Source organism: Leifsonia virtsii, from assembly GCF_030433675.1.
Lineage (GTDB): Bacteria > Actinomycetota > Actinomycetes > Actinomycetales > Microbacteriaceae > Leifsonia > Leifsonia virtsii.
Window position 1 is genome coordinate 56564 of record NZ_JAROCB010000001.1, and the last position, 57035, is coordinate 113598.

The window sequence follows — 57035 nt, forward strand, 5'->3', positions numbered from 1 at the left end:
GACTGGGCGAGGTCGGTGCCGAAGACCCGGGCGACCGTCTGCACGGGACCGGAGACGCGGATGCGGCGCGCGCCCGCGTCCACCTCGTCGACGGTCAGGCCGAGGCCTTCGAGCGTGCTCCGCACCAGCTGCACGTCGTCCGGCGCGGCGCCGTAGCGGTCGGCCAGCTCCTGGCGCGAGAGGGGATGCGCGAACGCGCTCTCCGGCAGCTCGGCGCGCCTGCGCAGCACCAGCGTCGCGTCGACCCGCACGTCGGGAGCCAGCCCGCCGTGGGCGCGGAAGCCCGGGCGGGCGGGGCGCTCGCTTCCGGGAAGGGGGACGAGGTCGAGGGGCTCTTCTGCGTCGGTCATACCCCTCGGTCTACCACCGGCCCCCGACAGCCGGGAGAGGGGCGGCTCAGACCCAGCTGGGCAGCCACATGTGGATCTGCCAGAACCAGAACGGCACCTGCTGACCCGTCCAGATGGGCCAGAAGAACGCGCTCACCACGGCGCACGCGGCGAGGAAGACGCCGGTCCAGAGGATGCCGCGCCGCCTGCGGTGCTCCGGATCGGTGCGTCTGCCGAGCGCGATCCCGATGACCGCCGTGAGCGCGAGGATCAGGTACGGCTCGAACGCGATCGAGTAGAACGTGAAGATCGTGCGCTGCATGTACAGCCACCAGGGCAGGTAGCCCGCCGCGAGGCCGGTCAGGATGAGGCCGTAGCGCCAGTCGCGGTAGCGGATGAGCACGTAGACGAGGAAGAGGATGGCGGCCGTCCCGGCCCACCAGATCAGCGGGTTGCCGAGCGAGGTGATCGCGGCCGAGCAGGCGTTGGCCGTGCAGCCGTCCTGCCCGTGCGTCGTGCCGACGTAGTACATGCTCGTCGGCCGCAGCATCAGCGTCCAGCCGAGCGGGTTCGACTGGTACGGGTGCGGCGTGTGCAGGTTGATGCTGTAGTTGTACATCTCCGTCTGGTAGTGCCAGAGGTTCTGCACCCACAGCGGCACCCAGCCCAGCGCCCCCGTCCACTGCATGTGGACGCTCTGCGCCCAGTCGCGGTAGTAGCCGCCGGAGGTGAAGATCCAGCCGGCCCAGGTGGACACGTACACCACGAAGGCGAGCGGGACCATGAGCACGAAGGTAGCCGGGGCCTGTTTGAGCAGTGCGCCGCTGACGTAGAAGGGCAGCCCCTCGCGGCGCCGGGCCACGGCGTCGACGACCACCGTGTAGACGGCGAAGAACGCGAGGAAGTAGAAGCCCGTCCACTTGACTCCCGCACACAGACCGCACAGGATGCCGGCGGCGATCAGCCAGGGGCGCCACCACAGCACAGGACCCCACGCGGGGTCGCGTCCGGAGGCGCGGGCTGCGGCGACCTTGGCCGCCAGCCGCCCGGCCGCCCAGCGGCGGTCGAGCAGGATGCAGAAGAACGCCAGCAGGCCGAAGAACATGACGAAGCCGTCGAGCAGCGCGACCCGGCTCATCACGATGGCGTGGCCGTCGATCGCGAACAGGAACCCCGCGATCGTGGCGAGCATCGTCGAGCGGAACAGCATGCGTGCGATGAGGAACACCAGCAGCACTGCGATCGTCCCGGCGATGGCGGTGGAGACCCGCCAGCCGAACGAGTTCGCCGGTCCGGTCGCCGCCATGCCGAGCGCGATCAGCCACTTCCCGAGCGGGGGATGGGCGACGAACGACGGATCATGCGAGAAGATGCCCGTCTCGCCGGCGGCGAAGCGCGGGTCGGCCTTGTCGGGCCAGCTGCCCTCGTAGCCGAGGTTCCAGATCGTCCACGAATCCTTGACGTAGAAGGTCTCGTCGAAGACGAGCGTGTGCGGGGCGCCCAGGTTCCAGAGCCGCAGCACGGCCGCCAGGAGCGTCACGGCGACGGGTGCGCCCCAGTACCAGAGGCGCAGGCGCGTCGGTGTGCGCAGCATCCGTGCCCACCAGTCATCCAGCCGGGTGCCGGCGCGTTCGGGGGCGACGTGCGCGGCCGGGGCGTCGGTCAGCGGGGCGGAGGTCACCAGGCAATGGTAGGGGCGCGCGGCTGTGGTTCGCCTTTCGGCTGCCAGACTAGAGGCCATGATCATCCTGGCCGCCACCCCGATCGGCAATCTCGGGGACGCCTCCCGCCGGCTGGTCGAGGTGCTGGAGGAGGCCACGGTGGTCGCGGCGGAGGACACCCGCGTCGCCCAGCGGCTGCTGGCCGGACTCGGCGTCTCCAACCGGCCACGGCTGATCGCCGTGCACGACCACAACGAGCGCGACCGCGCAGCAGACCTCGTCGAGCTCGCCCGTGACCAGGACGTCGTGCTGCTCTCCGACGCCGGCATGCCTACGGTCTCCGACCCGGGTTTCCACCTGGTGGAGGCCGCGGCCGCCGCAGGCGTCGGGGTCACCGCGCTGCCGGGCCCGTCGGCCGTGCTGACGGCGCTCGCCGTCTCCGGCCTGCCGACCGACCGCTTCACCTTCGAGGGCTTCCTGCCGCGCAAGCAGGGCGAGCGTCACACCGCCCTGCGCGCCCTCGCCGCCGAGGCGCGCACGATGGTGTTCTTCGAGTCGCCCAACCGGCTCGCCGCCTCTCTGGCCGACATCGCCACGGTGCTCGGCGACGACCGCCGGGTCGTCGTCTGCCGTGAGCTGACGAAGCTGTACGAGGAGGTGCGTCGCGGCACGGCGGCGGAGCTGGCCGCCTGGGCGGCCGAGGGCGTCCGCGGCGAGATCGTCGTCGTGGTGGCCGGCGCGCCGGCCCGCGCGGCGGACCCGGAGGCGGCCGTCGAGCAGGTGCTCGCCCTCGTGGCCGCGGGGACGCGGCTGAAGGACGCCGCCGCCGAGGTGGCCGAGGCGACCGGGCTGGGAAAGCGCGACCTGTACCAGGCCGCGCTCGCCCGCCGGAGCTGAGGGGACGATCACGGCACGACGGTGATCGCGATGTCGGGCGTGTGGGTGAACGACTCCGTCAGGACTCCGCCGCTGTAGGTGCCGGGCTCGAGCCCCTCGATCGTCACGTCGACGTACTGCGGACCGCCGGTCGAGGTCGCGACACCGGACGTGAGCAGCGCGGGCAGCTTCCAGGAGCCGTCGGCGGTCGCCGGCGCGATGCGGAACCCGTACTGCTGCCCGGCGGGGATCGACCCGGCCGTGAGGCGAAGCGTCTGACCGTTGCGGACCGTAATGCCCTGCGGGCCGGAGGTGCCGATCGAACTGCTCTGCGTCCGCGGCTCGGACGGCGCGGCCGTCTGCGCAGCGGAGGACGGGGTCGCCGTGACCGGCGGCAGCAGCGCTGCGGAGCTGTCGGCGTTCACCACCGTCGTCTCGGCCGTCATCCACTCCGCGATGTCGATGTCGTCCGTGTAGTTGCGCTCCGGCTCCGGGGCCAGTTGGCCGGCGGCCGACTTCGGCCGCTCCGCCGCGGCGAGCAGGTCGGCCACCGTACGGCTGATCGTCTGCCCCTCCTGGGCCGTTTCCGTCGCCTGAAGGACGTAGTTGTAGTGCTCATCGTCCTGGTGCAGCACGAGCGCGAGCACGCCGACGAGGAGCCAGTTGTAGTCGCAGATCGGGTCGCCCGTGTGGCAGACGGCCGACTTCGACGGCCCGGAGACCGAGTAGTAGCCGTTGTCGGTGCGCTTCTCGTCGTCGGTGGAGACGTAGCGCAGGAAGCCGTTGCCGCCCGCGCCGTTCCCGTGGTTGCCGGTCTGGCTCTGGAACTGCAGCGGGTCGCCGAAGATCTCCGACAGGGCGATGTTCTTCGGCCGCAGCTGGGTCAGCCAGCGCGCCGCGATCGCGCCCTGCGAGTAGCCGAGCACGACGAACTTCGGGCTCCGGCACCCGGCGGCGGTCTGCGCGGCCACGGTCTTGTCGATGTACTCCGCCGTGCTCACCGCCCCGGCCCGCGCCGAGTCGCCCAAGGTCTTCTTGACGGCCCCGACATCGGCCGTCTTCGGCACGGCGACGGCCGGGTAGCCCTTGCCCGTGCCGAACTGGTTCGGGCCGACCGCGACGATCGGCACCTCGTCGATCCGCGGGTTCGGAGCTGTCTTGCCGCGGCTCTGCGTCGCGTACGACTGCAGGGCGCGGGAGAGCGTCTTGCCCTCCCAGCCGCTGGTCTTCACCGTCGTGCCCGTGTAGCCGGTCGACAGCGCGGTCTCGCCGCTGCCGCGGAAGGCCAGGATCTGCACCGGCGTGCAGGTCGTGGCCGCCGCCGCGGGAGTCGCGGCGAGCAGGAGCGAGGCGGCGAGGGCGGAGAGGGCGGAGAGTGCGGCGATCGGCCGTCGGTATCTGTGCGTCATGCACCCAGAATATGGATTTAAATATCGCGTGGGAGTTATCCCCAGGATTTCCTCCGGAAGCGCTCTCCACAGGCTCGGTAACACACCTCCTCGGGTCGCCGCGCGCCCGTAGGATAGTCACCATGTCCGACGGCTCCTCGTTCTACATCACCACGCCGATCTTCTACGTGAACGACGTCCCGCACATCGGGCACGCCTACACAGAGGTGGCGGCCGACGTGCTCGCCCGCTGGCACCGCCAGGCGGGCGACGACACCTGGCTGCTGACCGGCACCGACGAGCACGGCCAGAAGATCCTGCGCACCGCCACCGCAAACGGGACGACGCCGAAGGCCTGGGCCGACAAGCTCGTCGGCGAGGAGTGGCTGCCGCTGCTGAAGACGATCGACATCTCCAACGACGACTTCATCCGCACCACCGACGAGCGCCACGAGGTCAACGTCCAGAAGTTCCTGCAGAAGCTGTACGACGACGGCTACATCTACGCCGGCGAGTACGAGGCGCTCTACTGCGTCGGCTGCGAGGAGTTCAAGCCGCAGAGCGAGATCGTCGACGGCACGGGTGAGTACGAGGGCCAGAAGGTCTGCGCCATCCACTCGAAGCCGCTGGAGCTGCTGCAGGAGAAGAACTACTTCTTCCGCATGAGCCAGTTCGCCGACCGGCTGCTCTCGCTCTACGAGGAGCGGCCCGACTTCGTGCAGCCGGAATCGGCGCGCAACGAGGTCGTCAGCTTCGTGCGGCAGGGCCTGAGCGACCTCTCCATCTCGCGTTCCAGCTTCGACTGGGGCATCAAGGTGCCGTGGGACGAGTCGCACGTGGTCTACGTGTGGTTCGACGCGCTGCTCAACTACATCACCGCCGTCGGCTATGGGCAGGACGACGAGGAGTTCGCACGGCGCTGGCCGGCGAATCACCTGGTCGGCAAAGACATCCTCCGCTTCCACGCCGTCATCTGGCCGGCGATGCTCATGGCCGCGGGGCTCGAGGTGCCCAAGCGCGTGTTCGGCCACGGCTGGCTGCTCGTGGGCGGCGAGAAGATGTCGAAGTCGAAGCTCACGGGCATCGCGCCGACGCAGATCACCGACACCTTCGGGTCGGATGCGTTCCGCTACTACTTCATGCGCGCCATCAACTTCGGGCAGGACGGCTCGTTCAGCTGGGAGGACCTCGCCGCGCGCTACCAGGCGGAGCTGGCCAACGGCTTCGGCAACCTGGCGTCGCGCGTCATCGCGATGGTGACCCGCTACTTCGAGGGGATCGTGCCGCCCGCGGGCGAGTACCAGGAGGTCGATCTCCACGTGCAGGAGGTCGTGCGCACCGCGGCGGCCGACGCCGACGCGGCCATCGGGCGCCTCGCCATCCACGACGCCCTCGCGGCCATCTGGCGCATCGTCGACGAGCTCAACGGCTACATCACCGAGCAGGAGCCGTGGACGCTGGCGAAGGACGAGGCGCAGCGCGAGCGCCTGGGCACCGTGCTCTACACGGCCGCCGAGGGCCTGCGCGCGCTCGCCGTGCTGCTGTCGCCGGTGATCCCGGGCGCCACCGCCAAGCTCTGGGAGGCGCTGGGTGTCGAGGGCGAGCTGGGCGCGCTCACCGCGCAGCCGCTGCGCACGGCGGGCGACTGGGGCCGGCTGCCGGCCGGCACCGAGGTCAACGGACTGGCGGCGCTGTTCCCGCGGATCGACGCGGAGGCGGTCGCCGCCGTATGACGGACCCGTCGTTCGTCCGCCAGCGGCACGTCACCGACGGCCGCGACCTGGCGTACCCTCCGCTGCCCGAGGCGCTCACCGTGCCGGTGTACGACAACCACACGCACCTCGAGATGGCCGACGGCGTGGAGCCGCTCGACTACCGCGAGCAGCTCGACCGCGCCTCCAGCGTCGGCGTGCGCGGCGTGGTCCAGGTCGGCAACGACGTGGAGACCTCGCGCTGGTCGGCCGAGACGGCGGCGATCGAGCCGCGGATGCTCGCCGCGGTCGCCCTGCACCCCAACGACGCCCCCGACTACGCCGAGCGCGGCGAGTTGGATGACGCCCTCGCGGTGATCGACGAGCTGGCCGGCCGGCCGCGGGTGCGGGCCGTGGGGGAGACCGGGCTCGACTTCTTCCGCACCGAGGAGGGGCCGCGCCGCGACGCGCAGTTCCGCTCCTTCGAGGCGCATATCGAGATCGCTAAGCGGCACGGCATCGCGCTGCAGATCCACGACCGCGACGCGCATGCCGCGGTCGTCGCGACCTTGAAGCGCGTCGGCGCGCCGGAGCGTACGGTCTTCCACTGCTTCTCCGGCGACGTGGAGCTCGCCCGCATCTGTGCCGAGAACGGCTGGTACATGTCGTTCGCCGGCACCGTGACCTTCAAGAATGCGCCGAACCTGCGGGAGGCGCTCAAGGTCGCTCCCCGGCACCTGATCATGGTCGAGACGGATGCGCCCTTCCTCACGCCGACCCCGTTCCGAGGCCGCCCGAACGCGCCCTACCTCATCCCGTACACGCTGCGCGCGATGGCGGAGGTGATCGGCACGGACGCGTCGACGCTCGCCGCGCAGATCAACTCCAACACCGAGCTGGTCTACGGCCGCTGGGACAGCGAGCCGGTCGGGCCGCCGCCGACGCAGCCCATCGGGATCATCGCGTGACCGAGCTGCGGCTGCTGGGCCCGGCGGAGATCCGCGACCTCGCCGAGCTGCTCGACGTCACCCCGACGAAGAAGCTCGGCCAGAACTTCGTCATCGACGCGAACACGGTCCGCCGCATCGTCCGGGTCGCCGAGGTGCAGCCGGGCGACAGCGTCGTCGAGATCGGCCCCGGCCTCGGCTCGCTCACCCTCGGCCTGCTCGAGGCCGGCGCACAGGTGACGGCGGTGGAGATCGACGGCCGCCTGGCCGCTCAGCTCCCGCTGACCGTGGGGCAGCTGGCTCCGGAGGCGGCCGAGCGGCTGACCGTCGTGCACCGCGACGCGCTCGCGGTCGACGAGCTGCCGGCCGATCCCGTCCGGCTGGTGGCGAACCTCCCGTACAACATCTCCGTGCCCGTCCTGCTGCACTTCCTGGAGCACTTCCCGAGCCTGCGCTCCGGCGTCGTCATGGTGCAGGCCGAGGTGGGTCACCGGATCGCGGCGCAGCCCGGGTCGAAGGTGTACGGCGCGCCGAGCGTGAAGGCGGCCTGGTACGGCGTCTGGCGCACGGCCGGGCAGGTGAGCCGGCAGATCTTCTGGCCGGTGCCCAACGTCGACTCGGTGCTGGTCGGCTTCGAGCGCCACGAGACCCCGCCCGGGGACGAGCAGCTGCGCAAGCGCACGTTCGCCCTGGTGGATGCGGCGTTCCAGCAGCGCAGGAAGACCCTCCGCCAGGCCCTGGCCCCGGTGTTCGGCGACCCGACCGCGGCCGCCGACGCGCTCGAGCGGGCGGGCCTGTCGCCGACCCTGCGCGGCGAGCAGCTGGCCCTCGCCGACTTCGCCCGGCTGGCCGCCGTCTCCCCGGGCTGACCGCAACCGCCCGGACGTTCTGCGCCCGGCCGGGCACCGCACAGCGCTGAGCGCTTCGGGTGTGTAGGTTGGAAGCATGGTGGACGGCTGGGACGTTGACAGCGTGCACGTTCGCGCGCCGGGCAAGATCAACGTGTTCATGCGCGTCGGTGCGGTCATGGAGGACGGCTACCACGACGTCGCGACCGCCTACCAGGCCGTGTCCCTCTACGAGGACGTGCGCGCCTACCCCGACGACGAGTTCTCGGTGGGCTTCAGCGGCAGCATCGACACCGCCTCCGTGCCCCTCGACGAGTCCAACCTGGCGATCAAGGCCGCCCGGCTGCTGGCGAAGCGCACCGGCTACACCGGCGGCGTCCGCCTGGAGATCGAGAAGCACGTGCCCGTCGCGGGAGGCATGGGCGGGGGGTCGGCCGACGCGGCCGCGACACTCGTCGCCTGCGATGCGCTGTGGGGGACCGACGTCGGCCGCGACGAGCTGCAGACACTGGCAGCCCGGCTGGGCGCCGATGTGCCGTTCGCGCTGCTCGGCGGGACCGCGATCGGCACGGGACGCGGCGACCGGCTGAGCCCTGCGCTGGCGACCGGCCAGTTCCACTGGGTGCTCGCCCTCCCCGGGGGCGAGCTGAGCACGCCCCAGGTGTACCGGGAGCTCGACCGGCACCGCGAGCGGCACGCCGGCGACATCGCGCCGGCGCAGCTGACTCCGACGGTGGACTCCGGCGTGCTGCAGGCCCTGCGCGCCGGCGACCCGGCCATGCTGGCGGAGGCGCTGACGAACGACCTGCAGGCCCCGGCCATCCACCTCGTCCCGGAGCTGGCGGACGTCATCGAGCTGGGCGAGACGAACGGCGCGCTCGCGGGCATCGTCTCCGGCTCCGGACCGACCGTGGCGTTCCTGACCTCCGACCTGGATTCGGCGATCGACCTCCAGATCGCGCTGAGCGCCGCGCGCGTGCATGCCGTGCGCGCGACCGGCCCCGTCCACGGCGCCCGCGTCGTCGGAGACTGACGAAGACGAAGAGACCGGCCGGAGCCGTCGGGTCTGCCCGAGGATGCCCGGCCGCAGGCCGCGTCGGGTTGAGACGATTCGTCGAGAAGGTGAGAAGCGTTTCCACGTCCGGGACCGGGCATCCCAGGTGTCTTCACACTATCCACCGCTCGCCCGCCGATCCCAGCCGAGACGGCGAAACCGTCAAGACTTGACGGGCCGCCTCCGCGAGAGGGCGCGAAGCTCGCGGCGGGAGCGCAGACCGAGCTTGGCGAGGATGTTGCGCACGTGGAAGTTCACCGTCGTGACCGACACGTACAGGTGCTCGGCGATCTCCTTGTTCGTCATCCCGGTCGCGAGCGCGTGGGCGACCTGGCGCTCCCGCGTCGTCAGGGTCGCCAGCGGGTCGGTGGAGGTGGTGACCGCGGTGGTCTCGTCGAGCAGCCGGACCGTCCGGGCGAGGTAGCCGGAGGCGCCGAGTCGTCGGAATGTGGCTGCGGCGGACTCCAGCAGTGCACGGGCGCGAGCCGCCTGCGTGCCGCGGGCGGCGGCGGCGAGGCGGCCGGCGTCGAAGGCCGCGATCGCCTGGGGTAGCGGGAACAGGGCTCCGGCCGGGTCGGCGGCGGCCTCCTCGTAGGCCGTGCGCGCGTCGGCGGTGCGGCCCTCCGCCTCCAGCACCCGGCCCTCGAGCCAGCGTAGCGAACCGTAGTAGGGACGCCAGAGCCCGGGCGCAGCGGCCGCCTGGTACGCCGTGCGGGCGTCGGCCGCGCGGCCCAGCGCCGCCAGCGCGTCCACCCGGTAGGTCAGCCAGCCGAGCGTCGACCCGCGGTTGCCCGCGGCCTCGGCCTGCTCAGTCGCGGCCAGCTGGTCCTCGGGTCGGCCGAGGGCGCGCGCGAGCTCCGCGCGGGCCAGGTACGGCAGGTCGCCGTCGTACGAGCCCGTGATGCGCGGGTCGGCCTGCGCCGCCGCGCGCAGCCGCTCCTCGACCGCCTCGGCCTCGCCGCGGCCGGCGCGCACGAGCGCGGACGTCCACAGGGCGATCGGCCAGCAGGAGAGGTCGGTCTCGTCGAGCGCCAGGGCGACGGCGGTGTCGGCCAGCGTCACCGACTCCTCCCACTCGCCGGTGAGGTACAGGATGTGCGCGTAGATCGTGCGGGCGAAACCGGCCGTCCAGCTGCCCGGGTAGCGGCGCACGAGGTCGTTGGCCTGCGCCAGGTCGGCCCGTGCCCGCGCCAGGTCGCCGCTCATGATGAACACGCGGCAGCGAGCCACCAGGGCGTCGATGGCGGCGGGCGACTCGTGGCCCACGATCAGCGCGTCGAGCTCGGCGACGAGCGGGACGAACAGCTCCGGCCGGCGCGCGTGCGCCGCCGAGATGACCGCCCAACCGAGCAGCCGCGTCAGGTCGTCCTGCGGAGCGGCCAGCCAGCGCAGAGCGGGATCGGAGACCTCCGCCGGGTCCGGGCTCTCGGCGATGTGCCGCCGGGCCGCCTCCAGGTGGTCGAGCACCGCGGGGAAGTCGCCCATCGCCATCAGCACCTTCGGCAGAGCCTCGGCGACATGCGAGCGGAGGGCACGCTCGTCGGGCGTGGTGGCGGGGCGCTCCTCGAAGGCGAGCGCGAGCGTGAGCGCACCCGGGAGGTCGCGCGAGAGGGTGCGGATCTCCAGCAGCACGGCGTCGCGGGTCGGGGACGGCGTCGCGGCCTCGTACGCCGGCCGAAGCTCCAGGATGCGCTCGTGCATCCGGAACCGCATCGCGATCAGGCCCAGTTCGAGCAACGCCCGCTCCGCCTCGCCGTCCGACGCCAGGTCGACGGCGGAGCGCGCGTAGCTGAGCGCCTGCTCCGCCTGCCCGAGGTCGGAGGCGGACAGCGCCGCGGCGAGCAGCTCGTCGATCAGGGTGGGGTCGGCGCGGTCCGCCGCCTCCACCCGGTGACGCAGGGCTCGGTGCCCGGAGAGCACGTCGGCCGCCACCCGGTGGATGGCGACCCGGCGCTCCAGGGTCAGCTCGGCCGCGAGGGCGTCGGCGAGGATGGCGTGCGCCGGCTCGACCCGCACCACGCCGTCCCGCGTCTCGGCGAGCACCAGTCCGCGCGCCACGGCGCCCGGCACGTCGACCTCGACGCCGAGGCGTGCGGCGATCGTCCCGACCACGGGCAGCGGCAGCGGGTCGCGCAGCACGGCGACCAGCTCGGCGGCGGTGCGGACGGACGGGTCGGCGCCCTCGAGGGACGCGGCGATCGCGGTCGACAGCGGGGTGATCGCCGTCGCCGGGAGGTCCCAGCCCGCCGGGTGCAGCGCCTGCGAGAACGTGTCGCGCAGATGCCCGAGCAGCACGCTGAGCAGCAGGGGCGAGCCCTGCGTCGCCTCGGTGAGCCGGGTGGCGGTGCGCCGCGACACCGGGTGGCCCAGCAGGTGCTGAGCGAGCTCCTGGGTGTCGCCGACCGTCAGCGGCGTGAGGTCGACGCGCGCGTGGTTGGCGGTCACGTCGGCGACGTCGTCGAACAGGGTCACCAGGCTGCTCTGCTGCGGCCGGGAGGCGGCGGTGAACAGGAAGCCCTGGTGCGAGAGGCGCCGGACGACGAAGCGGAGGGCGCGCGCCGACGGCTCGTCCACCCACTGGGCGTCGTCGACGACGAGGCAGACGGGGCCGTCGATCGCGTCGATGGCGTCCAGGAGGAGACGGCCGACCGTCAGCGGGTCGTCTCCGGGAGCCGGGGGCCGGATGGCGGCGCCGCGGCCGCCGGTGGCGCTCGCACCTCCCGTGCGCAGGGCGTTCAGCCCGCGGACCAGCGTCTCGACGGTCGCGTAGGCCAGGTCGGACTCGAAGGAGTCGGCGTGCACCCGCAGCACGGTCCAGCCGTCGAGCCGCTCCGCCACATCCGCGAGCAGCGCCGTCTTGCCGAGGCCCGCCTCGCCGGTGACGAGCACCGCGCCGCCCTCGTCGCGGGCCCGATGGGCCACCAGGAGGATGGTCTCGCGCGCGCGGTCCCGTCCGAAGAGGGGCCGCGGGCCGGCCCGGTTCTCGTCGGTCACGCGTGGCTCCTGTCCCTGTCGGCCGCGTCGGGTCGGGTGCGGTCGAGTCCCTGGATCATCGCACAGCGGGAGGAAAGCTTCGTTCCCCAGTCCGGGGGTGCGGCGTGTCGCTAGCCCTCCAGCTGCTCGGACAGCTCCAGCCAGCGCGTCTCCAGGTCGGCGATCTCGCCCTCCAGGGCGCGCAGCTCGTCGGTGAGCCGGCCCAGGCCGACGTAGTCGCTCTGGTCGTGGCGCGCGAGCTCCTCGTGCTTGGCCGCGACCTGGTCGGTGACCTTGGCGAGCCGCCGGTCGAGCGCCGACAGCTCCTTCTCGGCGGCGCGCAGCGCGGAGCCGGTGAGCGCCGGGGTCGCCGTCGTCGCCGCCGCCTCGGCGACCGGCGCAGCGCCCGACTCCGCCGCGCTCTGCGCCCGCCGCAGCCGCAGGTACTCGTCGACGCCTCCGGGGAGGTGGCGCAGCCTCCCGTCGAGGATGGCGTACTGCTGGTCGGTCACGCGCTCCAGCAGGTACCGGTCGTGGGAGACGACGAGCAGCGTCCCGGGCCAGGAGTCGAGCAGATCCTCCATCGCGGCCAGCATGTCGGTGTCGAGGTCGTTCGTCGGCTCGTCGAGGATCAGCACGTTCGGCTCGTCGAGCAGGATGAGCAGCAGCTGGAGGCGGCGCTTCTGGCCGCCCGAGAGGTCCTTCACCGGGGTGGAGAGCTGCGCGTTCGAGAAGCCCAGCCGCTCCAGCAGCTGCCCCGGCGTGACCTCCTTGCCGCCCGCGAGGTACGTGGTGCGCTTGGTGGCGACGACCGCGCTGACCCGCTCCTCCTGGACGTCGTCGAGCTCGGCGAGTTGCTGGGTCAGCGTGGCGATCTTCACCGTCTTCCCACGCTTCACCGTCCCCGAGTCGGCCCGCACGGTGCCGGCGACGAGCCCGAGCAGCGTCGACTTGCCCGCGCCGTTGACGCCGAGGATGCCGGTGCGCTCGCCCGGCGCGATCCGCCACTCGACGTCGCGCAGCACCGTCTTCGGCGGGTACGACACGGACACGTCGATGAGGTCGACGACGTCCTTGCCAAGCCGGGCCGTCGCCATCGTGGTCAGCTCGACCGTGTCGCGCGGCGGCGGCTCGTCGGCGATGAGCGTGGCGGCCGCGTCCATCCGGAACTTCGGCTTGGACGTGCGCGCGGGGGCTCCTCGGCGCAGCCAGGCGAGCTCCTTGCGCATGAGGTTCTGGCGCTTCGTCTCGGCGACGGCCGCCATCCGGTCGCGCTCCACCCGCTGCAGCACGTACGCGGCGTAGCCGCCCTCGAAGGGCTCCACGATCCCGTCGTGCACCTCCCACGTGGTCGTCGACACCTCGTCGAGGAACCAGCGGTCGTGCGTGACGACGACGACCGCGCCGGAGCCCGCGGCCCAGCGGGTCTTGAGGTGCTGGGCGAGCCAGGCGACGCCCTCCACGTCCAGGTGGTTGGTCGGCTCGTCGAGGAAGAGGATGTCGTGGTCGTGCACCAGCAGCGCCGCCAGCGCCACCCGGCGCCGCTGCCCGCCGGAGAGCTCGCCGATGGTCGCATCCCAGCGGATGTCGGAGACGAGCCCGGCTAGGACGTCGCGCACCCGCGGGTCGCCCGCCCACACGTGCTCCTCGCGGTCGCCGACGATCGCGTGCCCGACGGTCAGCTGGGGCGGGAGCTCGTCGCGCTGGTCGAGCATCCCGACGGTCACGCCGCGCCGCCTGGTCACCCGGCCGGAGTCCGGCTCCAGGCGGCCCGCGAGCAGCTGCAGCAGGGTCGACTTGCCGTCGCCGTTGCGGCCGACGACGCCGATCCGATCGCCTTCCGAGATGCCGAGTGTGACGGAGTCGAAGACGGTGCGCGTCGGGAACTCCAGGTGCAGCGCTTCCGCGCCGAGAAGGTGTGCCATGAGGCTGTCAAGCCTACCCGGGGGTGTCAGGGCGCCTCGAACAGCTCCAGGGCGGCGTTGTAATAGGCGCCGGTCGTACCGAGGCGCCGCATCCCGATCCGCTCCGCCAACCGCTGCGACGGGAGGTTGCCGGGATAGGTCACGGCCACCACGCGCGGGAGGCCGGAGGCGAGGGCCGCGGCGAGCAGCGCGGACGCCGCCTCGGCCGCTCAGCCGAGGCCCCAGTGGTCGGGGTGGAAGTGCCAGCCGATCTCGGCGTCGGCCGACGGAAGTAGCGGCTCCGGGCCGGAGGCGGGGATCGGCTTCGCCATGACGGTGCCGACGGCGACGCCCGTGCCGAGCACCTCGACGACGCGGTAGGCGGACCGCGCGTCCTCGCGTGCCTGCAGCCGCTCGACGAGGTCGCGTCCCTCCTCCGGACGCTCCATCGCGCGCGGTGCCCGCCCGAGGAAGCGCGCCACCTCCCAGCGCGAGTACAGATCGAACGCGAACGCGGCGTCCTCCGCCCGCCAGGGGCGCAGCAGCAGGCGAGCGGTGCGGATGTCCGGCTCGAGCATCCGGCCAGCCTAGTGCGGCGGTTAGACTCCCGCCATGGTCACCCACACCGTCGTGAACCAGGCACCGCCACGCGTCGACATCGACGAGTTCGCGGCCAATGCGCCGCTGCGGGAGGGCGTCGAACGGCTCGACGCCGGGTGGGCGGCGAGCGCGCTCGACGAGGTCGGCCGGCTGGTCGGCTCCGCCGGGTTCCAGCGGGATGCCGAGCTCGCCACCGTGCACGAGCCGCAGCTGCGCGCGTTCGACCGCTGGGGCGAGCGCATCGACGAGGTCGAATACGACGACGGCTACCACCGCGTCATCGCGGCGGCCGTGGCCGCAGGCGCCCACACCTCCGCGTGGGCCGAGCCCCGGCCGGGTGCGAACGTGGCCCGCGCGGCCGCCTTCATGCTGTTCGCCCAGGTCGAGCCGGGGCACGCCTGCCCGGTCTCGATGACGCACGCGGCGGTGCCCGCGCTGGCCGCATCCGGCGCGCTCGCCGCCGAGTGGATGCCGCGCCTCCTCAGCCGCGAGTACGACGGGCGGCTCCGCGCGGGCAAGAGCTCCGCCCTGTTCGGGATGGCCATGACCGAGAAGCAGGGCGGCTCGGACGTGCGGGCCAACACCACGCGCGCGCTCGCCGACGGCGACGGCCGCTGGCTGCTCACCGGGCACAAGTGGTTCTGCTCGGCGCCGATGTCCGACGCGTTCCTGGTGCTCGCGCAGACGGCCTCCGGGCTGTCCTGCTTCCTCGTCCCGCGGGTGCTGGAGGACGGCGACCGCAACGTCTTCCTGCTGCAGCGGCTGAAGGACAAGCTCGGCAACCGCTCCAACGCGTCGAGCGAGGTCGAGTTCGACGGGACGGTCGGGTACCTGCTGGGGGAGGAGGGACGCGGCGTGCGCACCATCCTGGAGATGGTGAACCGCACGCGGCTCGACTGCGTGTACGGCACGGCGGCAGGGATGCGGCAGGCGGTCGCGGAGGCCGCCTGGCACGTGCGGCACCGCTCCGCCTTCGGCGCGAAGCTGGTCGACCAACCGGCGATGGCCGCCGTGCTCGCGGACCTGGCGCTGGAGTCGGAGGCGGCCACGACGGTCGCGCTGCGGCTGGCGCGCGCCCACGATGCGGACGCGCCGGACAGCGACGCCGCCTTCCGCCGGCTGGCGACGGCGGTGACCAAGTACTGGGTCTGCAAGCGCGGACCCGGGCACGCGTACGAGGCGCTGGAGTGCCTCGGCGGCAACGGCTACACCGAGGCGTTCCCGCTGGCCCGGCGGTACCGGGAACAGCCGGTGATGGCGATCTGGGAGGGCTCGGGCAACGTCATCGCGCTCGACGTGCTCCGGGCGCTGCGGCGGGAGCCGGCGGCCTGGGAGGCGTTCGACGCGGAACTGGCGGGCGCCCGCGGGGTGTACCGCACGTTCCACGCGCACCACGATCGGCTGCGCGCCCGGGTGGCGTCGTGCGTCGCGGGCGCCGATGCCGACCCGGCGGGTGCCGAGGCCGCCGTCCGTCCCCTGGTCGCCGCTCTCGCGCTCGCCCTCCAGGCCTCGCTGCTCATCCGCGACGCCCCGGATCCGGTCGCCGACGCGTTCGTCGCGGCCCGCCTCGGCCCCGAGCGCGGCTCCCTCTACGGCGAGCTCCCCTCCGGCCTCTCCCTCGCCCCTCTCATCGCCCGCGCCTGACCCCAGCCGTCAGCTCCTGAGTTGTTCGAGCGACACGCCGCGGCGAAGTCGAACAACTCAGGAGCTGACGGCTGGGGTCAGGAGTCGGCGGGGGTGGGAGCGGGGGCGGGGACGGCGCCGATCGCGCGGTAGAACTCGGAGACGGCCTTGCGGTTGTAGGCGGCGTAGTCGAAGCGGCTGTCCGGGACCGCACCGGCGAGGAACGCGCGCATGCCGTCGGCGACGCCCTCGACCGTCTGCGGGACCACCATGCCACTTCCGACCGGGAGCGCGTTCTTCGCGGAGGCGAACTCCACGGTGACGATCGGCAGCTGCAGCACCAGCGCCTCCAGGAGCACCATCGGCTGGCCCTCGTAGTCGCTGGACAGCACGAAGCAGTCCGCCTTCGCCATGATGGCGTGCGGGTTGCGCTGCATCCCGGTGAGGAACACGGAGCCCTCGAGCCCGAGAGCGGCGGCCTGGGCCTCCAGGTCGCCCGCGAGCGGGCCGGAGCCGACGATCACGAGGCGCGTCTTCGGGTTCTCGGCGTGCACTGCGGCGAACGCGTCGATGAGCCGCGCCTGGTTCTTCTCGGGCGACAGGCGCCCGACGTTGACGAAGGTGGTGACGTCGTCGTCCGCCAGCAGCAGCTCCGCCCAGTCCGGGATGCTCCCGGTCTCCTCGTCGAAGGTCAGCTCGTGCAGGTCGGCGCCGGCGTTCTCCAGGATGTGCTCGGCGTCGACCGTGTTGAGCGCCGAGACGAACTTCTCCGGCGCCGCGTAATCGGCGAGCGACGCGCGGTTGATCTCCGCCAGGGTGGGGGAGACGGACACCAGGTGGTCGTACTGGCCGTAGAGCGTGAAGATCTGGGTGAGGCTGTGCAGCATCCGCTTCTCGCCGTTCACCTCGCGGTGCGCGTCCGACGCCAGGTCGTTGTGCAGCCAGATCGCGCGCTGCGCCTCGGGGGAGTGCAGCAGCAGGGTCGCCCAGAACGGCCCGTACCCGGAGAAGTCGACCACGTAGTCGAACCGGCTGTCGCCGAAGCAGCGGTACCACTCGTCGTCCCACAGCCGGTTCTGCGCGGGGATGTCGGCGTGCTGCGCGATGCGCCCGCGCCGGAAGTCGAGGTGCCGCGCGAGGTGCACGAGCTTCGCGCCGTTCATCCCGCCGACCCGGGGGAACTGGCGGACGTCGGGATGGATCTGCCGCTGCTTCGCGATCACCACACCGGACCGGCTCTGCGCGAAGAACGCGGAGACGTCGTACCGCTCGTGGTCGATGTTGTTGAGCAGGTTGAGCGCGGAGGTGGTGATGCCGTTGGGGCGCATCCCGCCCAGGTACAGCAGCACCTTCTCGCGGCCGTCGTCGGCCAGGTCGGTGCGCAGCCGGTAGCCGTCGCGGACGCCGCGGAACACGATGTCGACGACGCGGCGGGAGGCGCCGCCGTCCTCGTAGGGGGTGAACCGGCGCTGCATGGAGAGGTAGCGCTCGCGCGACTCCTCGGGCAGCCGGCCCCCGGCGTCGGCGATGGCGTGCAGCGCGTCGCCGACCTCCCGCGCGGACATGAGCACGGGACCGGGCCACTCCTCCGGCTCGAAGTAGAGCCCGCGGGTGCCCGCGTAGTCGGCGAGGTCGGGCGTGAAGAACACGATCGGCCGGCCGGTCTGCAGGAAGTCGAAGAAGATGCTCGAGTAGTCGGAGATGAGCATGTCGGTCGCGCCGAGGACGAGGTTCGTCGGGATCTCGTTGGGGACCAGCATCCGCGCCAGCTCCGGGCGGTGTGCCGCCATCGAGTGAACGGTCTGGTGCGTCTTCAGCAGCACCGCGTAGCGGCTGGTGTCGAGGCGCTCCTCGATCTGCGCGATGTGCGCGAGGAGGAGGTCGAGGTCGTCCTCCGGCCGCCCGAAGGTCTGGCCCTTCCAGGTCGGCGCGTACAGGATGATCTGGCGGTCGCCGAGCGGGATGCCGGCGTCCACGAGCCGCTGCCGCACGCGCTCCCTGCCGGCGTCGTCGAGGAACTGGCGGTCGATGCGCGGGTAGCCCTCCTCGACCAGCGTCCCCCGGTAGACGCCGGTGAGCTTGTACCCGGTCTCGTACATCTGCTCCGACATGAACGGGTTCGCCGACAGCAGGTAGTCGGCCTGCACGAAGTTGCGGATGATGTTGGCGGTGCCGAGCGCGCCGTCCTCGATGTCGTAACCCATGCGCTTCAGCGGCGTGCCGTGCCACGTGTTGAGGTACACCTGGCCGGGACGCTTGGAGAAGTCCGGCGGGAAGGTCGCGTTGTTGACGAGGTACTGGCTGGTGGCGAGTGCGCGGTAGTACGCGGCGGAGCCGTAGCGGACGAAGCTGACCCGGGGGTCGCCGGCGAACTCCTCGACGGCCGCGCGGTACAGCCGCAGGTCGGAGAGCGCCCAGATGTGGGTGAGGTGCTTCAGATCGGGGGCGGCCAGCAGCTCGCGGAAGACCGCCTCCGGGTTGTCCAGCATCCCGTTGCCGGAGAACGACTCGTAGAACACCGACCCCTGGACGATCGGCTGACGGCGCCAGTGCGCGTGGATCTCGTAGCGCGCGGCGCGCTTGGCCCGGGAGGGGAGTCGCTTCAGTCGGGAGAGTCTCATCAGCGCCGATTTTATGAGAGCGGCATAACGGTCACCTGGGAGCGGTATGTGCCGCTGCTCTGAGGCCGCGACTGCGGCGCCTCGGAACGACTGCGGCGGGTCGCGCGGGCGCGAACGTTCCGCAGGTGCGCAGTCGCCGCGTCACGCCCCGGCGTCGAACCCCAGGCTCAGCTTCCGCAGCAGCGCGGCGAGCCGCTCGGCGTCGGCGGCGGAGAGGCCGCCGAGCAGCTCGGCCTCCGCGTCCACCAGCCGGGTGATGGCCGCATCCACGCGGGTGAGACCCTGCGCCGTCATCTGCACCAGGATGCCGCGGCCGTCGTTCGGGTCGGTGCGGCGCTCGACGAGGCCGCGGGCGACGAGTCGGTCGATGCGGTTGGTCATGGTGCCGGAGGAGACGAGCGTCTGCTGCAGCAGCGACTTCGGGCTCAGCTGGTACGGCGCGCCGGCGCGGCGGAGGGCCGCGAGCACGTCGAACTCCCACGAGTCGAGGTCGGAGCGCTCGAAGGCGCCGCGGCGCGCGCGGTCGAGGTGCCGGGAGAGGCGGTCCACCCGGGAGAGCACCTGCAGCGGGGCGAAGTCGAGGTCCGGGCGTTCGCGCAGCCAGGCGTCCACGATGCGGTCCACCTCGTCACGTGCGTCGGCCATGACCCCATGCTATTGGGGGTCGGCCCTGGGCGCGTCTGGCAGACTGTCACGTGCGCGAAGCGCGCGTTCCGCCTTGGTGTAATGGCAGCACGACAGCCTTTGGAGCTGTGAGGTCCAGGTTCGAGTCCTGGAGGCGGAGCGTCCCGAGACGCCCCGACCCCTGGAGGGACATGACCGACCAGAACCTCGCCATCGTCGTGCTCGCGGCGGGCCAGGGCACGCGGATGAAGTCCGCGACCCCCAAGCTGCTGCATCCGCTCGGCGGCCTGCCGATCGTGTCGCACGTGCTCGCCACCGCGCGAGAGCTGGACGCCGCGCACGTGGTCGCCGTTGTGCGGCACGAGCGCGACCGGCTCGCCGAGGTGATCGAGGCGGACCTCCCGGAGGCCGTGATCGTCGACCAGGACGAGGTGCCCGGCACCGGCCGCGCCGTCGAGCAGGCCGTCGCGGCGCTGCCGGCCGACTTCGCCGGCGACGTGCTGGTGGTCAATGGCGACGTGCCGCTGCTCGACGCTGCCACGCTGCGCGAGCTGATCGAGAAGCACCGGTCGGGCGAGGCCGCCGCGACCATCCTGTCCTCGTTCCCGGCAGACGCCACCGGCTACGGCCGCATCGTGCGCACGCCGGAGGGCCACCTCGACCGGATCGTGGAGCACAAGGACGCCACGGACGACGAGCGCGCGATCGGCGAGATCAACGCGGGCATCTACCTCTTCGGTCTGGCCGCGCTGCGCGACAAGCTGGCGCTCGTCTCCACCGACAACGCTCAGGGCGAGAAGTACCTGACCGACGTCATCGGCCTGCTGCGGGAGGCCGGCTTCGACGTGGACGCGCTGCCGGTCGCCGAGTCGTGGCTGGTCGAGGGCATCAACGACCGCGCGCAGCTGAGCGACGCGGCGGCGAAGCTGAACGCGCTCATCGTGCGCACCTGGCAGCTCGCCGGGGTCACCGTCCAGGACCCGGCGACGACCTGGATCGACGTGAAGACGAAGCTGGCGCCCGACGTCACCATCCGCCCCGGCACGCAGCTGCGCGGCGCGACGGTCGTCGAGACCGGCGCCACGATCGGCCCGGACACCACCCTGCTCGACACCGAGGTCGGCGAGGGCGCGACCGTCACCCGCACCGACGCGACCCTCGCCGTGATCGGGGCGGGCGCGACGGTCGGGCCGTTCGCCTACCTGCGACCGGGCACCGTGCTCGGCGCGAAGGGCAAGATCGGCACCTTCACCGAGACCAAGAACGCGGTCATCGGCGAGGGCACGAAGCTCGCCCACTTCAACTACGTCGGAGACGCCGAGGTGGGCGAGAAGGGCAACCTCGGCGCGGGCGTCATCACGGCCAACTACGACGGGGTGAACAAGCACCGCACCGTGATCGGCTCGCACGTGCGCATCGCCACGAACACCGTGCTCGTCGCGCCGGTTAGGATAGGGGACGGAGCGTACACCGGTGCCGGAACGGTCGTCCGCAAGGACGTCCCGGCGGGCTCACTCGCCATCACCGTCGCCCCGCAACGCAACATCGAAGGCTGGGTCGCGCAGAAGCGGCCGGGCACGGACGCCGACAGGGCTGCCAGAGAGAGCAGTGCTGCGGAAGAGAGCGGAGAGTAAGTGTCAGGGATCACCGCGACCGGCCAGAAACGTCTCGTCCTGATCTCCGGTCGCGCGCATCCCCAGCTCGCCCAGGAGATCGCCGAGTCCCTCGGCAGCGAGCTCGTCCCGACGGACGCCCGCACCTTCGCCAACGGCGAGATCTACGCGCGGTTCGACGAGAGCGTGCGCGGGTCGGATGCGTTCGTCATCCAGTCGCACACGTCGCCGATCAACGAGTGGCTCATGGAGCAGCTCATCATGGTGGATGCGCTCAAGCGCGCCTCGGCGAAGCGGATCACCGTGGTGGCCCCGTTCTACCCGTACGCCCGTCAGGACAAGAAGGGCCGCGGCCGCGAGCCGATCTCGGCCCGCCTTGTCGCCGACCTGTTCAAGGCCGCCGGAGCCGACCGGATCATGTCGGTCGACCTGCACGCCGCGCAGATCCAGGGCTTCTTCGACGGACCCGTCGACCACCTGTTCGCTATGCCGGTGCTGCTGGAGCACATGCGCCGTGAGCTCGACCCCGCGACTCTCACCGTCGTCTCGCCCGACATGGGCCGCGTCCGCGTCGCCGACATCTGGAGCGACAAGCTGGGCGCGCCGCTCGCGATCATCCACAAGCGACGCGACCCGCTCGTCCCGAACCAGGTCTCGGTGCACGAGATCGTCGGCGAGGTCTCCGGCCGCGTCTGCCTGCTGGTCGACGACCTGATCGACACCGGCCGCACCATCGTGAAGGCGGCGGAGGCACTGAAGGCCGCGGGCGCGACCGGCGTCGTCGTCGCGGCGACCCACGCGGTCTTCAGCGATCCGGCGGTGGAGCTCCTGCAGAGCGAGTTCATCGACTCGGTCGTCGTGACCGACACGCTGCCGCTGCCGGAGCACAAGCGCTGGGACAAGCTCACCGTGCTGCCGATCGCGCCGCTGCTGGCGAACGCGATCCGCGAGGTCTTCACCGACGGCTCGGTGACGTCGATGTTCGACGGGGCCGCGTAGCCGCCTCCGCACCGACCGTTTCCCGCACGGCACGCTCGACCCCGTCGAGGCCGGACGAGGAGCGGATGGCTCGGCCGATCCGTGCGCTGCGCTCCGCGTAGGCGGGGTCGTCGAGCACGGTCCGCACGGCCGCGCCGACGGCGGCCGCGTCCGGGCGGTTGGTCGCGAGCTTCACGCCGACGCCCGACCACGCGACGCGGGCGGACACCTCGGTCTTGTCCTCGGTCGTGCCGGCGACGACGACCGGCACCCCGTGCTCCATGGCGTAGTGGATGCCGCCGTAGCCGCCGTTCGTGACGTACACCGTCGTGAGGGGGAGCAGCCGGTCGTACGGCAGGTAGGGGGCGACGCGTGCGTTGGCCGGGAGGTCGCTGCCGAGCTCGGCGACCGGGCGCCCGCCGGTGCTCGCGACCACCCAGACCTCGGCATCGGCCAGGGCTCGGATGGTCGGCAGCACGAGGTCTCCGAAGTCGCGGTTCGCGACGGTCCCCTGCGTGACGTGCACGACAGGCCGGCCGTCGTCGAGGTCGGACCACCAGGCGGGCAGCGCGGTGTCCGACGCCTGCGTGCGCGAGACCGGGCCGACGAAGTGCACCGGCACGCGCAGGTCCGTGCGCGGGTACTCGAACTCCGGGACGGTGAACTGGATGACGCCGTCGGCGTGCGACGGCCAGTCGAGCACGAAGCCGGGCAGGCCGGTGCCGGCCTCCGATCCGGCGCGGACGGCGGCGCGCTGCACGGGCGCGAAGACGACCTTCTCCGCGACCGCGGTGAGGGCGGCGTTGCGGAGCCGGCCGAGCCGGCCGGGCCGGGGCGGCACGCCGAGGCCGAACGGCGCGGCGTCGCGGCTCTTCAGCCCGAGCGGCACGATCCCGAGGTTGAGGAGCGCCGGGCGTTCGGAGCGTGGACGTCCGGCGAGCAGTGCGGCGCCGAGGAACAGGCTCTCCGCGAGCACGGCGTCGATGCCGAGCTGCTGCACCACCGCGTCCACCGCGACGAGCTGGGCGCGCGCCGGCCGCAGGAAGATCTCGGTCATGTCGTAGCGGATGCCCGCGGGACCCGTGAGGCCGACGCGGCCGGGGAAGGCCGCATCCATGTCGGTGTCGTCGTAGTCGGCCTCGGCGGGCAGTCGCAGCGTGTGGGCGCCGGTGGCGGCCGCGCGGTCGAGGTAGCGCTCGCCGGTGAGGAAGTGGACGCGGTGGCCGCGGTCCACGAGCGCCCGGCTGACGGCGAGCAGGGGGGTCACGTGCCCGTGCACCGGGGTGCTGCACAGGAGGATGTCGAGGGAGCGGGCGGTCATGCGGTGGACCTCTTTCGGGTAGAGTCGAATAAACGTCAACAGTATTCACTACACCCGGAAGGTAGTCAATAGTGGCCGGCACCCGTCCCTACCGTTCGACGCTGCGACAGGAGCACGCGCAGCAGACGCGCCGCCGCATCCTGGAGGCCGCGGCGTCGGTGTTCTCCGCCCGCGGCTACGCGAGCGCCTCGCTGGCCGACATCGCCGCGTCCGCCGGGGTGTCGGTCGAGAGCGTCAAGGTGCACGGCCCGAAACGAGCGCTGCTGCTCGCCGCCTTCGAGCTGACCTTCGGCGGGGAGGCGGGCGAGTCGTCGCTCACCGAGCGTCCCGAGATCGCGGCGATCGCATCCCTCGACGACCCCGACCGCATGCTCGCCGAGCTGGTGCCGTTCATCGCGGCCGCCAACGCCCGCACGTCCGGGCTCTGGGCGACCTTCACGGCGGCCGCGCGCGACGACACGGAGGTCGGTGCGGTGCTCGCCGCCCTGCTCGGCCGCCGCCACGCCGACTACGCGGCGATGGTCGCGCTGCTGGGGGAGCGCGGCCTCCCGTCGATCGCCCGGCTCGACGAGGGCGGCCGGCGCGAACTCGCCGACGCGCTCTCGTTCGTCATGTCGCCGGAGGGTCACCAACAGCTCGTGGGCGAGAGCGGCTGGAGCGACGAGCGCTACACGAGCTGGCTCCTGGAGGCCGTGCGCACGCTCATCGCGGCGGCGTGAGTCTCCTCACGGCAGCCGGTGCGGCGCCGACGGGATGAGGCCGAGCGGGGCGACCCACGTCGCGTCGCCCTCGGTGTTGAGCGCGTAGCACTGCCATCCGGGGCCGAGCGGGCCGAACAGCTCGAAGCGCGCGGAGGCTCCCGTCGACTCCGGCTCGTAGTGGCGGCTGTAGACGCCGCAGGTGTAGTCCGCCGTCTGCGTCTGGATGCTGACGGTGAGCAGGACGCCGGGCAACACGAGCGCGGTGAGGGCGACGAACACGAAGACGCGGCTGGCGACCGTCATCGTGCGCCCGCGCAGGGGCCGCTCATCCTGCGGCTCGTACCCTGCCAGCTCCGGGTGGTCCTCGTAGCTCACCCCACCATCCTCTCTCTCCCCGGCCGTCGAGTACACAAGAAGTGCACGCCGATCGGGTGATCGGCGTGCACTCTTCGTGTACTCGGCGGTGGGCGGAGGGTCAGTGCGAGGAGCCCTCGGTCTCGATCTCGGTGCGGTCGCCCGACCACAGGGTGTGGAAGACGCCGTCCTTGTCGACGCGCTTGTAGGTGTGCGCGCCGAAGAAGTCGCGCTGGCCCTGCACGAGCGCGGCGGGGAGGCGCTTCACGGCGAGCGAGTCGTAGTACGACAGCGCGGCGCCGAAGCCGGGGACCGGGACGCCGGAGAGCGCCGCGGTCGCCACGATGCGGCGCCAGGCGGCCTCGCCCTCGCGCACGGCGTCAGCGAAGTACGGCGCCTCGAGCAGCGTCGCGATGTCGGGGTTCTCGTCGTACGCGTCGGCGATGCGGTTGAGGAACTGCGCGCGGATGATGCAGCCGCCGCGCCAGATCTTGGCGATGCGGTCCTTGTGGATGTCCCAGCCGTACTTCTCCGCGCCCGCGATGATCGCGTCGAAGCCCTGCGCGTACGCGACGACCTTCGAGGCGTACAGCGCCTTCGACACGTCGTCGGCGAACGCCTGCACGTCCGCCGCCTTCTGCACCTCCGGGCGCGACTGGACGGTCGCCTGCACGGCCGCGCGCTGGTTCGGCTTCGACGACACGGCGCGGGCGAAGACCGCCTCCGCGATACCGCCGACCGGCACGCCGAGGTCGAGCGCGTTCTGCACGGTCCAGACGCCGGTGCCCTTCGAGCCCGCCTGGTCGAGCACGATGTCGATGAACGGCTTGCCGGTCTCCGCATCCACCTGGCGGAGCACCTCGGCGGTGATCTCGATCAGGTACGACTCCAGGTAGCCGTTGTTCCACTCGGCGAACACATCGGCGATCTGCGCGGGCTCGAGGCCGCCGACCGTGCGCAGCAGGTCGTACGCCTCGGCGATGAGCTGCATGTCGGCGTACTCGATGCCGTTGTGGATCATCTTCACGAAGTGGCCGGCGCCGTCGGTGCCGACGTGGGTCACGCACGGCTCGCCCTCGGCGACTGCGGCGATCGACTCCAGGATCGGGCCCAGCGTCTCGTACGACTCGGCCGAGCCGCCCGGCATGATCGACGGGCCGTTCAGCGCGCCCTCCTCGCCGCCGGAGATGCCGGCGCCGACGAAGTGGATGCCGGTCGGCGCGATGCGCTTCTCCCGCGCGATCGTGTCGTGGAAGTTCGCGTTCCCGCCGTCGACGATGATGTCTCCCGGCTCGAACCGCTCGACCAGCTGGTCGATCACGGCGTCCGTGCCCGCACCGGCCTGGACCATGATGATCGCCGTGCGCGGCTTCGACAGCGACGCGACGAAGTCGTCGATCTCCTCGGAGCCGACGAAGCCGGCCTCCGGGTGGGCCTTCATCAGGTCTTCCGTGCGCGCGAAGGTGCGGTTGTACACCGCCACCGTGTTGCCCTCGCGCGAGGCGAGGTTGCGGGCGAGGTTCGACCCCATCACCGCGAGTCCGACGACTCCGATGTTGGCGGTTGCTTCCTGTGACACGTGATGCTCCTTCGTGGTGCCGCGGCAGCCGGGAGGCCGTCCGCCGCGACGGGTGTGGTCCGGGGTCAGCTCTCTTAGCTGGTGGCAAGAATCGAGCAGTGCCTCCCAGCGTAGCGCGGCCGGGCGGGCGTCGAGTCGCGCGGCCGCGATCGGGGGATACTGTCCTGACGGCCCGAGTGGAGGAGACGGTGTGCGGCGACCGCAGGTGGTGGTGATGGGCGTGTCCGGCTCCGGCAAGAGCACGGTCGGCGAGCAGGTCGCTGAGCTCCTCGGTGTTCCGTTCGTCGACGGGGATGCGCTGCATCCGGCCGCGAATGTGGCCAAGATGGCGTCCGGCGTCCCGCTGACGGACGACGACCGCATCCCGTGGCTGCGTGCCGTCGGCCGTGCGCTCGCCGAGACCTCGCCGGAGGGCGCGGTGGTCGCGTGCTCGGCGCTGAAGCGCTCCTACCGCGACCTGATCCGCTCCGAGGCGCCGGATGCGCTGTTCGCCGAGCTCGACGGCGACCGGGCGCTGCTCGCTGCCCGGATGGCTGCGCGGCCGGGGCACTTCATGCCGGTGTCGCTGCTCGACTCGCAGCTGGCGACGCTGGAGCCGCTGCAGCCCGAGGAGCACGGCCTGCGCCTCGACGTCTCGCGGTCGCCTGCCGAGCTTGCGGACGCGATCGCGGGGGCGGTCCGGGCGGCCGCCTAGTCCGCGTCGCGCCCGGCGGCGAGCGTCGCCAGCTGTGCGGCGAAGGCGGCGGCGTCCACCCCGTCGAAGAACGCCGCGTCGGCCGCCTCGACGTCCGCGGTGGCGCGCCGGGCGGCGGCCGCGCCGTCCGGGGTGGCGCGCAGCACCCTGGCCCGCCCGTCGGTGGGATGCGGCAGTCGCTCGACCAGCCCGGCCCGTTCCAGCGTCCGCAGCACCTGCGAGGTCATCATCGGATCGGTCGCGGCGAAGGCGGCGAGGTCGACCTGCGTGACGAGGCGCTCCGGCTCCCGGTCGCCCAGCCAGGTGAGGGAGGCGAGCAGCACGTACTGCACGTGCGTGAGCTCGTGCGGCGCGAGAGCGGCGCGCATCGCCGCCTGCCAGCGGTTGGTCACCCGCCAGAGCAGCAGGCCGGGGCTCTGCGATGCGGCCGGGAACCGGCTGCCGAGGCCGGCCTCAGGCATGCGCCGCCGCCCGCTCCTCTGCTGACCGCAGCAGCTCGGCCATGGCGACGGGGAAGTCGCCGGCGATCTGCGGGCCGAGTTCCGGGCCGACCGCATCGGCACCCTCTCCGTCGATCTCGAGCGTGTGCGTGACGCTCGTGCCACCGTCGGGCGTCGCCGTGAGGGTGTGGCGGAACGTCAGGGCCAGCTCGCCGAAGACCGTGCGGTCGGCGTACACGCGATCTGGCTCCAGCTCGACGATGGTGGACGTCATGGCCTCCTGACCCTGCGGCGTCACGGTGACCTCGGTGCCGACCGCGAACGGACCGTGCAGCTCGAACGCGTCGCTCGCGGGACCGAGTGGGATGCCGCTGTGCAGATCGCGGAGCGCCGACCAGACGGCGGCGGGGGGAGCGGTGGTGGTGGCGGTGTGGTCGGTGGTCCACATGGGGTGATCCTCTCGATAGATTTACTAAGCGCGCTTAGCTTATTCCGATCGGGTAGACTCGTCAAGAACTTCGGCGAGGGATGCTCCCACAGCATCCGTGATCGACGCGGTGGAGCAGGCTACGCAGTCTTTCCTCGCGCACTTCGATGCGTTCGAGTCGAACAACACCAACACTGCGGGCCTCGCGGCTCGCCCGACAGCCGGCCCCGCGCCGGCGAGGAGACACCATGGCTACGGAAGAGTCCAACAAGGTCAGCGCTGAGAAGCGCGACAGCTTCGGCAAGGGTGCGGCGCGCAAGATCCGCGCCGTCGGCAAGATCCCGGCGGTCATCTACGGCCACGGCACCGACCCCGTCCACGTGACCCTGCCGGGCCACCAGGTCTCGCTGCTGCTGCGCAAGGCGAACGCGGTGCTCGACCTCGACATCGAGGGCGCCTCGCAGCTCACGCTGGTCAAGGACGTGCAGAAGGACCCGGTGTCGCAGATCATCGAGCACCTCGACCTCGTCGTCATCAAGCGCGGCGAGAAGGTCACCGTCGAGGTCCCGGTCCACGTCGAGGGCGAGCCGTTCTCCGGCACCATCGCCGTGCTCGACATCCCGACGCTGAAGCTCGACGTCGAGGCCACCCACATCCCGGAGCGCATCGTCATCGACGTGACGGACGCCGAGGAGGGCACCCAGTACCACGCGAAGGACTTCGCCCTTCCGGCCGGCGCCACCCTCGCCGAGGACGAGGACCTCCTCATCCTCAACATCGTCGTCCCGGCCGCCGCGCGCGCCGAGGACGAGGAGACCGAGGCTGCGGAGGAGGCCGCTGAGGCCGAGGCCGCCGAGAGCGCCGCGGAGTAACTCTCCCGATGGAGACGCCCTGGCTCGTGGTCGGGCTCGGAAACCCCGGGCCCGGCTACGCGGCCACCCGTCACAACGTGGGTCAGATGGTGCTCGATGAGCTCGCCTCGCGCGGCGGTCTCACCTTCAAGACCCACAAGACGAACGCGACGGTCGCCGAGGGTCGGCTGACCCCCGGCGGCCCGCGGCTCGTCCTGGCCAAGCCCAACACGTACATGAACGTGTCCGGCGGGCCCGTGTCGCAGCTGCTGCGCTTCTACTCGCTCGATCCCTCGCGCCTGATCGTGGTGCACGACGAGCTCGACATCCCCTTCGACACCATCCGCCTGAAGCACGGCGGAGGGCACGGAGGGCACAACGGCGTCCGCGACGTGATCGCGGCGACCGGCAGCGGAGACTTCACCCGCGTCCGGGTCGGCGTCGGCCGCCCGCCCGGGTCGTCGGCCGCGGCCGACCACGTGCTCAAGGCGTTCTCCGCCGCCGAGCGCAAGAACCTCCCGATCCTCGTCTCCGACGCCGCCGACGCCGTCGAGGAGATCACCTCGGCCGGCCTCACCGCCGCCCAGAACCGCTTCCACGCCCGCTGACCCGCCGCGATTCGTGCCGAATCGCTGCCGTTCGTCACGAGCGACCGCTATTCGTGACGAGCGAGCGCGATTCGTGACGGACGAGCGGGTCAGGCGGGCGGCAGCGTGGCGACCACGCACCCCACGTAGACGGCGAACGAGACGATCGGCGCCGCGACGGAGACGATGATCCCGACGATGCCGAGCGGCCGGCCGCGCTTGGTGGCGACCGCGACGATCCCGAGCACGAGCGCGAGGATGCCGAGCGCGGTGCCGATGAGGATCTGCGCTCCCATCAGGATGCCGATCGGCGCGATCGCCGCCGCCTGGTCCGCGGGCAGGTCGCTGGAGTTGTAGGAGAACCCGGACGCGCTGCGCGTCGCGAACGGACCGATCGAGACGCCGACGACGGCTGACGCGATCACCGAGAGCACGAACAGCGGGATGGCGATGAGCATCGACGTGAGCCCGAGCGCGCGCGAGCGCGGAGCCGGCTCGGGCGCGCCCCATCCGGTCGGCGCGGGCCCGTACTGCGGTGCCCCGTACTGGGGCGCTCCGTACTGCGGCGCCCCGTACTGCGGCGGGGCGTACTCCCCGTACTGGGGCGGCGCCGCCGGGGTGCCGGGTGCGTACGTCGGCGCCGGCTGGTAGCCCGGCGCAGGGGGCGGGAACGCCCCGTTCGGTGTCGTGCTGTTCGGGTCGGTCACGATTCCCCCTTCTCGGATCGGGCCGTCCGGCGCGCTTCTCACGCCGGTCGCACACCGGATGCTCAGCCAGAGCGTAGCGGAACCCCTGCTTCCGGTCAGCCGGGGCGCGTACCGTGAGCGGCAAATGAAGCTGTACACGCGTGAGTGGGGCACCGGCGACCGATACGCCGTGCTGGTCCACGGAGTGATGTCCGACTCGCGCAACTGGCGCCGGGTCGGTCCGGTGCTGGCCGCCCGCGGCTACCACGTGATCGCCGTCGATCTGCGGGGCCACGGGCACAGCCCGCGGGCCGACGAGTACACGGCCGAGCTGATGGCGCAGGACATCGTCGAGTCCGTGCCCGCGAATCCCGAACTGGTCATGGGCCACTCGCTGGGCGGTCTGACGGTCAGCCTGGCGATCGAGCGGCTGGGTGCGCAGCGGGTCGTCTACGTGGACCCCGCCTTCTCGTGCCCCGCGGCCAATTGGTTCCAGCGCATGCTCGCGCCGGCGTTCCTCCGCACCCTCGCCCGGCAGTCGGCCACGGCGATCGCGCGCCGCAATCCACGCTGGGATCCGGCGGACGTGGCCATCGAGGTCGAGACCTTCCGTGTCTTCGACCGCGCCGTGCTGCCCGTCGTGCTCGCCCCGGCGGCGATGCGGGCCCCCGACACGATGACCGTCCCGTCGCTCGTCGTGCTCGCCGACAACTCCCAGCTCGTCAAGCCGCAGCTGGCGGAGCGCCTCCGTGAGGACGGCTACGAGGTGCGAGTCGTGCCCGGCTCCGGCCACGTCATCAACCGGGACGACCACGACGGCTTCATGCAGGCGCTCGAGGGCTGGATCTGAGCCGGCGGGATCCGGACGCGTCACCCCCTCGACCTGTCGGTGGTGCCACGTAGAATCGACCGAGTGATACTGCAGGGTCTGGTCGGCGCGCTCGCGCGCGATTCCTCGTTCGGCGATGCGCTCGCCTCGGCTGCGCGCGACGCCGACTTCTCGCTGACCGACGGGCTGCGGGCGCCGCTCCTGGCGGCCCTCCTCCGGCGGCGCGCCGAGCAGGGCGCCTCGCAGGCGGTACTGCTGATCACCGCGACCGGGCGCGAGTCCGAGTCGATCCGCGGGGCCCTGCCGTGCCTGATCCCGGATGCCGAGATCGTCGAGTTCCCGGCGTGGGAGACGCTGCCGCACGAGCGGCTCAGCCCGAGCCCCGAGATCGTCGGCAAGCGACTGAGCGCACTGCGCCGCCTGGCCGACTGGTCGGCGGGGGAGCGGCGCACGCCGTTCATCCTCGTCGCCTCCGTCCGTGCGGCCCTGCAGCCGCTCGCGGACAACCTCACCGACTACGCCACGGCCGAGCTCGCGATCGGCGGCCGCGGCTTCGACCTGGGCGGCCTGGCCGCCCAGCTGGTCGACCTGGCCTACGCGCGCGTCGACATGGTGACGCGGCGCGGCGAGTTCGCCGTGCGCGGCGGCATCCTCGACGTCTTCCCGCCGACGGCCGACCACCCGTACCGGGTCGACTTCTTCGGTGACGAGGTGGATCAGATCCGCGCGTTCTCGGTGGCCGACCAGCGCTCCCTGCCCGAGCCGATCCCGTCGATCAGCCTGCCGCCGAGCCGCGAGCTGCTGCTGAGCGAGTCGGTCCGGCAGCGGGCGCGCGAGATGGAGCACGAGTTCCCGAGCCTGTCGTCGATGCTCGCCAAGATCGGCGAGGGCATCCCGGTCGAGGGGATGGAGTCGCTGGCTCCCGCGCTCGTCGACCGCCTCGTGCCGCTCACCCACTACCTTCCCGACGGCGCCGCCGTGGCGGTCATGTCGCCGGAGCGCGTCGCCTCCCGCGCCGTCAGCCTCGCCGAGACGAACCGCGAGTTCCTTTCGGCCGCCTGGAGCGCCGCGACCGTCGGCGCGCAGGCGCCGATCGACCTGGCCGCCGGCGACTTCCTGACCCTGCAGCAGCTGAAGGACTCGGTGAAGTTCAGCCGCCCCGGCGCGCCGGCGCCCGACCACCCGTGGTGGACGATGAGCGGCTTTCAGGCCGATGACGTCCTGCCAGAGGAGCGCGAGCTCGAGGAGCACCTGCAGGTCCGCATCCAGGCCGAGGCCGTGCCGAGTTTCCAGGGCAACGTCTCAGGCGCCGTCGACCACGTGCGCTCGCGGCTGCGCGACGGCTGGCAGGTCGCCATCGTCGCCGCCGGCACCGGCCTGGTGGAGCGGGCCGCCGACGTCCTGGGCGAGGCGGAGCTCCCTGCGCGGCCGGTCGAGGAGTTCCCGGCCGAGCCGGAGCCCGGCATCGCGTACCTGATCAAGGCGACGGCCGAGCACGGCTTCGAGCTGCCCGGCATCAAGCTGGCGCTGATCAGCGAGGCCGAGTTCTACGGCCGCACCATCGGCTACGACTCCCGCCAGGTCAAGAAGCTCGCCGCCCGACGCAAGAACGTCGTCGACCCGATGCAGCTCAAGTCCGGCGACTACGTCGTCCACGAGACGCACGGCATCGGCAGGTTCGTGGAGCTCACCCAGCGCGAGGTCTCCAGCGGCGGCCGCAATGCGGTCAAGTCGAAGCGCGAGTACCTCGTGCTGGAGTACGCGCCGTCGAAGCGCGGCTACCCCGGCGACAAGCTGTACGTCCCGACCGACCAGCTCGACCTCCTCACCCGGTACGTGGGCGGGGAGGCTCCGCAGCTGTCCAAGATGGGCGGAAGCGACTGGGCCGCGGCCAAGGGCCGTGCACGCCGTGCCGTGCGCGACATCGCGGTGGAGCTGGTCAAGCTGTACTCCGCACGCATGGCGAGCAAGGGCCACGCCTTCGCGCCGGACACCCCGTGGCAGCGCGAGCTGGAGGAGGCCTTCCCGTTCGCGGAGACCCCCGACCAGCTGCAGACCATCGACGAGGTGAAGGCCGACATGGAGCGGCCCATCCCGATGGACCGCCTGATCTCGGGCGACGTCGGCTTCGGCAAGACCGAGATCGCGGTGCGCGCCGCGTTCAAGGCGGTGCAGGACGGCAAGCAGGTGGCCGTGCTCGTGCCGACGACCCTGCTGGTGAAGCAGCACGCCGAGACGTTCCAGGAGCGTTTCGCCGGGTTCCCCATCCACCTGCGCCAGCTGAGCCGCTTCCAGAGCGACAAGGAGGCGCGCGAGACGCTGCGCGGCATGGCCGACGGCACCGTGGATGTCGTGATCGGCACGCACCGCATCCTCGCGGAGGGGGTGACCTTCAAAGACCTCGGTCTCGTCATCATCGACGAGGAGCAGCGCTTCGGCGTCGAACACAAGGACTCGCTGAAGAAGCTCAAGACCAACGTCGACATCCTCGCGATGAGCGCGACGCCCATCCCGCGCACGCTGGAGATGGCGGTCACCGGCATCCGCGAGATGTCGACGCTCGCCACGCCGCCGGAGGACCGGCACCCGATCCTCACCTTCGTCGGCCCCTACTCGGACAAGCAGGTCGCCGCCGCGATCCGCCGCGAGCTGCTGCGCGAGGGCCAGGTGTTCTTCGTGCACAACCGCGTCGGCTCGATCACGAGCATGGCCGCGAAGCTCGCCGAGCTGGTGCCGGAGGCGCGCATCGGCGTCGCGCACGGCAAGATGAACGAGCACGCGCTCGAGCAGGTCGTCGTCGACTTCTGGGAGCGGCGGTTCGACGTGCTCGTGTCGACCACGATCATCGAGACCGGCCTCGACATCGCGAACGCGAACACGATCATCATCGACCGCGCCGACAAGTACGGCCTGAGCCAGCTCCACCAGCTGCGCGGCCGCGTCGGCCGTGGCCGCGAGCGGGCGTACGCGTACTTCCTGTGGGACGAGAACAAGCCGCTCAGCGAGACCGCGCACGACCGCCTCTCCACGATCGCCGCCAACAACGACCTGGGCAGTGGGATGCAGGTGGCGCTGAAAGACCTGGAGATCCGCGGCGCGGGCAACCTGCTCGGCGGCGAGCAGTCCGGCCACATCGCCGGGGTCGGCTTCGACCTGTACCTGCGTATGATCGGCGAGGCCGTGTCGACCTTCCGCGGCGAAGTCGCGGAGGGCCAGACCGAGCTGCGGCTGGAACTGCCGGTCGATGCGCACATCCCGGAGGAGTACGTCGACAGCGAGCGGCTGCGGCTGGAGGCCTACCAGAAGCTGTCGACGGCCAGCTCGCCGACCGCGAAGGACGGCCAGATCGACCTGGTGCTGGAGGAGCTGACCGACCGGTACGGCACACCGCCCGAGGCGGTCACGAATCTGGTGGCCGTGTCTCGCCTGCGTCGCTCCGCGCAGAAAGCGGGCCTCGGCGAGGTCGTCGCCATGGGCTCCAATCTGCGGCTCGCGCCCGCGATCCTGCCCGACTCGCTGCAGGTGCGCCTGCAGCGCATGTACCCCGGGGCGAAGTATCACGCCGCGCCGAAGGTCGCGACCGTGCCGCTGCCGCGCATCAACGGCGAGGCGCTCGACGACGCTGCGCTGATCGGCTGGGTGGCCGACCTGCTGGGCGCGCTGTTCCCCGAGAAGGAGCCGGCCGCCGCCGAACGCGCCAGCTGACATCCATGGGTCGCAACACGCCGTCATGCCGCGCGCATAACGGCGTGTCGCGACCCACGGATGCGGTGCGCGCCGCCGCGGTCAGGCGGCCGGAGCCCCGTCGCGCGCCGCGGCGACCGGGTGCAGCCGGCGGTTGCGGCGGGCCAGCAGGGACACCAGGATGCCGGACACGACGATCGCGACCGCCGACCCGAGCAGCACCGCCAGCGTCCCCTCGGCCCGCACCTCCTCCGAGCCGGCGAACGCCAGCTCGTTCATCAGCAGCGACACGGTGAACCCGATCCCGCCGAGCGCGGCGATCGTGATGAGACCGGGCACCGAGATGCGTCCGCGTTCCGGCCCGCGTTTGGTGAACGACCCCAGCCAGCCGCCCAGGGTGATGCCGATGAGCTTGCCGACCGGGAGCGCGACGAGGATCGCCCAGAACGCGGGCGACAGCTCCGACGGAGCGACCTGGGGGATGGGCACGAGCGCGGCGGAGAACGCGAACAGCGGCAGGATGAGCCCGTTCGACCACGGCTCCAGCACGTGCGTGACGCGGCCGGCGGGCCTCCTGGCCATGACGAGCCCGAGCGCGACGCCCGCGATGGTGGCGTGCACGCCGGAGTCGTAGACCAGCCACCAGGTCAGCACCGCGAGCAGCACCATCACCACGCCGAGCGGCCAGCGCAGGCGGCCCCGCAGCATCCGGCTCAGCACGCCGAACAGGGTGACCGTGACCGCGGCGAGCAGCAGCTCCAGGAGGTTCGGGTCCTGCGTGAAGAACACCGCGATGATCACGATGGCGATCAGGTCGTCGAGCACCGCCAGCGCGAGGAGGAACACGCGGAGCCGGTTCGGCAGCCCGCGGCCGAACACGGCGAGCACGCCGAGCGCGAAGGCGATGTCGGTGGCGGTCGGGATGGGCCAGCCCTGCTGCAGCCCGCTCCCCGCGCTGATCGCGAGGTAGAGCCCGGCGGGCACGATCACCCCGGCGACGGCCGCGATGGCCGGGTGGATGGCCTTCTGGACGCTGTTCAGCTCGCCCGCGACGAGCTCGTGCTTCAGCTCCACCGCGACGATGAAGAAGAAGATCGCGAGCAGGCCGTCGCTGATCCAGTGCCCGACGCTCAGGTCGATGACCCCTCCGCCGAGGTGCGCGTGCTGGAGGTCGAGCAGCGCGGGCCCGAGGGCCGTGTTGGCGAGGAGGAGGCCGAGCGCGGCGGCGCCCAGCAGAAGGCCGGCGGCGGTGCGCTCGGAACGGATGATGCTCATGCGGTCACCTAACGTGCGGGGTCGGGAGAACGACGCCGACCAGACTTCCCGGCACACCGCGTCCAACTCTACCGGGTGGCAGGATGGGTGCATCGTAGAGCGAGGAGGTCGGCATGGGAGAGACGGTCGGTCAGGCGGTGGTCCCGGAGGCCGCGACGAAGCTCGACGAGCTGGTCGCCGTGATGGCGCTGCTGCGGGCGCCGGGAGGGTGCCCGTGGGACGCCGATCAGACGCACGAGTCGCTCGTGCAGTACCTGATCGAGGAGACCTACGAGCTGATCGATGCGATCGAGACCGGCGACCGCGACGAGCTGCTGGAGGAGCTCGGCGACGTGCTCTACCAGGTGCTGTTCCACGCCGACATCGCCGCGCACACGCCGGGCGAGGGCTTCGACATCCAGGATGTCGCGGCCCACATGACCGCGAAGATGGTGGGCCGGCATCCGCACGTCTTCGGCGACCGCGCCGCCGCCGACGCCCGCCGCGCCGAGACGGCGGACGACGTGGTCGGCTTCTGGGACGAGCTGAAGAAGCAGGAGAAGCCGGGCCGCACGAGCGTGCTGGACGGCATCCCGCAGGGCATGCCCTCGCTCGCCCTCGCGGACAAGCTGCTCGGGCGGGCCGAGAAGGTGGGACTGCTCGATCTGCAGGAGCAGGGCGGCGTTCAAGTGGGCAGCGAGGACGAGCTCGGGCCGCTGCTGCTCGCCATCGTCGCCTCGGCGAAGGCCCAGGGTCTGGATGCGGAGCGGGCGCTGCGGTCGACGCTTCGCGACCTGCAGGACGAGATCCGGGACCAGGAGGCGGGGGAGCGCGACCGGGCGGAGTGACTCCGCTGGTCCAGCGGGGGAGATTAGGTTAGGCTTGCCTAAGACAGAGCGCGCGGCTCGATCCGCGCTCCGGAAACCCTGATCCCCCTTCCCGAGGAGAACCATGCTCCCTGCCCGACGCCCCGCCCGACGCCGGTCGCGCATCGCCCTGATCGCCTCCGCGGTCGTCGCCACCGCCGCCCTCGCCCTCACCGGCTGCTCCGCCGGTGCTGAAGGTTCCGCCGGCACCGCGAGCGACGGCAGCGGCGCGTTCCCCGTGACGGTGAAGAGCGCGCTCGGCTCGACGACGATCGACGAGAAGCCGAAGCGCATCGCGACGTGGGGCTGGGGTGCGCAGGACATCGTGCTGGCGCTCGGCATCGTCCCGGTCGCCATGCCGAAGTTCACCTACGGCGGCGACTCGAAGGGGCTGCTGCCCTGGGACAAGGACCGCATCCAGGAGCTCAAGGGCACCACGCCGGAGCTGCTGGACGCCAGCGGCGACGTGCCGTTCGAGCAGTTCGTGGCGGCCAAGCCCGACGTCATCCTGGCGCCCTACTCGGGTCTGACGAAGGACGAGTTCGCGAAGCTCAGCAAGATCGCCCCGGTCGTCGCGTACCCCGAGAAGCCGTGGTCGACGAGCTGGCGCGACCAGACCGCCATCGTCGGCAAGGCGCTCGGGATGACGAAGGAGGCCGACGCGCTCGTCACCAAGACCGAGGACGAGATCACCTCGCTCGCCGGGAAGTACCCGGTGCTGAAGGACAAGACGTTCTTCTACGCCGCGGCCAACGAGCCCGGCAAGCTCAACGTCTACCGCGCCGACGACCCGCGCGTGCAGTTGCTGAACGACCTGGGGCTGAAGAACTCCCCGAGCATCGACGGCCTCGACGGGTCGAAGGGCGACGGCAGCTTCTTCTACCAGCTCAGCTACGAGAACCTGTCGAAGATCGACACCGACCTGCTGGTCATGTACTTCGAGAACCAGGCGGCGGTGGACGCGTTCACCTCCGACCCGCTCGTCGCCGCGATGCCGACGATCAAAGAGGGCCGGTTCGCCCCGCTCGTCGGCCAGTCGTTCGTCGCGGCGACCAGCGCGCCGAGCGTGCTGAGCATCCCCTGGATGCTCGACCGCTACGTGCCGCAGCTGGCCAAGGCCGCAGACAAGGTGCAGTAGCGCGAGGATGCCCGCGAGCACCGTCACGCCGCACGCCGGACGGGCGGGGAGCGTCACAGCGCCCCCGCTCGCCCGGCGCCGTCGGCGTCTGTTCCTCGGGTTCCTGGCGGCGGTCGTCGTCCTCGTCGCCGTCTCCGTACTGAGCCTGATGGTCGGGGCGCGTACGATCGCCCCGGCCGAGGTGCTGCACTCCCTGCTGCACTACTCGCGGTCGGATGCGGACGCCCTCGTCGTCGTCGACAGCCGGCTCCCGCGCACCCTCCTCGGCATCGTCGTCGGCCTCGGGCTCGGGCTGGCGGGAACGGTCATGCAGGGGCTGTCGCGCAACCCGCTGGCCGACCCCGGCATCCTCGGCGTCAACTTCGGTGCGTCGCTCGCGGTCGTCGTCGCGATCGCGTTCCTCGGCGTGACGGCCCCGTCCGGCTATCTCTGGTTCGCGTTCGCGGGCGCCGCGCTCGCCTCGGCGCTGGTCTACGCGGTCTCGTCGCTCGGCCGGGAGGGCGCCACCCCGGTCAAGCTGGCGATCGCCGGAGCCGCGGTGTCGGCCGCGCTCGGCTCGCTGATCACCGCCGTGCAGCTCACCAGCCAGGTGTCGCTCGACGCGATGCGGTTCTGGCAGGTCGGCTCCCTCGCCGGGCGCGGGTTCGGCATCCTCGTGCAGGTGCTGCCGACGCTGGCCCTCGGCGCCGTGCTCGCCCTCGCGCTCGGCCGCCTCCTCAACGGACTCGCCCTCGGCGACGACGTCGCGCGCGGCCTCGGCCAGCGCGTCGGGCTGACGCGGGTGCTCTGCGGCGTCGCCATCGTGCTGCTCTGCGGTTCGGCGACCGCCGCGGTCGGGCCGATCGCGTTCCTCGGCCTGATCGTGCCGCACATCGCCCGCCGGGTCGTCGGCGCCGACTACCGCTGGATCCTGGCGTACTCGGCCATCGTCGCGCCCGCGCTTCTGCTGGCGTGCGACATCGTCGGCCGCGTCGTCGCGCCGCCGGGGGAGCTGCAGGTCGGCGTCGTGCTGGCGTTCGTCGGCGCGCCCGTGTTCATCGCCCTCGTGCGACGGCGGAGGCTGGTGAGCCTGTGACCGCGACCTCCCCGCAGCAGGCGGCGGTCGCCGCCGTGCTGCGCGACCGTCGTCGCGGCCGTCGCCGCGCACTCCGCGTGTCGCTCGTGCTCGCCGCGCTCCTGGTCGTGGTCGGCGCCGTGTCCCTGACGCTCGGTGCGGCCGGGGTCGCCCCGGCCGAGGTGCTCGCCGCGCTCGTCGGGCGGGCCGACCGGCTGACGTCGTTCGTCATCCTGGAGCTGCGGCTCCCGCGTCTCGTAGCCGGAGCGCTGGTGGGGGCGTGCCTCGGGATGTCGGGGGCGCTCATCCAGTCGATGGCCCGCAACCCGCTGGCGAGCCCCGACATCATCGGCATCACGGCGGCCGCGAGCGCGACCGGCTCGATCGCGCTGGTGTGGTTCGGCCTGACCGGGCTCGCGCTCTCCGGGATCGTGCTGACCGGCACCCTGGCGGCGGCGGCGCTGATCTACCTCCTCGCCTGGCGCCGGGGCGTCAGCGGCTACCGGTTCGTGCTGATCGGGATCGGAATCGCCGCGTTCTGCGGCGGCATCGTCTCGTACGTGCTGACGCGCGCCGACCTCACCGACGTGCAGCAGGCGCTGGTCTGGCTCACCGGCAGCCTGAACAGCGTCGACCCCGCGGCCCTCGCGGTGCTCGCCATCGGGACGGTCGTGCTGCTGCCGTGCGCGCTCGCGGTCGGGCGGCCGCTCGGCACGCTGTCCCTCGGCGACGACCTCGCCGCAGGTCTCGGCGTGCGGCCGGAGCGCACGCGCCTGCTCGTCGTCGCGGTCGCCGTGGCGCTGGCCGCCATCGCCGTGGCGGTCGCCGGTCCCGTCTCGTTCGTCGCGTTCCTGGCGGCGCCGATCGCCCGCCGCCTGCTCGGCCGGGGGTCGCTCGCGCTGGTGCCGTCGGCTCTGCTCGGCGCGCTCATCCTGGTCGTCTCGGACATCGCGGCCCAGTTCGCGATCCCGGGCGTCTCGCTGCCCGTCGGCGTCGTCACCGGCATCGTCGGGGCGCCCTACCTGCTCTGGCTCCTCGCCAGGACGAATCGCATCGGTCGTGGAGGCTGACATGACACCCGAACCCGTGCCCGCGGAGCTCAGCGCCCGCGGCCTCTCGCTCGCCTACGAGGGCAGGACGGTCGTCGACGGCCTGGACCTCGAGATCCCGGCCGGAGCGGTCACGGCCATCGTCGGGCCGAACGCGTGCGGCAAGTCGACCCTGCTGCGGGGGCTCTCCCGGCTGATGGCGCCCGCCGCCGGGTCCGTCCTGCTCGACGGGGCCGACATCCAGTCGCTGCCCACCAAGCAGGTCGCGCAGCGGCTGGGACTGCTGCCGCAGACGCCGACGGCGCCCGACGGCATCACGGTCGCCGACCTGGTCTCGCGCGGCCGCTACCCGCACCAGGGCTGGTTCCGGCGCTGGACGGCGGACGACGACGAGGCGGTCGCCGAGGCCATGACGGCGACCGGGATCGGCGACCTCGCCGAGCGCCCGGTGGACGAGCTCTCCGGAGGCCAGCGGCAGCGGGTGTGGATCGCGATGGCGCTCGCCCAGCGCACCGAGATACTGCTGCTCGACGAGCCGACCACCTTCCTCGACCTCAGCCACCAGCTGGACGTGCTCGACCTGCTGCTCGACCTGAACGCCGCCCGTGGCACGACCGTGGTGATGGTGCTGCACGACCTGAACCTCGCCGCGCGGTACGCCGGCCACCTGGTCGCGATGCGCGCCGGGGCGGTGGCCGCGGCGGGGGAGCCCTCCGCCGTCGTGACGGCGGAGCTGGTGCGCGAGGTCTTCGGGGTGGAGTCGATGGTCGCGGCGGATCCGGTGACGGGCACGCCGCTGGTGGTGCCGATGGGGAGGCACCACACCGCGTAGGTGGCCGGCAGCGCGTCCGTCCGGTTCGGTTCGCCATTCGGGTGAGTCGCCGTCTGGCGGCGCTCTCCTGGTTCCCGGCGGACGCGTTGTCGGCCCGTGTCTGGCAGCGAGCAAGCGCCGTGGTCGGACGGATGCGACTCATGCCAGGTCCACTTCTGGGACACCACCGAGCCGCGCTGGCCGGCGCGACCGTGAGGGTGGCAACGCGGCAAGGATACGCGCGGGCGGTCGCCGGGCACCATACCCCCGGGACGTGCCCACAGGGCGGGCGTCGAACCACTTCTCCACAGCTTCCGAGGCCGCGAGGCGGCGGCGACGCGCCTCATGGAAGAATCGACGCATGGCCTCACCGATCACCCCGCCCCGCGGCATGCGCGACTTCCTCCCCGCCGAGAAGGCCCGTCGCGAGCATGCCCTCGGGGTGATCCGGCGCAGCTTCGCGGCGCACGGCTTCGACGAGATCGAGACGCCCGTGGTCGAAGACGTGGAGCGGCTGCACTCCGGGCTCGGCGGCGACAACGAGAAGCTCTCGTTCAGCATCCTGAAGCGCGGTCTCGACGCCGACGACCTGACCGGCGCGATCGAGTCCGGCGACCTGCTGGCCCTGTCCGACCTCGGTCTGCGCTTCGACCTCACCGTGCCGCTCGCGCGGTTCTACGCCTCGCACCGGGGGGAGCTGCCGCCGGTGTTCCGCAGCATCCAGATCGCGCCGGTGTGGCGGGCGGAGCGTCCGCAGAAGGGGCGGTACCGCCAGTTCGTGCAGTGCGACATCGACATCATCGGCGAGCCGTCGCAGCTCGCCGAGGTCGAACTCATCACGGCGACGGCGGCGGCGCTGGAGGCGCTCGGGCTGACCGACTGCACCATCCGCATCAACGACCGCCGCATCCTCAACGGACTGCTCGAGTACTGCGGCTTCGCCGAGGCGCGCTGGCCGCAGGTGCTCATCTCGATCGACAAGCTCGACAAGATCGGCGCCGAGGGCGTCGTCGCCGAGCTGGCCGAGGGCGGCGCGGATTCCGCGGCGGTGCTCGGCGGCATCCTCGCCGAGCTCGAGCCCCACCTGGCGGAGGGCGGTGTCGAGCTCACGGTCGAGGCGATCACGGGCATCCTGCCCGAGGGCATGGACACTGACGCGGTCGCCGACCTGGAGGCGCTGGCCCACGCGCTCGACACCCTCCCGCCGGGCGTCAGCCTGCGTTTCGACCCGACCCTCGTGCGCGGCATGGGCTACTACACCGGCACCATCTTCGAGATCTCGCACCCGGGCTCCGGAAGCTCGGTCGGCGGGGGCGGCCGCTACGACGGCATGATCGGGCGGTTCCTCGGCACCGACGTGCCCGCGGCCGGTTTCTCGATCGGCTTCGAGCGCGTGGTCGACCTCATCGAGCTGCCGGACGACGCGGGGGAGGAGTCGGTGGTGCTGGTGTACGACCCCTCCGTCCCGCTCGACCGCCTCGTCGCCATCAAGTCGGAGCTCATCGCCTCGGGTTCCCGCGTGCGGCTCGACCGCCGCGCCAAGAACCTGAAGGCGGTGCTCGACCGGGCGGCCGCCGCGGGGTTCCGCTCCTTCGCGTTCGTGAACGCCGACACGGCCGATGCGTCGGCCCTCGACCTGAAGCCGCTGGCATGAGCTCGGGCGGCTGGGCGGCCCACAGCCCGCTCGCTGCGCGCGCGCTCGCCTGGAGCGAAGGACGTTGGACCACCCCGCCGGCCGCCGTGGCGTCCGACGGCGACGCGCTCCTCGTGACCGCCGTCGAGTCGAGCGACGCCTGGCGCACGACCGCGTACGGGTTCGTCCACGACACCGAGCACGCCCTCGTCGCCCCTTTGCCGGTCGGCGCCGCGATGGAGGTCTCGTTCACCGGCGACTTCGTGTCGGAGTTCGACCAGGCCGGCGCCTTCGTCCGCGTCTCCGACGAAGAGTGGATCAAGGCGGGCGTCGAGTTCGCCGACGGCGCCCTCCAGCTCGGCGCCGTCGTCACCCACCGGTTCTCGGACTGGTCGGTCGCCCCGGTCCCGCAGTGGGCCGGCACCCGTATCACCGTGCGGGTGAGCCGGGCGGGGGACGCCGTCACGGTCCGCGCCCGGTCCGGCGAGGAGCCGTTCCGCCTCGTCCGCGTCGCCCATCTCGACCCCGAGGCGGAGGCGGAGGTCGGTCCGCTCGTCTGCGCTCCGACCCGGGCGGGCCTCACGGTCCGCTTCGCCTCCTGGACGATCGGCCCCGCCGACGCGGCCCTCCACTGACCGTGGGCCCGCGCCATTCGCCGCAAGCATCCGGCCACGGCCGTCCGGGCGAGCGCGTCCTCACTAGACTGGCCTCGGAATCCCACGAAAACCACGCAAGGAGACAGTTGTGGCTGCAATCGAAGCTGTAGGCGCTCGCGAGATCTTGGACTCGCGCGGTAACCCGACCGTCGAGGTCGAGGTCCTGCTGGAGGACGGCACGGTCAGCCGCGCCGCGGTCCCGTCCGGAGCGTCCACCGGCGCATTCGAGGCCTACGAGCTGCGCGACGGCGACAAGGAGCGCTACCTCGGCAAGGGCGTGCTGAAGGCGGTCGACGCGGTGCTCGACGAGCTCGGCCCGGCCATCGAGGGCTTCGAGGCCTCCGACCAGCGGCTCGTCGACGAGGCGCTGATCGAGCTCGACGGCACCGACAACAAGAAGCGCGTCGGCGCGAACGCGATCCTCGGCGTCAGCCTCGCCGTCGCCAAGGCGGCGGCCGACTCGGCCGACCTGCCGCTGTTCCGCTACGTCGGCGGCCCCAACGCGCACATCCTGCCCGTCCCGATGATGAACATCATCAACGGCGGCGCGCACGCCGACACCGGCGTCGACATCCAGGAGTTCATGGTCCTGCCGCTCGGCGCCGAGACCTACTCCGAGGGCCTGCGCTGGGGCGTCGAGACGTACCACTCGCTCAAGGCGCTGCTGAAGTCCAAGGGTCTCAACACCGGCCTCGGCGACGAGGGCGGCTTCGCGCCCGAGCTGGAGCACAACCGCGCGGCCCTCGACCTGATCTCCGAGGCCATCGAGAAGGCCGGCTTCACCGTCGGCCGCGACATCGCGCTCGGCCTCGACGTCGCCTCCACCGAGTTCTTCGGAAACGGCGTCTACCGCTTCGAGGGCCAGGAGCGCACCGCCGCCGAGATGAGCGCCTACTACCAGGAGCTCGCCGCGAACTACCCGCTGGTCTCCATCGAGGACCCGCTGGCCGAGGACGACTGGGAGGGCTGGGCGCACCTGACCGCCGAGCTCGGCGGCAAGCTGCAGCTCGTCGGCGACGACCTGTTCGTGACCAACCCGAAGCGCCTCGCCGACGGCATCGCCAAGCACGCCGCGAACAGCATCCTCGTCAAGGTCAACCAGATCGGCACCCTGACCGAGACGCTCGACGCCGTGTCGCTCGCGCAGCGCAGCGGCATGACCGCGGTGCTCTCGCACCGTTCCGGCGAGACCGAGGACACCACCATCGCCGACCTCGCCGTCGCCACCAACGCCGGCCAGATCAAGACCGGCGCCCCGGCCCGCTCGGAGCGCGTCGCCAAGTACAACCAGCTGCTCCGCATCGAGGAGGAGCTGGGCGACGCCGCCGTCTACGCCGGCCGCAGCGCCTTCCCGCGCTTCACCGCGTAACCCGCGCCCGCGCGAACGGCCCCCGGGACCTCGTCCCGGGGGCCGTTCGCATGCTCGCGCCGGCCGAGTGGCGACGACATGTCACCACTCGGCCGGGATAACCGCGAAGAGTCACCGTTCGGCTGTCGGCCGGCCGGTAGGGTGCTGGGATGCGGACGGAGTCGGAGGTCGTGCCGCTGGTGCTGTTCCTGGTGCTGGCGGCGCTGTTCGGCCTGCTCGGACTGTTCCTGCTCATCCGTCCCGGGAGCGCCGCCGCCTTCTTCGCCGACGCGGAGGCGCGACGGCGTTTCCGGCCGCGCGACGCCCGCGCGCTCGGGGCGGTGTTCGCCGTCGGCGGGGCGGCCCTCGCCGCGCTCGGTGTCGTGCGGCTGGTGACCCTCCTGACCGCGGGCTGAGCGCATCCCGACACCCCGCCGTGCCTCCGGCCCGCACACCGTCATCGCCTACGATGAGAGGGGGCCGACCGGCCCAGAACCACCGACCGGGGAGGGCCATGCCGAAGCCGAGCACGCGCCGCGTCCCGGTGCGCATGCCCCGCCCCACGGGGTCGGGCCGCTGGCTGCGCCAGCTGCACTTCTCGGCGTTCTCGCTCGTGATGATGGGCGTGCTGGTGCTCGCCGTCGTCATCCTCGCCCCGACCATCCAGGCGTTCCTCGTCCAGAGGCAGCAGATCTCCGACCAGCAGCACGCGGTCGACCGGCTCGCCGCCCAGGTCGACACCCTCAAGGACCAGCGCGCCCGCTGGAACGACCCCAGCTACCTGCGCGCCCAGGCCCGCGACCGGCTCTACTACGTGATGCCCGGCGAGGTCAGCTACCTGGTAATCGACGACCGCCCGCCGGCCGCGACCAAGGACCAGGGCCCGGTCACCTCCAAGCTGCAGAAGACCCAGACCGACTGGGTCGGCTCGCTGTTCGGCTCCTTCATGGGCGCCGGGCTGACCGAGGCCACCCCGCAGCAGCTGAGCGGGACGCCCGCGCCGACCCCGACCCCGACCTCCACCCCGAAGAAGTAGCCCGCATGACCAGACCCCCGTTCGACCCCGTGACCGACGAGGACATCGCGGTCGTCTCCGAGCAGCTCGGACGCCCCGCCCGCGACGTCGTCGGCATCGCCGCCCGCTGCGTGTGCGGCCGGCCGACCGTCGTCTCCACCGCCCCGCGGCTGAGCGACGGGACGCCGTTCCCGACCTTCTACTACCTCACGCATCCGGCCGCCACCGCCGCCATGTCCGCCCTCGAGGCGACCCAGGTAATGGCCGAGTACAACGAGCTCCTCGGCGAGGACGACGAGATCGCCGCGCAGTATCGCGCGGCGCACGAGCAGTACCTCGCCGACCGCGAGTCGATCGCCGTCGTCGACGAGCTCCACGGCATCTCCGCGGGCGGCATGCCGTCGCGCGTGAAGTGCCTGCACGCCCTGGCCGCCCACGCACTCGCCGCCGGTCCCGGCGTCAACCCGATCGGCGACCTCGCGCTCGCCCGCGGCGACTGGTCGCCCGCGGTCTGCGAGTGCCGCATCGACGTCGCCGGCTAGGAGCACGGCGGTGGGGGAGCGGATGCGGCGGCTCGTCGCGGCGGCCGGCGCCGTCGCGCTCGGTCTCGGCGTCGCCCTCGTCCCCGCCACGGTTGCGCGCGCCGATCAGGTGCGCGACATGGAGTACTGGCTGAAGGACTACGGCTTCACCCGCGCCTGGGACACCACCCGTGGTGCCGGCGTCAAGGTCGCCGTGATCGACACGGGCGTCGACGGCTCCGTGCCCGACCTGGCGGGGGCCGTGGTCGGGGGCACGGACGTCAGCGGCGTCGGGGCGGCCTCCGGGCAGAAGCCGCTCGGGGACGCAGAGAGCGCGAACCACGGCACCTGGGTGGCGTCCCTGCTCGCCGGGCGCGGCACGACCGCGGGCAACGGCGTCCTGGGCGCGGCGCCGGAGGCGAGCATCCTGACCGTCTCGGTGGCGCTCGGCAAGGCGATCGGCCGGGTCTCCAGCGACGACCAGATCGCCGAGGCGGTGCGCTGGGCGGTCGACAACGGGGCCTCCGTGATCAACATGTCGCTCACCCGCAACACGCTGGACTGGCCGACCAGCTGGGACGAGGCCTTCCAGTACGCGTTCGACCACGACGTCGTGGTGGTCGCGGCGGCAGGCAACCGCGGCAGCGGGACGAGCGAGGTCGGCGCGCCCGCCACGATCCCCGGTGTCCTCACCGTGGCCGGAGTGGACAGGCAGGGCACCGCGAGCTTCGACGCCTCCGCGCAGGGCATCACGATCGGCGTCTCCGCCCCCAGCGAGCAGCTGGTGGGCGCGAACCCCGGCGGCGGGTATGTGCAGTGGGCAGGCACCAGCGGGGCTGCCCCGCTGGTCTCGGGAGCCGTCGCGCTGGTGCGCGCCGCGCATCCCGAGCTGAAGGCTCCGGATGTGATCGAGCGCATCGTCCGCACCGCCCGGCCCGCGGGAGGCGCCGTCCCGAGCCCGATCTACGGGTTCGGACTGCTCGACGCCGCCGCCGCAGTCACCGCCGACGTGCCGCACGTGACCGCGAACCCGATGGGCGACCTGGCGGAGTGGATCCGCGTGCACCGCCGCGCGGAGGCCCCCACCGCGCCGCCGGGCGGGCAGAACGCACAGGCTGAACCCGTCCCGGCGAAACTCGCCCCCGAACGCGCGGTACCATGGAAGTGGATTTTCTGGCCGCAATGGAGCGTCCTCACCGCTTTCTGGCTTCCGTTCGCCCTGATCGCCGGCTTCCTCGCCCTCGCCGTCCTCGGCGGCGTCGGCGCGTGGTCGCATTTCAGGCGAACGCGGAGCAAGGAGTAATGTAGGCCCAAACTTATCGGTTAGAGGAGACGCATCACTGTGCCCAAAATCCTGATCGTCGGCGGCGGATACGCCGGCTTCTACACCGCGTGGAAGCTCGAGAAGCAGCTCCGCCCGGGCGAGGCCGAGGTCACCATGGTCGACCCGCTGCCGTACATGACGTACCAGCCGTTCCTCCCGGAGGTCGCGGCCGGCTCCATCGAGCCGCGTCACGCGGTGGTCGCACACCGCCGTCACCTCAAGACCACCAACATCATCACCGCGAAGGTCACCTACATCGACCACGCCCGCAAGGTGGCCACCATCCAGCCGCCGGTCGGCGAGGCGTACGAGTTCGAGTACGACATCGTCGTGGTCACCGCCGGCGCGGTGTCGCGCACGTTCCCGATCCCGGGCGTCGCCGACCAGGCCGTGGGCCTCAAGAACATCGAGGAGGCCGTGTACATCCGCGACACGCTCCTCACCAACTTCGACAAGGCCGCGGGGCTCCCCCCGGGGCCGGAGCGCGACCGCCTCCTCACCGTCGTGGTCGTCGGCGGCGGCTTCGCCGGCATCGAGATCTTCGCCGAGCTGCGGTCGTTCGCGAGCGCGCTGCTGAAGCGCTACCCGGAGATCGCCTTCGAGGACACCCACTTCCACCTGATCGAGGCCATGGGCCGGATCATGCCGGAGGTGTCGCTCCCGACCAGCCACTGGGTGATCAAGAACCTGGCGGAGCGCGGCGCGCAGATCCACCTCGAGACGCAGCTGCAGAGCGCGGTCGACGGTGTCATCCAGCTCTCCACGGGCGAGTCGTTCGAGTCCGACCTCATCGTCTGGACCGCCGGCGTCATGGCCAATCCGACCGTCGTGCGTCACACCGATCTCCCGATCGAGGAGCGCGGCCGCCTCCGCGTGCGCGCCGACCTGCGGGTGGGCACCGAGGACGAGATCATCGAGGACGCCTGGGGCGCCGGTGACGTCTCCGCTGTCCCGGACCTCACGGGTGCCGGCGTCGGCGGCTACTGCGTGCCGAACGCGCAGCACGCCGTGCGTCAGGGCAAGCTGATGGCGAAGAACATCGTCGCCTCGCTCCGCGGCGAGCTGCCGCGCCAGTACTACCACAAGAGCCTCGGCGCGGTCGCCGGCCTCGGCGTCGGCATCGGCGTGCTGCAGTCCGGCAAGCTGGCCGTGAAGGGCTTCTTCGGCTGGGCGGCGCACCGCGGCTACCACGGTCTGGCCATGCCGACCTGGGAGCGCAAGTGGCGCGTGCTGTGGGGCTGGTGGAACAACGTGTGGCTCGGCCGCGACATCGTGTCGCTCGAGGCACTCCAGCACCCGCGCGCCGGGTTCGAGGAGTTCGCCGCCCGTCCGAAGCCGGCCGTCGAGGCCGCTCCGGAGGAGCCCGCGAAGAAGCCGTCGACCCGCAAGAAGGCCGACCCGGCGAAGGAGCCGGCGGAGGTCTCCGCGAAGTAACGTCTGAGTGCGAAAGCCCGGTCCTGGGGACCGGGCTTTCGTGCGTTCTGGCTCCTAGGACAGCTCTCGAACGTCCGAATCTCCGTCTGGTCCGCCTCCTGTCGGAGATGCGAGCGAGAGACGGCCGAATCTCCGACGGAAGGCTACGCGGGCCCGTTGCGGTCGCTGTCCCGCGGGCGCCCGGGCGACCGTACTACGATGACCGGACCCGACAGGAAGGACCATCGTGACGGACGAACCGGTCGAGCAGACCTACTCCATCGACCTCCCGCCGGAGGTGGCGCCGGGCAGGTACGCGGACTTCGCGAGCATCTGGCACACGCCGAACATCTTCGTGATCGACTTCGTCGCGATGTCGCAGCCGCCGAGCGTGAACGTCGGCGACGCCGGCCAGCCGCAGATGCTCCTCAACGGCCAGGTGGTGAGCAGGATCCGCATCCCACCGCAGCAGGTGTTCGAGCTGGCGAAGGCGCTCACCCAGCAGCTGGAGCAGTGGGAGCAGGAGACCGGCCAGCGCCCGCCCTCCGCCCCCTTCTTCGACGGCCCGGCCGGCCCGACCGGCTGACGCGCCTAGCGCCCGCCGCCTGCACGCCGCAGTCCGCACGCGACTGGGGTCCCGCGGAACGTGTACGCCCGCTCGAGCGCCCGCAGACGTTCCGTAGCACCGCAGTCGGCGCGCGGCGCGGACTCGCGGCCGCCCTGCGGGTAGGCTCGACGCATGTTCTCGGGTCTCGCCGGATGGCACGTCCTCGTCCTGATGGTCTGGCTGGTGCCGCTGGTGCTCTGGATCGTCGCGCTCGTGCAGATCGCCCAGAGCCGGGCCGAGGCCGGCCCGACGATCGGCTGGATCGCCGTCGTGACGCTCGTGCCCTTGGTCGGCTCGATCCTGTGGTTCGCCCTCGGCCGCCGCAGCGTCAGGGAGACGGGTCCCGACAGCCTCGGCGGCGGCGCGTGACCGACGACCCCGAAGTACCCCCAGTGGGACTCGAACCCACACTCGGGCGAGTTTAAGTCGCCTGCCTCTACCGATTGGGCTATGGGGGCGAGCCGCGACGCCTCAGCGGTTGCGGTACGGCGCCTTGATCAGCTGGACGATGGCCGCGGTGGCGATGCCGCCGCCGACGATGACCACGAGCCAGACGAATCCGATGAGCAGACCTTCCATGCGCTCAACACTACAGCCTCCCTTGCCCCGGAGCGCTGCGGGGCGGAGGGTGGGGCGATGATCAGGATCGGATCGATCGTCTGGGGTGTGCGCGACATCCCGCGCGCCGTGGCGTTCTGGACGGAGGCGCTCGGCTACCGGGCGCTGCGGGAACCCGACGTGGACTGGGCGCTCCTCGGGCCCTCGGCCGGGCGCGGGCCGCAGCTCGCGCTCAAACTGGTCGGGAGCGAGGCGAACCCCAGCCCCCGTCACCACCTCGACCTGTACGCGTCCGACCGGGAGGCCGAGGCGGCACGGCTCGTCGCCCTCGGAGCTGCGCCCGTCGACTGGGAGTACGAGGACGACGCAGACTACGTGGTCCTCGCCGACCCGGACGGCAACCGGTTCTGCGTGGTGGACGCGGGGGAGAAGGCGGCGCCGGTCTGACACGCGACTCTGCGAGGACACTCATGTCATCCGAAGTTCTTCCCCATCCTGACCTTCCACACTGGTCACGGCACCCTTTCTGGTGAGGTGTCCCTCGATCCGGCCGGTGCCCGGGATCCCCCGACGCGGGCGCCGGCCGGATCTTCACGTAGGCTCGGCGGGTGACCTCCCGGTGCCCCTGCCTCAGCGGCGAGACGTACGACGCGTGCTGCGGTCCACTGCACCGCGGCGAGCCGGCCCCGACCGCGGAACGCCTGATGCGCTCCCGCTTCTCGGCGTTCGCGCTCGGCGACGCGGGTTACCTGCTGCGCAGCTGGCATCCGTCCACCCGGCCGTCCGCGCTGGAACTCGACCCGGGCCTCGTCTGGTACCGGCTCGACATCGAGCGCACCGAGCGCGGCGGCCCCTTCGACCAGGACGGCGTCGTCGGCTTCACGGCGTACTACAAGGGGGCGGAGCGGGGCAGCCTGCGCGAGGTGTCCCGGTTCGTGCGCGAGAGGCGCGACTGGTTCTACGTCGACGCACTGGCGGCGCCGTGACCGGGCCGGTTCGCTAGCGCAGGGTGCGGTCGATCGCGGGGGCGACGTAGCGCTCCCACAGCCAGAACGCCACACTGGCGGCGGCGAACCCGGCGGCCACGCCGACGATGACGACGACGCCGACCCCGCGCTCGACGAGGGATGCCACGGGCAGCAGCAGCGCGAACAGCACCGTGTAGACGACGAGGCTGAGCCCGCCCCACAGCCACCGCGACCACTGGGCGACGGCCCGCCCGGCCAGGCCGCCGACCGGCAGCAGCAGGACCGCGGCGGAGCCGATGCCGACGAGGGCGAGCGCGTTGACGAGCTCCACCAGCAGGGCGCTGAACCATCCGGTCGGGGTGGGCAGGAGGCCGACGGCGAGCCAGGCGAGCACACCGAGCGCCGCCACCGCCGAGATCTGCACGGCCGCGACCCGCCCGCGCCGGACCCGGCCGGCGTGCGGGCCGACCGTCACGGCGAGGACGACGGCGAAGAGCAGGGCAGGGGTGAGGCCGAGCAGGCGCGAGCCGACCGCGGCGACCGCCACGACCGCCAGCAGTCCGGGCCGGACGGTCAGGTGCGGGGCGGGAAGCCGCAGGTGGGTGGCGAGGCCGCGGCCGGCGAGCACCCACACGGCGTTGACGGCGGCGACGGCGATGGCGACCGCGAGCAGCACCCGCAGGTACGCGCCGGGGTCCGGCAGCGGGGTGGAGAAGGTGACCAGCACGGCAGTGGCGGCCAGGGTGACCGGCGCGAGCCATCGGGCCTGGCCGGCGGCGGTGCGCCCGCGGGTGGATTCGGCCCCGGCCGCCCCCGCGGCCGTCGCGGCCGGCCCGGTGCGGGCGCCGCCGCGGTCACGCCCGAACAGTGCGGAGGCGTCGGAGACGTCCGTGCGCGGCCGGTTACGGCCGAACAGGGACGAGCGCGGCCGCGACTCGCGCTGCGCGCGACCCCGAGCGAGGGCCGCCGTCAGCAGCCGCGCGGGCAGCACCAGCAGCAGGAGCGCGGCGACGGCGAGGCCGGCGGAGCGCATCCATCCGGGCAGCGACGCCGCGGTGACGACCGGCGCGGAGGCCGTGGTGAACGGGGTCGCGACCCAGCCCCGGGTGTCGGGATGCAGCGGACCGCTGGGCGGTGCCGCTCCGGGCGCTGCGGGGGCCGGTACGGTCGGCGTGGGCGTCGGGCTCGGGGTCTGGCTGGGGGCGGGGGTCGCGGCCGCGATGACGCTCACGGGGACGGTGTTGCTTCCGGCGCTGACGTTGCCCGCGGCGTCGCGCTGCAGCGCGGAGAGCTGGTAGTCGCCCTGCGGGAGCGTTCCCGCGCAGTTCCAGGCGGTGCCCGCCACGTCGGCGGTGCAGACGACGGTGGTGCCCTGGTCGTTGGTGGCGTACAGCGTGACGTGGGCGCCGTTCTCGCCGCCGCCGCCGAAGGCCGCGGGCCGGCCGGCCGTGACCCGGGTCGCCGCCTTGGGGGTGGTGATGCTGGGCGCTCCGGGGGCGGTGCGGTCGACGTCGATCGTGATGCGCGCGCTCGTGCCGGAGCGCTGCGAGGAGAACGGGGCCACCTGCGTTGCGGTGACCGTGTGACGGCCGTCCGGGAGGTCGCCGGTGAGCACGCAGCCCCAGCTTCCGTTGCCGTCGGCGGGGAAGGTGCAGCTGGCGCCGTTGTCCGCGGTCGCGGTGACGGTCGCATTCGGGTAGCCGGTGCCGCGCACGCCTCCGCCGGTCGCGACGACGCCGTCGCCGGCGATGACGGGAGGGTGGAGCACTTTCACGCGGCCGCTGTCGGAGCTGTCGGTGGAAGCGGACTCGGCACGGACGGCCACGCCGTCGCCGTCGGGCAGCGACGCGAGTGCGCATGACCAGCGCTCCGAGTCGTCCACGGTGGCCTGGCAGGTCTCGGCCGCGCCGGGCGACGACCCGGCGGTGGCCGTGATCCGGTCTCCGGGCGTGCCGGAGCCCGAGACGGTGAGGGGGAAGGAGGTGACCAGCCCGCCCGGGAGGGTGTCCAGCGTGACGGGGGTGGGCGTCGGAGTGGCGGTCGGCGTGTCCGACGGGGTCGAGCTGTCGTTCGGTGCAGAGGGTGCTGCGGATACTGCGGCTGCTTCGGCGGTGCGGCCGGCGTGCGGGCCGGGCGGTGCGCTCGCGGAGGCGGGCGGGGCGTCCCCGATGAGGCCGATGGCGCTGAGCAGCAGGGAGGCGACGGTGGCGGCGATCGCGAACGACACCAGCCCGATCGACCCCCGTGGCCGGGCTGGTGGTGAAACGTCGCTCAGATATCCCCGCATTCCACCCCATTCCAGGGGTCAGCGGTACCGCGTGTCAAACGAAACGCCGGTATTTACGGCATACTGTGATCTGGGTCAACTGTCCCACTTTCGCTGCGCGACGAGGCGCGGCCGGAGAACCAGGAGTCCGGATGACGCGCATCCCGGTCGCAGACCGCCGCACCGCGCTGGTGCAGGCGGCCCTCCGCGTGGTCGCCCGGGACGGCGTGGCCGCCGCCACGACCCGCCGCATCGTGTCCGAGGCGGGGATGCCGCTGGCGAGCTTCCACTACGTCTTCGACTCGCGGGACGAGCTGATGGCAGAGCTGGTCGAGGCCGCCGTGGCGGGGGAGCAGCGGGATCTGGCGCCTGCCCTGGCCGGCGACGCGCGAGACATCGGGATGCGGGACGCCATCCGCGCCGGTCTTCAGCACTACTTCGACGGCGTCCGCGCCGACCCCGGGCGCGAGAAGGCGATGATGGAGCTCACCCAGTGGGCGCTGCGCGAGCCCGGCTTCGAGCCGCTCGCCCGCCGCCAGTACGCGCGCTACCACGAGGTGGCCGCGCAGGCGGCCCGCGACGCCGCCCGTCTCACCGGCTGCGAATGGCTGCGGCCGGTCGACGAGGTCGCGCGCATCCTCGTCTCCTTCACCGACGGCCTCACCCTCGGCTGGCTCGTCACCCGCGACGACGCCGCTGCGGCCGCCAGCATGGACGTCGCGGCCGACGCGCTCGCCGCCCTCGCCACGCCCACCCCGACCGCCCACCCCCGCCCCATCTCCCGCTCCTCCGCCCACACCCCCGAGGCAGGTGCCCGATGACGTCCACGTCCACGCCGGCGGTCTTCGCCGAACCCGTCCGCCGCGTCCCCGGACGGTGGATCGCCGCGTTCGCCGTCGCCTGGCTGGGGGTGTGGATGGCGCAGCTCGCGCCCATCCAGAAGCTCCTGCCCGACCAGGTGCAGGCCGAGCTGCACACCACGTACTGGGTCGACAACGTGATCGCGTTCGGCGTCATCTCCGGCATCTCGGGGGTCTGCGCGATCATCGCCTACCCGCTGACCGGCGCCCTCTCCGATCGCACGACCAGCCGCTTCGGCCGGCGTCGCCCGTGGATCGCCGCGGGCACCGTCGTCTTCGCCATCTCCCTCGTGCTGCTCGGCCTGCAGACCAGCGTGGTCGGGATGGGCGTGTTCTGGTCGCTCGCGCTCACCGGCTTCTGCATCCTCACCGCCGCCCTCACCGCAACGATCAGCGACCAGGTGCCGGTGGACCAGCGCGGCTACGTCAGCGGGTGGATCAGCGCCCCGCAGGCGATCGGCATCATCCTCGGCGTCGCCCTCGTCACCTACGTCTTCGCGGGCGCGCTGCTCGGCTACACCGCGATGGCCGTGCTCCTGGTGCTGCTGGTGCTGCCGTTCCTGTTCCTGCCCGACGCCGTGCTGCCGCGCGAGCTGCGGGAGCGGATGTCGTGGCGCGGCGTCGTCGAGGGGCTCTGGATCAGCCCCCGCCGCCACCCGGACTTCGGCTGGACGCTGCTCAGCCGCGTGCTCGTCAACTTCGGGAACGCGTTCGGCACGTCGCTGCTGCTGTACTTCCTGGAGTTCGGGCTGCGCGACCCGAACGCCGACGACGACCTGCTCATCCTGATCCTCGTCTACATGGTGTTCGTCATCGTGGCGTCTCTGGTGCTCGGGAGGCTGTCCGACCGGCTCGGCCGCCGCAAGGCGTTCGTCTTCGCCTCCTCCGCGGTGCAGGGCGTCGCCGCGCTGCTGCTGGCGTTCGTGCCGCAGCTGTCCGTCGCGGTCGTCGCGGCGGCGCTGCTCGGCCTCGGCTACGGCTGCTTCCTCTCAGTGGATCAGGCGCTCGCCACCCAGGTGCTGCCCGACCCGGAGAACCGCGGGAAGGACCTCGGCATCATGAACATCGCCCTGGCGGTCCCGCAGGCGGTCGCTCCGCTGTTCGGCGCGATGATCGTCGCCGCGCTCGGCGGGTTCGCCGGGCTGTTCGTCCTCTCCGCCCTGTTCGCGTTCGCGGGTGCTCTCGCGGTCGCCCGAGTGAAAGCGGTGCGCTAGTGACCGATCTCGACCTGTCCACGCCTCCCGTCGCCGCCGAGCGCACCTGGCGGGCGCCCGACGTGTTCTGGCCGTCGCTGTCCGCCGCGACCGCCCGGCTCGACCCGCCGCTCGGCGTGCTGCACCTGCCGGCGCTGCGGCACAACGCGCACGACATGCTGCGTCGGGCGGGAGGCAAGCCGATCCGGGTGGCGTCGAAGTCGGTGCGCGTCCGGTCGGTGCTGGATGCGGTGCTTGCGCTGCCGGGGTACGCCGGGGTGCTCGCCTACACGCTGCCCGAGGCGCTGTGGCTCGCCGAGGGCGACGCCGAGCACCCTCCGATCGGGGACGTCGTGGTCGGCTACCCGACGGCGGACCGTGCCGCCATCGCGCGGCTCGCGCGCTCGCCGGAGCTCGCCGCCCGCGTGACCCTGATGGTGGACTCGCTCGCGCACCTCGATCTGATCGACGCGGTCGTGCCGCCGGGGCAGCGGGAGACGGTCCGGCTGTGCCTGGAACTCGACTCGTCGTGGCTCGCGCCTGTGCTCGGCCACGTCGGCGTGTACCGGTCGCCCATCCACTCGGTCGCCTCGGCGCGCGAGCTCGCGGAGGCGATCGCGAAGCGTCCCGGTTTCGCCCTGGTGGGCATGATGGGCTACGAGGCGCAGATCGCCGGGCAGGGCGACAACCCGCCCGGCAAGCCCGCGTGGGGCGCGACGCTGCGCTGGATGCAGAAGAACTCCCGCGACGAGCTGCTCTCCCGGCGCGGCGAGGCGGTCGCGGCGGTCCGTCGCGTCGCCGACCTGGAGTTCGTCAACGGCGGCGGCACCGGCTCGCTCGAGTTCACCTCGTCCGACCCGTCGGTGACCGAGATCGCCGCGGGCAGCGGGCTCTTCGGCGGGCACCTGTTCGACACCTACCGGGCGTTCCATCCCGCTCCCGCCGCCTCGTTCGCCCTGTCGGTGGTGCGGCGGCCCAACCCCGAGACCGCGACGCTGCTCGGCGGCGGCTGGATCGCATCCGGCCCGCCCGGACCGGACCGCATGCCGTCCCTCGAATGGCCGACCGGCCTCTCGATGGTCGGGCGCGAGATGGCCGGCGAGGTGCAGACGCCGGTCACCGGGGCCGCGGCGAGCGTCCTCCGGATCGGCGATCGCGTCTGGCTGCGGCACACCAAGTCGGGGGAGCTGAGCGAGCACCTCGATGGCTTCCACCTGGTCGACACGGTGGACGGGCGCGCCCGTGTCGTCGGGGAGGTCGCCACCTACCGCGGCGACGGGAGGGTGTTCCTGTGACGGCGGCCGGGGGGCTGTGGCGCAACTGGGGCCGGACCGAGGCCGTGCGGCCGCAGCGGGTCGAGCGTCCCGCGTCCGCGGAGGCGGTGCAGCGTGCGGTGCAGGCGGCGGCGTCGAAGGGGATGCGGATCAAGGCGGTCGGCGCCGGGCACAGCTTCACCGGCATCGCGGTCGCCCCCGGCGTCCAGCTCGACCTGGAGGACCTGTCGGGCCTCCTCGACGTCGACCTGGAGCGCGGACGCGTCACCCTCGCCGCCGGCACCCACCTCCACCAGCTGCCGCGGCTGCTCCGCCCGCACGGGCTGGCGCTGGAGAACATGGGCGACATCGACCGGCAGACGATCGCCGGGGCGACCTCCAGCGGCACCCACGGCACCGGCGGCTCGTTCGGCGGCCTCGCCACGCAGATCGTCGGCCTCACCCTGGTCACCGGGACCGGGGAGCTGCTGCACATCGACGAGACCGAGAACGCCGAGCTGCTGCCCGCGGCCCGGCTCGGGCTCGGCGCGCTCGGTGTGATCGTGGATGTCACCCTCCAGTGCGTCCCGGCCTACCTGCTGCAGGCGGTCGAGCGTCCGGAGCCGCTCCAGGACGCGCTCGACGGGTATCTCGAGCGCTCGACGCGCGAGGACCACTTCGAGTTCTACTGGTTCCCGCACACCGAGACCGCGCTGACGAAGACCAACACCCGCCTGCCGCTGACCGCCGACCGCAAGCCGCTGTCGCGGGCCGGGCGCTGGGTCGACGACGAACTGCTCGCCAACGGCGTCTACCGCGGGGTCTGCGCCCTCGGCACGGTCGCGCCCGCCGTCATCCCGCCGTTCAGCCGGCTCGCGCAGCGGATGACCGGCAACCGGGACTTCACCGACGTCTCCCCGGCGGTGTTCGTCACCAACCGGACGGTGCGCTTCACGGAGCAGGAGTACGCGCTGCCGCGCGAGGCGGTGCCGGGCGCGCTCGCCGAGGTGAAGGCGCTGATCGAGCGCCGCGGCTGGCGCATCTCGTTCCCGATCGAGGTGCGGAGCGCGGCGGCCGACGACATCTGGCTGTCGACGGCGTACGGCCGGGAGAGCGGCTACATCGCGGTGCACCGGTACTACCGGGAGGACCAGCGCGAGTACTTCTCGGCCGTCGAGGAGATCATGGTCGCGCACGAGGGGCGCCCGCACTGGGGCAAGCTGCACACCCGCGACGCGGATGTGCTGCGTGCCCTGTACCCCCGCTTCGACGACTTCCTCGCCGTCCGAGACCGCCTGGACCCGGACCGCCGCTTCGAGAACGCCTACCTCCGCCGCGTCCTCGGCCCCTGACCCCGTCGAGTTG

Annotated in this window: 50 protein-coding genes, 2 tRNA genes and 1 pseudogene (1 of these 53 cut by a window edge); 36 read left to right on the plus strand and 17 right to left on the minus strand. The window is 72.3% G+C overall.

Annotated elements, in window-relative coordinates:
* Together P5G59_RS00265 and P5G59_RS00270 are read right to left on the minus strand one after the other, a co-directional pair.
* A protein-coding gene (locus tag P5G59_RS00265) for a S53 family peptidase (RefSeq protein WP_301214882.1) crosses the window boundary here: on the minus strand, positions 1-350 show its 5' end (the start). It extends 1243 nt beyond the left edge of the window; only the first 350 of its 1593 coding nucleotides appear in the window; the start codon lies at positions 348-350; its stop codon lies beyond the left edge, outside the window.
* 46 nt (positions 351-396) lie between these two features.
* Positions 397-2010, minus strand: coding sequence for a dolichyl-phosphate-mannose--protein mannosyltransferase (locus P5G59_RS00270; RefSeq protein ID WP_301214884.1), 1614 nt, complete (start codon positions 2008-2010; stop codon positions 397-399).
* Positions 2011-2068: 58 nt separating this feature from the next.
* Between P5G59_RS00270 and rsmI the strand changes: the two genes are divergently transcribed.
* A complete protein-coding gene (gene rsmI, locus P5G59_RS00275) occupies positions 2069-2887 on the plus strand; it encodes a 16S rRNA (cytidine(1402)-2'-O)-methyltransferase (RefSeq protein WP_301214886.1) in 819 nt (272 codons plus the stop codon).
* A gap of 8 nt (positions 2888-2895) precedes the next feature.
* Here rsmI and P5G59_RS00280 read toward each other — a convergent pair whose 3' ends face one another.
* Complete coding sequence (locus P5G59_RS00280; RefSeq protein WP_301214888.1) at positions 2896-4275, minus strand: cutinase family protein; 1380 nt, start codon at positions 4273-4275, stop codon at positions 2896-2898.
* A gap of 122 nt (positions 4276-4397) precedes the next feature.
* Between P5G59_RS00280 and metG the strand changes: the two genes are divergently transcribed.
* The 4 genes from metG to P5G59_RS00300 all read left to right on the plus strand — a co-directional run bounded on the left by metG (position 4398) and on the right by P5G59_RS00300 (position 8773).
* A complete protein-coding gene (gene metG, locus P5G59_RS00285; protein ID WP_301214890.1) occupies positions 4398-5987 on the plus strand; it encodes a methionine--tRNA ligase in 1590 nt (529 codons plus the stop codon).
* The gene (locus P5G59_RS00290) at positions 5984-6913 is read left to right on the plus strand and encodes a TatD family hydrolase (protein WP_301214892.1); all 930 of its coding nucleotides are present in this window, start codon (positions 5984-5986) and stop codon (positions 6911-6913) included. Before metG ends, P5G59_RS00290 begins: the two co-directional genes overlap by 4 nt.
* Complete coding sequence (gene rsmA / locus P5G59_RS00295) at positions 6910-7761, plus strand: 16S rRNA (adenine(1518)-N(6)/adenine(1519)-N(6))-dimethyltransferase RsmA (RefSeq protein WP_301214894.1); 852 nt, start codon at positions 6910-6912, stop codon at positions 7759-7761. The genes P5G59_RS00290 and rsmA overlap by 4 nt, the downstream gene beginning before the upstream one ends.
* 76 nt (positions 7762-7837) lie before the next feature.
* Positions 7838-8773, plus strand: coding sequence for a 4-(cytidine 5'-diphospho)-2-C-methyl-D-erythritol kinase (locus P5G59_RS00300; RefSeq protein WP_301214896.1), 936 nt, complete (start codon positions 7838-7840; stop codon positions 8771-8773).
* Positions 8774-8956: 183 nt separating this feature from the next.
* On the opposite strand, the gene P5G59_RS00305 is transcribed toward P5G59_RS00300, so the two are convergent.
* The 3 genes and pseudogenes from P5G59_RS00305 to P5G59_RS00315 all read right to left on the minus strand — a co-directional run bounded on the left by P5G59_RS00305 (position 8957) and on the right by P5G59_RS00315 (position 14249).
* Positions 8957-11788 carry a helix-turn-helix transcriptional regulator gene (locus tag P5G59_RS00305; RefSeq protein ID WP_301214898.1) on the minus strand — a complete coding sequence of 944 codons (2832 nt, stop codon included), beginning with the start codon at positions 11786-11788 and terminating at the stop codon, positions 8957-8959.
* A 110-nt stretch (positions 11789-11898) separates the two neighbouring features.
* Positions 11899-13692, minus strand: a complete 1794-nt coding sequence (locus tag P5G59_RS00310) for an ABC-F family ATP-binding cassette domain-containing protein (RefSeq protein ID WP_301214900.1) — start codon at positions 13690-13692, stop codon at positions 11899-11901.
* A gap of 26 nt (positions 13693-13718) precedes the next feature.
* Positions 13719-14249, minus strand: a pseudogene (locus P5G59_RS00315) (GNAT family N-acetyltransferase).
* A 34-nt stretch (positions 14250-14283) separates the two neighbouring features.
* On the opposite strand from P5G59_RS00315, the gene P5G59_RS00320 reads away from it, so the two are divergent.
* Positions 14284-15915, plus strand: coding sequence for an acyl-CoA dehydrogenase family protein (locus tag P5G59_RS00320; protein WP_301214902.1), 1632 nt, complete (start codon positions 14284-14286; stop codon positions 15913-15915).
* A 77-nt stretch (positions 15916-15992) separates the two neighbouring features.
* On the opposite strand, the gene P5G59_RS00325 is transcribed toward P5G59_RS00320, so the two are convergent.
* Positions 15993-18515 (minus strand): glycosyltransferase, encoded by a 2523-nt coding sequence (locus tag P5G59_RS00325; RefSeq protein WP_301214904.1) that lies wholly within the window; start codon positions 18513-18515, stop codon positions 15993-15995.
* Between the two features lie 141 nt (positions 18516-18656).
* On the minus strand, positions 18657-19160 hold the full coding sequence (locus P5G59_RS00330) for a MarR family winged helix-turn-helix transcriptional regulator (RefSeq protein ID WP_301214906.1): 504 nt from the start codon (positions 19158-19160) through the stop codon (positions 18657-18659).
* Between the two features lie 67 nt (positions 19161-19227).
* Here P5G59_RS00330 and P5G59_RS00335 point away from each other — a divergent pair.
* From P5G59_RS00335 to P5G59_RS00345, 3 genes are all read left to right on the plus strand, one after another.
* Positions 19228-19299 (plus strand) — tRNA-Gln (locus P5G59_RS00335).
* 31 nt (positions 19300-19330) lie between these two features.
* Positions 19331-20773, plus strand: a complete 1443-nt coding sequence (gene glmU, locus P5G59_RS00340; protein WP_301214908.1) for a bifunctional UDP-N-acetylglucosamine diphosphorylase/glucosamine-1-phosphate N-acetyltransferase GlmU — start codon at positions 19331-19333, stop codon at positions 20771-20773.
* Positions 20774-21751 (plus strand): ribose-phosphate diphosphokinase, encoded by a 978-nt coding sequence (locus tag P5G59_RS00345; RefSeq protein WP_301214910.1) that lies wholly within the window; start codon positions 20774-20776, stop codon positions 21749-21751.
* On the opposite strand, the gene P5G59_RS00350 is transcribed toward P5G59_RS00345, so the two are convergent.
* Positions 21708-23051, minus strand: a complete 1344-nt coding sequence (locus tag P5G59_RS00350; RefSeq protein WP_301214912.1) for a glycosyltransferase — start codon at positions 23049-23051, stop codon at positions 21708-21710. The genes P5G59_RS00345 and P5G59_RS00350 overlap by 44 nt on opposite strands.
* A 71-nt stretch (positions 23052-23122) precedes the next feature.
* Between P5G59_RS00350 and P5G59_RS00355 the strand changes: the two genes are divergently transcribed.
* Positions 23123-23770 carry a TetR family transcriptional regulator gene (locus P5G59_RS00355; protein ID WP_301214914.1) on the plus strand — a complete coding sequence of 216 codons (648 nt, stop codon included), beginning with the start codon at positions 23123-23125 and terminating at the stop codon, positions 23768-23770.
* Positions 23771-23776: 6 nt separating this feature from the next.
* Here the strand turns inward: P5G59_RS00355 and P5G59_RS00360 are convergent, their stop codons facing one another.
* The gene (locus P5G59_RS00360; RefSeq protein WP_301214916.1) at positions 23777-24127 is read right to left on the minus strand and encodes a hypothetical protein; all 351 of its coding nucleotides are present in this window, start codon (positions 24125-24127) and stop codon (positions 23777-23779) included.
* Between the two features lie 100 nt (positions 24128-24227).
* Entirely contained in the window at positions 24228-25685 is a 1458-nt protein-coding gene (gene gndA / locus P5G59_RS00365) for an NADP-dependent phosphogluconate dehydrogenase (protein ID WP_301214918.1), read from the minus strand.
* Between the two features lie 190 nt (positions 25686-25875).
* Here gndA and P5G59_RS00370 point away from each other — a divergent pair, with 190 nt between their 5' ends.
* Complete coding sequence (locus tag P5G59_RS00370) at positions 25876-26379, plus strand: gluconokinase (protein WP_301214920.1); 504 nt, start codon at positions 25876-25878, stop codon at positions 26377-26379.
* On the opposite strand, the gene P5G59_RS00375 is transcribed toward P5G59_RS00370, so the two are convergent.
* Positions 26376-26840, minus strand: a complete 465-nt coding sequence (locus tag P5G59_RS00375; RefSeq protein ID WP_301214922.1) for a MarR family winged helix-turn-helix transcriptional regulator — start codon at positions 26838-26840, stop codon at positions 26376-26378. The genes P5G59_RS00370 and P5G59_RS00375 overlap by 4 nt on opposite strands.
* Complete coding sequence (locus tag P5G59_RS00380; protein WP_301214923.1) at positions 26833-27267, minus strand: SRPBCC family protein; 435 nt, start codon at positions 27265-27267, stop codon at positions 26833-26835. The genes P5G59_RS00375 and P5G59_RS00380 overlap by 8 nt, the downstream gene beginning before the upstream one ends.
* A 227-nt stretch (positions 27268-27494) precedes the next feature.
* On the opposite strand from P5G59_RS00380, the gene P5G59_RS00385 reads away from it, so the two are divergent.
* Together P5G59_RS00385 and pth are read left to right on the plus strand one after the other, a co-directional pair.
* Complete coding sequence (locus P5G59_RS00385) at positions 27495-28118, plus strand: 50S ribosomal protein L25/general stress protein Ctc (RefSeq protein ID WP_175338104.1); 624 nt, start codon at positions 27495-27497, stop codon at positions 28116-28118.
* A gap of 8 nt (positions 28119-28126) precedes the next feature.
* Positions 28127-28705 carry an aminoacyl-tRNA hydrolase gene (pth, locus tag P5G59_RS00390; protein ID WP_301214926.1) on the plus strand — a complete coding sequence of 193 codons (579 nt, stop codon included), beginning with the start codon at positions 28127-28129 and terminating at the stop codon, positions 28703-28705.
* 89 nt (positions 28706-28794) lie between these two features.
* Here pth and P5G59_RS00395 read toward each other — a convergent pair whose 3' ends face one another.
* Entirely contained in the window at positions 28795-29391 is a 597-nt protein-coding gene (locus tag P5G59_RS00395; protein WP_301214928.1) for a YML083C domain-containing protein, read from the minus strand.
* A 124-nt stretch (positions 29392-29515) separates the two neighbouring features.
* Between P5G59_RS00395 and P5G59_RS00400 the strand changes: the two genes are divergently transcribed.
* Positions 29516-30220: an alpha/beta fold hydrolase gene (locus P5G59_RS00400; RefSeq protein ID WP_301214930.1), complete on the plus strand. Its 705-nt coding sequence runs from the start codon at positions 29516-29518 to the stop codon at positions 30218-30220.
* A gap of 63 nt (positions 30221-30283) precedes the next feature.
* The gene (gene mfd, locus P5G59_RS00405) at positions 30284-33904 is read left to right on the plus strand and encodes a transcription-repair coupling factor (protein ID WP_301214932.1); all 3621 of its coding nucleotides are present in this window, start codon (positions 30284-30286) and stop codon (positions 33902-33904) included.
* An 81-nt stretch (positions 33905-33985) separates the two neighbouring features.
* On the opposite strand, the gene nhaA is transcribed toward mfd, so the two are convergent.
* Positions 33986-35158 carry a Na+/H+ antiporter NhaA gene (gene nhaA / locus P5G59_RS00410; protein WP_301214934.1) on the minus strand — a complete coding sequence of 391 codons (1173 nt, stop codon included), beginning with the start codon at positions 35156-35158 and terminating at the stop codon, positions 33986-33988.
* Between the two features lie 113 nt (positions 35159-35271).
* Between nhaA and P5G59_RS00415 the strand changes: the two genes are divergently transcribed.
* The 15 genes from P5G59_RS00415 to P5G59_RS00485 all read left to right on the plus strand — a co-directional run bounded on the left by P5G59_RS00415 (position 35272) and on the right by P5G59_RS00485 (position 48941).
* Entirely contained in the window at positions 35272-35985 is a 714-nt protein-coding gene (locus tag P5G59_RS00415; RefSeq protein WP_301214936.1) for a nucleoside triphosphate pyrophosphohydrolase, read from the plus strand.
* A gap of 103 nt (positions 35986-36088) precedes the next feature.
* Positions 36089-37141 (plus strand): iron-siderophore ABC transporter substrate-binding protein, encoded by a 1053-nt coding sequence (locus P5G59_RS00420; protein WP_301214938.1) that lies wholly within the window; start codon positions 36089-36091, stop codon positions 37139-37141.
* 7 nt (positions 37142-37148) lie between these two features.
* On the plus strand, positions 37149-38216 hold the full coding sequence (locus tag P5G59_RS00425; RefSeq protein WP_301214940.1) for a FecCD family ABC transporter permease: 1068 nt from the start codon (positions 37149-37151) through the stop codon (positions 38214-38216).
* Positions 38213-39265, plus strand: a complete 1053-nt coding sequence (locus P5G59_RS00430) for a FecCD family ABC transporter permease (RefSeq protein ID WP_301214941.1) — start codon at positions 38213-38215, stop codon at positions 39263-39265. The genes P5G59_RS00425 and P5G59_RS00430 overlap by 4 nt, the downstream gene beginning before the upstream one ends.
* Before the next feature lies 1 nt (position 39266).
* Entirely contained in the window at positions 39267-40076 is an 810-nt protein-coding gene (locus tag P5G59_RS00435; RefSeq protein WP_301214942.1) for an ABC transporter ATP-binding protein, read from the plus strand.
* Positions 40077-40416: 340 nt separating this feature from the next.
* Positions 40417-41709, plus strand: a complete 1293-nt coding sequence (gene hisS, locus P5G59_RS00440) for a histidine--tRNA ligase (protein ID WP_301214944.1) — start codon at positions 40417-40419, stop codon at positions 41707-41709.
* Positions 41706-42323, plus strand: coding sequence for a DUF1349 domain-containing protein (locus tag P5G59_RS00445; protein WP_301214945.1), 618 nt, complete (start codon positions 41706-41708; stop codon positions 42321-42323). Before hisS ends, P5G59_RS00445 begins: the two co-directional genes overlap by 4 nt.
* A 109-nt stretch (positions 42324-42432) precedes the next feature.
* Positions 42433-43713 (plus strand): phosphopyruvate hydratase, encoded by a 1281-nt coding sequence (gene eno, locus P5G59_RS00450; protein WP_301214947.1) that lies wholly within the window; start codon positions 42433-42435, stop codon positions 43711-43713.
* 149 nt (positions 43714-43862) lie between these two features.
* On the plus strand, positions 43863-44108 hold the full coding sequence (locus P5G59_RS00455) for a hypothetical protein (protein WP_301214949.1): 246 nt from the start codon (positions 43863-43865) through the stop codon (positions 44106-44108).
* A 98-nt stretch (positions 44109-44206) separates the two neighbouring features.
* On the plus strand, positions 44207-44728 hold the full coding sequence (locus P5G59_RS00460; protein WP_301214951.1) for an FtsB family cell division protein: 522 nt from the start codon (positions 44207-44209) through the stop codon (positions 44726-44728).
* A gap of 5 nt (positions 44729-44733) precedes the next feature.
* On the plus strand, positions 44734-45249 hold the full coding sequence (locus P5G59_RS00465) for a DUF501 domain-containing protein (protein WP_301214953.1): 516 nt from the start codon (positions 44734-44736) through the stop codon (positions 45247-45249).
* Between the two features lie 22 nt (positions 45250-45271).
* On the plus strand, positions 45272-46531 hold the full coding sequence (locus P5G59_RS00470) for a S8 family serine peptidase (protein ID WP_301216946.1): 1260 nt from the start codon (positions 45272-45274) through the stop codon (positions 46529-46531).
* A gap of 39 nt (positions 46532-46570) precedes the next feature.
* Positions 46571-47986 carry an NAD(P)/FAD-dependent oxidoreductase gene (locus P5G59_RS00475; protein ID WP_301214955.1) on the plus strand — a complete coding sequence of 472 codons (1416 nt, stop codon included), beginning with the start codon at positions 46571-46573 and terminating at the stop codon, positions 47984-47986.
* 226 nt (positions 47987-48212) lie between these two features.
* Positions 48213-48551 (plus strand): DUF3467 domain-containing protein, encoded by a 339-nt coding sequence (locus tag P5G59_RS00480; protein WP_175338086.1) that lies wholly within the window; start codon positions 48213-48215, stop codon positions 48549-48551.
* 153 nt (positions 48552-48704) lie between these two features.
* Entirely contained in the window at positions 48705-48941 is a 237-nt protein-coding gene (locus P5G59_RS00485) for a PLD nuclease N-terminal domain-containing protein (protein WP_301214959.1), read from the plus strand.
* Positions 48942-48956: 15 nt separating this feature from the next.
* Here P5G59_RS00485 and P5G59_RS00490 read toward each other — a convergent pair.
* Positions 48957-49030, minus strand: a tRNA-Leu gene (locus tag P5G59_RS00490).
* 178 nt (positions 49031-49208) lie between these two features.
* Here P5G59_RS00490 and P5G59_RS00495 point away from each other — a divergent pair.
* Together P5G59_RS00495 and P5G59_RS00500 are read left to right on the plus strand one after the other, a co-directional pair.
* Positions 49209-49577: a VOC family protein gene (locus tag P5G59_RS00495; protein ID WP_301214961.1), complete on the plus strand. Its 369-nt coding sequence runs from the start codon at positions 49209-49211 to the stop codon at positions 49575-49577.
* Between the two features lie 161 nt (positions 49578-49738).
* Entirely contained in the window at positions 49739-50116 is a 378-nt protein-coding gene (locus P5G59_RS00500) for a YchJ family protein (protein ID WP_301214962.1), read from the plus strand.
* A gap of 13 nt (positions 50117-50129) precedes the next feature.
* Here P5G59_RS00500 and P5G59_RS00505 read toward each other — a convergent pair whose 3' ends face one another.
* Positions 50130-52325, minus strand: a complete 2196-nt coding sequence (locus P5G59_RS00505) for an Ig-like domain-containing protein (protein WP_301214964.1) — start codon at positions 52323-52325, stop codon at positions 50130-50132.
* A gap of 191 nt (positions 52326-52516) precedes the next feature.
* Here P5G59_RS00505 and P5G59_RS00510 point away from each other — a divergent pair, with 191 nt between their 5' ends.
* The 4 genes from P5G59_RS00510 to P5G59_RS00525 are packed head-to-tail and all read left to right on the plus strand — an operon-like array spanning position 52517 to position 57022.
* The gene (locus tag P5G59_RS00510) at positions 52517-53185 is read left to right on the plus strand and encodes a TetR/AcrR family transcriptional regulator (RefSeq protein ID WP_301214965.1); all 669 of its coding nucleotides are present in this window, start codon (positions 52517-52519) and stop codon (positions 53183-53185) included.
* On the plus strand, positions 53182-54438 hold the full coding sequence (locus P5G59_RS00515; RefSeq protein WP_301214967.1) for an MFS transporter: 1257 nt from the start codon (positions 53182-53184) through the stop codon (positions 54436-54438). Before P5G59_RS00510 ends, P5G59_RS00515 begins: the two co-directional genes overlap by 4 nt.
* Positions 54438-55712, plus strand: coding sequence for an amino acid deaminase/aldolase (locus P5G59_RS00520; RefSeq protein ID WP_301214969.1), 1275 nt, complete (start codon positions 54438-54440; stop codon positions 55710-55712). Before P5G59_RS00515 ends, P5G59_RS00520 begins: the two co-directional genes overlap by 1 nt.
* Positions 55709-57022, plus strand: coding sequence for a D-arabinono-1,4-lactone oxidase (locus tag P5G59_RS00525; RefSeq protein ID WP_301214971.1), 1314 nt, complete (start codon positions 55709-55711; stop codon positions 57020-57022). The genes P5G59_RS00520 and P5G59_RS00525 overlap by 4 nt, the downstream gene beginning before the upstream one ends.
* Positions 57023-57035: the final 13 nt, after the last annotated feature.

Coding starts and splice junctions, on each gene's coding strand:
- rsmI (WP_301214886.1), top strand. CDS start 2,069: ATGATCATCCTGGCCGCCACCCCGATCGGCAATCTCGGGGACGCCTCC.
- P5G59_RS00280 (WP_301214888.1), bottom strand. CDS start 4,275: ATGACGCACAGATACCGACGGCCGATCGCCGCACTCTCCGCCCTCTCC.
- metG (WP_301214890.1), top strand. CDS start 4,398: ATGTCCGACGGCTCCTCGTTCTACATCACCACGCCGATCTTCTACGTG.
- P5G59_RS00290 (WP_301214892.1), top strand. CDS start 5,984: ATGACGGACCCGTCGTTCGTCCGCCAGCGGCACGTCACCGACGGCCGC.
- P5G59_RS00300 (WP_301214896.1), top strand. CDS start 7,838: ATGGTGGACGGCTGGGACGTTGACAGCGTGCACGTTCGCGCGCCGGGC.
- P5G59_RS00310 (WP_301214900.1), bottom strand. CDS start 13,692: ATGGCACACCTTCTCGGCGCGGAAGCGCTGCACCTGGAGTTCCCGACG.
- P5G59_RS00320 (WP_301214902.1), top strand. CDS start 14,284: ATGGTCACCCACACCGTCGTGAACCAGGCACCGCCACGCGTCGACATC.
- P5G59_RS00325 (WP_301214904.1), bottom strand. CDS start 18,515: ATGAGACTCTCCCGACTGAAGCGACTCCCCTCCCGGGCCAAGCGCGCC.
- P5G59_RS00330 (WP_301214906.1), bottom strand. CDS start 19,160: ATGGCCGACGCACGTGACGAGGTGGACCGCATCGTGGACGCCTGGCTG.
- glmU (WP_301214908.1), top strand. CDS start 19,331: ATGACCGACCAGAACCTCGCCATCGTCGTGCTCGCGGCGGGCCAGGGC.
- P5G59_RS00350 (WP_301214912.1), bottom strand. CDS start 23,051: ATGACCGCCCGCTCCCTCGACATCCTCCTGTGCAGCACCCCGGTGCAC.
- P5G59_RS00375 (WP_301214922.1), bottom strand. CDS start 26,840: ATGCCTGAGGCCGGCCTCGGCAGCCGGTTCCCGGCCGCATCGCAGAGC.
- P5G59_RS00380 (WP_301214923.1), bottom strand. CDS start 27,267: ATGTGGACCACCGACCACACCGCCACCACCACCGCTCCCCCCGCCGCC.
- P5G59_RS00385 (WP_175338104.1), top strand. CDS start 27,495: ATGGCTACGGAAGAGTCCAACAAGGTCAGCGCTGAGAAGCGCGACAGC.
- pth (WP_301214926.1), top strand. CDS start 28,127: ATGGAGACGCCCTGGCTCGTGGTCGGGCTCGGAAACCCCGGGCCCGGC.
- P5G59_RS00400 (WP_301214930.1), top strand. CDS start 29,516: ATGAAGCTGTACACGCGTGAGTGGGGCACCGGCGACCGATACGCCGTG.
- nhaA (WP_301214934.1), bottom strand. CDS start 35,158: ATGAGCATCATCCGTTCCGAGCGCACCGCCGCCGGCCTTCTGCTGGGC.
- P5G59_RS00415 (WP_301214936.1), top strand. CDS start 35,272: ATGGGAGAGACGGTCGGTCAGGCGGTGGTCCCGGAGGCCGCGACGAAG.
- P5G59_RS00420 (WP_301214938.1), top strand. CDS start 36,089: ATGCTCCCTGCCCGACGCCCCGCCCGACGCCGGTCGCGCATCGCCCTG.
- P5G59_RS00425 (WP_301214940.1), top strand. CDS start 37,149: ATGCCCGCGAGCACCGTCACGCCGCACGCCGGACGGGCGGGGAGCGTC.
- P5G59_RS00435 (WP_301214942.1), top strand. CDS start 39,267: ATGACACCCGAACCCGTGCCCGCGGAGCTCAGCGCCCGCGGCCTCTCG.
- hisS (WP_301214944.1), top strand. CDS start 40,417: ATGGCCTCACCGATCACCCCGCCCCGCGGCATGCGCGACTTCCTCCCC.
- P5G59_RS00445 (WP_301214945.1), top strand. CDS start 41,706: ATGAGCTCGGGCGGCTGGGCGGCCCACAGCCCGCTCGCTGCGCGCGCG.
- P5G59_RS00455 (WP_301214949.1), top strand. CDS start 43,863: ATGCGGACGGAGTCGGAGGTCGTGCCGCTGGTGCTGTTCCTGGTGCTG.
- P5G59_RS00460 (WP_301214951.1), top strand. CDS start 44,207: ATGCCGAAGCCGAGCACGCGCCGCGTCCCGGTGCGCATGCCCCGCCCC.
- P5G59_RS00465 (WP_301214953.1), top strand. CDS start 44,734: ATGACCAGACCCCCGTTCGACCCCGTGACCGACGAGGACATCGCGGTC.
- P5G59_RS00470 (WP_301216946.1), top strand. CDS start 45,272: ATGCGGCGGCTCGTCGCGGCGGCCGGCGCCGTCGCGCTCGGTCTCGGC.
- P5G59_RS00485 (WP_301214959.1), top strand. CDS start 48,705: ATGTTCTCGGGTCTCGCCGGATGGCACGTCCTCGTCCTGATGGTCTGG.
- P5G59_RS00495 (WP_301214961.1), top strand. CDS start 49,209: ATGATCAGGATCGGATCGATCGTCTGGGGTGTGCGCGACATCCCGCGC.
- P5G59_RS00510 (WP_301214965.1), top strand. CDS start 52,517: ATGACGCGCATCCCGGTCGCAGACCGCCGCACCGCGCTGGTGCAGGCG.
- P5G59_RS00515 (WP_301214967.1), top strand. CDS start 53,182: ATGACGTCCACGTCCACGCCGGCGGTCTTCGCCGAACCCGTCCGCCGC.